49 protein-coding genes, 1 rRNA gene and 1 pseudogene (1 of these 51 only partly in view) are annotated in these 57,144 nt (G+C 70.7%); 31 read left to right on the top strand and 20 right to left on the bottom strand.

Annotation, left to right across the window (positions count from 1 at the left end):
* Positions 1–120: the 5' portion of an RICIN domain-containing protein gene (locus ACFV7R_RS10740; protein WP_385262256.1), read on the bottom strand. Its footprint begins 1,410 nt before the window's first position; only the first 120 of its 1,530 coding nucleotides appear in the window; it begins with the start codon at positions 118–120; its stop codon lies off the left edge, out of view.
* A 218-nt stretch (positions 121–338) separates the two neighbouring features.
* Positions 339–1,286, bottom strand: coding sequence for an RNA polymerase sigma factor SigF (locus tag ACFV7R_RS10735; protein WP_385262253.1), 948 nt, complete (start codon positions 1,284–1,286; stop codon positions 339–341).
* A 249-nt stretch (positions 1,287–1,535) separates the two neighbouring features.
* Between ACFV7R_RS10735 and ACFV7R_RS10730 the strand changes: the two genes are divergently transcribed.
* The 6 genes from ACFV7R_RS10730 (at position 1,536) to ACFV7R_RS10705 (ending at position 6,933) form a co-directional block, all read left to right on the top strand.
* The gene (locus ACFV7R_RS10730) at positions 1,536–1,919 is read left to right on the top strand and encodes an STAS domain-containing protein (protein ID WP_385262251.1); all 384 of its coding nucleotides are present in this window, start codon (positions 1,536–1,538) and stop codon (positions 1,917–1,919) included.
* 257 nt (positions 1,920–2,176) lie between these two features.
* On the top strand, positions 2,177–2,698 hold the full coding sequence (locus ACFV7R_RS10725) for an ATP-binding protein (protein WP_385262249.1): 522 nt from the start codon (positions 2,177–2,179) through the stop codon (positions 2,696–2,698).
* 157 nt (positions 2,699–2,855) lie between these two features.
* Positions 2,856–3,545 (top strand): LPXTG cell wall anchor domain-containing protein, encoded by a 690-nt coding sequence (locus ACFV7R_RS10720; RefSeq protein WP_224734557.1) that lies wholly within the window; start codon positions 2,856–2,858, stop codon positions 3,543–3,545.
* Positions 3,546–3,644: 99 nt separating this feature from the next.
* Entirely contained in the window at positions 3,645–4,484 is an 840-nt protein-coding gene (locus ACFV7R_RS10715) for a hypothetical protein (RefSeq protein WP_385262246.1), read from the top strand.
* Positions 4,481–5,548 (top strand): hypothetical protein, encoded by a 1,068-nt coding sequence (locus ACFV7R_RS10710; protein WP_385262244.1) that lies wholly within the window; start codon positions 4,481–4,483, stop codon positions 5,546–5,548. The genes ACFV7R_RS10715 and ACFV7R_RS10710 overlap by 4 nt, the downstream gene beginning before the upstream one ends.
* A gap of 80 nt (positions 5,549–5,628) precedes the next feature.
* Positions 5,629–6,933 (top strand): hypothetical protein, encoded by a 1,305-nt coding sequence (locus tag ACFV7R_RS10705; RefSeq protein WP_385262821.1) that lies wholly within the window; start codon positions 5,629–5,631, stop codon positions 6,931–6,933.
* 154 nt (positions 6,934–7,087) lie between these two features.
* Here ACFV7R_RS10705 and ACFV7R_RS10700 read toward each other — a convergent pair whose 3' ends face one another.
* On the bottom strand, positions 7,088–8,599 hold the full coding sequence (locus ACFV7R_RS10700) for a peptide MFS transporter (protein ID WP_385262241.1): 1,512 nt from the start codon (positions 8,597–8,599) through the stop codon (positions 7,088–7,090).
* Positions 8,600–9,056: 457 nt separating this feature from the next.
* Between ACFV7R_RS10700 and ACFV7R_RS10695 the strand changes: the two genes are divergently transcribed.
* Complete coding sequence (locus tag ACFV7R_RS10695) at positions 9,057–9,734, top strand: response regulator transcription factor (RefSeq protein ID WP_385262239.1); 678 nt, start codon at positions 9,057–9,059, stop codon at positions 9,732–9,734.
* A 56-nt stretch (positions 9,735–9,790) separates the two neighbouring features.
* Positions 9,791–11,059 (top strand): ATP-binding protein, encoded by a 1,269-nt coding sequence (locus ACFV7R_RS10690; protein ID WP_385262237.1) that lies wholly within the window; start codon positions 9,791–9,793, stop codon positions 11,057–11,059.
* A gap of 80 nt (positions 11,060–11,139) precedes the next feature.
* Here the strand turns inward: ACFV7R_RS10690 and ACFV7R_RS10685 are convergent, their stop codons facing one another.
* Complete coding sequence (locus ACFV7R_RS10685; protein ID WP_385262235.1) at positions 11,140–11,676, bottom strand: GtrA family protein; 537 nt, start codon at positions 11,674–11,676, stop codon at positions 11,140–11,142.
* Between the two features lie 172 nt (positions 11,677–11,848).
* On the opposite strand from ACFV7R_RS10685, the gene ACFV7R_RS10680 reads away from it, so the two are divergent.
* The 3 genes from ACFV7R_RS10680 to ACFV7R_RS10670 are packed head-to-tail and all read left to right on the top strand — an operon-like array spanning position 11,849 to position 14,703.
* Entirely contained in the window at positions 11,849–12,988 is a 1,140-nt protein-coding gene (locus tag ACFV7R_RS10680) for a 5-(carboxyamino)imidazole ribonucleotide synthase (RefSeq protein WP_385262233.1), read from the top strand.
* The gene (gene purE, locus ACFV7R_RS10675) at positions 12,985–13,509 is read left to right on the top strand and encodes a 5-(carboxyamino)imidazole ribonucleotide mutase (RefSeq protein ID WP_385262230.1); all 525 of its coding nucleotides are present in this window, start codon (positions 12,985–12,987) and stop codon (positions 13,507–13,509) included. Before ACFV7R_RS10680 ends, purE begins: the two co-directional genes overlap by 4 nt.
* 15 nt (positions 13,510–13,524) lie before the next feature.
* On the top strand, positions 13,525–14,703 hold the full coding sequence (locus ACFV7R_RS10670) for a dipeptidase (RefSeq protein WP_385262228.1): 1,179 nt from the start codon (positions 13,525–13,527) through the stop codon (positions 14,701–14,703).
* Positions 14,704–14,715: 12 nt separating this feature from the next.
* Here ACFV7R_RS10670 and ACFV7R_RS10665 read toward each other — a convergent pair whose 3' ends face one another.
* The gene (locus tag ACFV7R_RS10665) at positions 14,716–15,108 is read right to left on the bottom strand and encodes a VOC family protein (protein WP_385262226.1); all 393 of its coding nucleotides are present in this window, start codon (positions 15,106–15,108) and stop codon (positions 14,716–14,718) included.
* 164 nt (positions 15,109–15,272) lie between these two features.
* Positions 15,273–16,616, bottom strand: a complete 1,344-nt coding sequence (locus ACFV7R_RS10660; RefSeq protein WP_385262223.1) for a UDP-glucose dehydrogenase family protein — start codon at positions 16,614–16,616, stop codon at positions 15,273–15,275.
* Positions 16,617–16,805: 189 nt separating this feature from the next.
* On the opposite strand from ACFV7R_RS10660, the gene ACFV7R_RS10655 reads away from it, so the two are divergent.
* On the top strand, positions 16,806–17,963 hold the full coding sequence (locus tag ACFV7R_RS10655; RefSeq protein ID WP_385262222.1) for an acyl-CoA dehydrogenase: 1,158 nt from the start codon (positions 16,806–16,808) through the stop codon (positions 17,961–17,963).
* Positions 17,964–18,145: 182 nt separating this feature from the next.
* Entirely contained in the window at positions 18,146–18,502 is a 357-nt protein-coding gene (locus ACFV7R_RS10650; protein ID WP_385262220.1) for a four-helix bundle copper-binding protein, read from the top strand.
* A 44-nt stretch (positions 18,503–18,546) separates the two neighbouring features.
* Here ACFV7R_RS10650 and ACFV7R_RS10645 read toward each other — a convergent pair whose 3' ends face one another.
* Positions 18,547–19,170: an HAD family hydrolase gene (locus ACFV7R_RS10645; RefSeq protein WP_385262219.1), complete on the bottom strand. Its 624-nt coding sequence runs from the start codon at positions 19,168–19,170 to the stop codon at positions 18,547–18,549.
* Entirely contained in the window at positions 19,163–20,437 is a 1,275-nt protein-coding gene (locus tag ACFV7R_RS10640) for an LCP family protein (protein WP_385262218.1), read from the bottom strand. Before ACFV7R_RS10640 ends, ACFV7R_RS10645 begins: the two co-directional genes overlap by 8 nt.
* Positions 20,438–20,556: 119 nt before the next feature.
* On the opposite strand from ACFV7R_RS10640, the gene ACFV7R_RS10635 reads away from it, so the two are divergent.
* Positions 20,557–21,123: an acyl-CoA thioesterase gene (locus ACFV7R_RS10635; protein ID WP_385262216.1), complete on the top strand. Its 567-nt coding sequence runs from the start codon at positions 20,557–20,559 to the stop codon at positions 21,121–21,123.
* Between the two features lie 7 nt (positions 21,124–21,130).
* Here ACFV7R_RS10635 and ACFV7R_RS10630 read toward each other — a convergent pair whose 3' ends face one another.
* Positions 21,131–22,597, bottom strand: coding sequence for an LCP family protein (locus ACFV7R_RS10630; RefSeq protein WP_385262215.1), 1,467 nt, complete (start codon positions 22,595–22,597; stop codon positions 21,131–21,133).
* A 134-nt stretch (positions 22,598–22,731) separates the two neighbouring features.
* On the opposite strand from ACFV7R_RS10630, the gene ACFV7R_RS10625 reads away from it, so the two are divergent.
* Complete coding sequence (locus ACFV7R_RS10625) at positions 22,732–23,766, top strand: glycosyltransferase family 2 protein (protein ID WP_385262212.1); 1,035 nt, start codon at positions 22,732–22,734, stop codon at positions 23,764–23,766.
* A gap of 56 nt (positions 23,767–23,822) precedes the next feature.
* On the opposite strand, the gene ACFV7R_RS10620 is transcribed toward ACFV7R_RS10625, so the two are convergent.
* The 4 genes from ACFV7R_RS10620 to ACFV7R_RS10605 all read right to left on the bottom strand — a co-directional run bounded on the left by ACFV7R_RS10620 (position 23,823) and on the right by ACFV7R_RS10605 (position 29,776).
* Entirely contained in the window at positions 23,823–25,400 is a 1,578-nt protein-coding gene (locus ACFV7R_RS10620) for an LCP family protein (RefSeq protein WP_385262211.1), read from the bottom strand.
* Between the two features lie 139 nt (positions 25,401–25,539).
* Positions 25,540–27,273: an LCP family protein gene (locus tag ACFV7R_RS10615; protein WP_385262209.1), complete on the bottom strand. Its 1,734-nt coding sequence runs from the start codon at positions 27,271–27,273 to the stop codon at positions 25,540–25,542.
* A gap of 248 nt (positions 27,274–27,521) precedes the next feature.
* Positions 27,522–28,778 carry an LCP family protein gene (locus ACFV7R_RS10610; protein ID WP_385262207.1) on the bottom strand — a complete coding sequence of 419 codons (1,257 nt, stop codon included), beginning with the start codon at positions 28,776–28,778 and terminating at the stop codon, positions 27,522–27,524.
* A gap of 242 nt (positions 28,779–29,020) precedes the next feature.
* On the bottom strand, positions 29,021–29,776 hold the full coding sequence (locus tag ACFV7R_RS10605) for a TIGR03089 family protein (protein ID WP_385262206.1): 756 nt from the start codon (positions 29,774–29,776) through the stop codon (positions 29,021–29,023).
* Between the two features lie 112 nt (positions 29,777–29,888).
* Between ACFV7R_RS10605 and ACFV7R_RS10600 the strand changes: the two genes are divergently transcribed.
* Together ACFV7R_RS10600 and ACFV7R_RS10595 are read left to right on the top strand one after the other, a co-directional pair.
* A complete protein-coding gene (locus tag ACFV7R_RS10600; RefSeq protein WP_385262205.1) occupies positions 29,889–31,286 on the top strand; it encodes a peptidoglycan recognition protein in 1,398 nt (465 codons plus the stop codon).
* A 105-nt stretch (positions 31,287–31,391) separates the two neighbouring features.
* Complete coding sequence (locus tag ACFV7R_RS10595) at positions 31,392–32,474, top strand: sugar phosphate nucleotidyltransferase (RefSeq protein ID WP_385262203.1); 1,083 nt, start codon at positions 31,392–31,394, stop codon at positions 32,472–32,474.
* Between the two features lie 228 nt (positions 32,475–32,702).
* On the opposite strand, the gene ACFV7R_RS10590 is transcribed toward ACFV7R_RS10595, so the two are convergent.
* The 4 genes from ACFV7R_RS10590 to ACFV7R_RS10575 all read right to left on the bottom strand — a co-directional run bounded on the left by ACFV7R_RS10590 (position 32,703) and on the right by ACFV7R_RS10575 (position 36,642).
* Complete coding sequence (locus ACFV7R_RS10590) at positions 32,703–33,707, bottom strand: DNA-3-methyladenine glycosylase family protein (RefSeq protein WP_385262201.1); 1,005 nt, start codon at positions 33,705–33,707, stop codon at positions 32,703–32,705.
* Positions 33,708–33,793: 86 nt separating this feature from the next.
* Positions 33,794–35,095 (bottom strand): coenzyme F420-0:L-glutamate ligase, encoded by a 1,302-nt coding sequence (locus tag ACFV7R_RS10585; protein ID WP_385262198.1) that lies wholly within the window; start codon positions 35,093–35,095, stop codon positions 33,794–33,796.
* The gene (gene cofD / locus ACFV7R_RS10580; RefSeq protein WP_385262196.1) at positions 35,092–36,051 is read right to left on the bottom strand and encodes a 2-phospho-L-lactate transferase; all 960 of its coding nucleotides are present in this window, start codon (positions 36,049–36,051) and stop codon (positions 35,092–35,094) included. The genes ACFV7R_RS10585 and cofD overlap by 4 nt, the downstream gene beginning before the upstream one ends.
* A gap of 99 nt (positions 36,052–36,150) precedes the next feature.
* Positions 36,151–36,642 (bottom strand): cysteine dioxygenase, encoded by a 492-nt coding sequence (locus ACFV7R_RS10575; protein WP_385262194.1) that lies wholly within the window; start codon positions 36,640–36,642, stop codon positions 36,151–36,153.
* 718 nt (positions 36,643–37,360) lie between these two features.
* Here ACFV7R_RS10575 and ACFV7R_RS10570 point away from each other — a divergent pair.
* The 3 genes from ACFV7R_RS10570 to ACFV7R_RS10560 all read left to right on the top strand — a co-directional run bounded on the left by ACFV7R_RS10570 (position 37,361) and on the right by ACFV7R_RS10560 (position 43,033).
* Positions 37,361–37,624 (top strand): WhiB family transcriptional regulator, encoded by a 264-nt coding sequence (locus ACFV7R_RS10570; protein WP_010986447.1) that lies wholly within the window; start codon positions 37,361–37,363, stop codon positions 37,622–37,624.
* A gap of 181 nt (positions 37,625–37,805) precedes the next feature.
* Positions 37,806–41,552 carry a glycosyltransferase gene (locus tag ACFV7R_RS10565; protein ID WP_385262191.1) on the top strand — a complete coding sequence of 1,249 codons (3,747 nt, stop codon included), beginning with the start codon at positions 37,806–37,808 and terminating at the stop codon, positions 41,550–41,552.
* On the top strand, positions 41,549–43,033 hold the full coding sequence (locus tag ACFV7R_RS10560) for a DUF5719 family protein (protein WP_385262189.1): 1,485 nt from the start codon (positions 41,549–41,551) through the stop codon (positions 43,031–43,033). Before ACFV7R_RS10565 ends, ACFV7R_RS10560 begins: the two co-directional genes overlap by 4 nt.
* Positions 43,034–43,047: 14 nt before the next feature.
* Here the strand turns inward: ACFV7R_RS10560 and ACFV7R_RS10555 are convergent, their stop codons facing one another.
* Positions 43,048–43,497, bottom strand: a complete 450-nt coding sequence (locus ACFV7R_RS10555; protein ID WP_129800081.1) for a metallopeptidase family protein — start codon at positions 43,495–43,497, stop codon at positions 43,048–43,050.
* Positions 43,498–43,792: 295 nt separating this feature from the next.
* Between ACFV7R_RS10555 and ACFV7R_RS10550 the strand changes: the two genes are divergently transcribed.
* The 7 genes and pseudogenes from ACFV7R_RS10550 to ACFV7R_RS10520 all read left to right on the top strand — a co-directional run bounded on the left by ACFV7R_RS10550 (position 43,793) and on the right by ACFV7R_RS10520 (position 50,638).
* Positions 43,793–44,215: a DUF3499 domain-containing protein gene (locus ACFV7R_RS10550; protein ID WP_053760356.1), complete on the top strand. Its 423-nt coding sequence runs from the start codon at positions 43,793–43,795 to the stop codon at positions 44,213–44,215.
* A gap of 255 nt (positions 44,216–44,470) precedes the next feature.
* Positions 44,471–45,095, top strand: a pseudogene (locus ACFV7R_RS10545) (L-lactate permease); the annotation flags it as partial.
* Positions 45,096–45,233: 138 nt separating this feature from the next.
* Positions 45,234–46,598: a phosphomannomutase/phosphoglucomutase gene (locus tag ACFV7R_RS10540; protein WP_385262818.1), complete on the top strand. Its 1,365-nt coding sequence runs from the start codon at positions 45,234–45,236 to the stop codon at positions 46,596–46,598.
* Between the two features lie 283 nt (positions 46,599–46,881).
* A complete protein-coding gene (locus tag ACFV7R_RS10535; protein WP_020940431.1) occupies positions 46,882–47,052 on the top strand; it encodes a Trm112 family protein in 171 nt (56 codons plus the stop codon).
* A 117-nt stretch (positions 47,053–47,169) separates the two neighbouring features.
* Complete coding sequence (locus tag ACFV7R_RS10530) at positions 47,170–48,297, top strand: SIS domain-containing protein (protein ID WP_385262186.1); 1,128 nt, start codon at positions 47,170–47,172, stop codon at positions 48,295–48,297.
* A 78-nt stretch (positions 48,298–48,375) separates the two neighbouring features.
* The gene (manA, locus tag ACFV7R_RS10525) at positions 48,376–49,527 is read left to right on the top strand and encodes a mannose-6-phosphate isomerase, class I (protein WP_385262184.1); all 1,152 of its coding nucleotides are present in this window, start codon (positions 48,376–48,378) and stop codon (positions 49,525–49,527) included.
* A 130-nt stretch (positions 49,528–49,657) separates the two neighbouring features.
* Entirely contained in the window at positions 49,658–50,638 is a 981-nt protein-coding gene (locus ACFV7R_RS10520; RefSeq protein WP_129799825.1) for a cation diffusion facilitator family transporter, read from the top strand.
* A 62-nt stretch (positions 50,639–50,700) separates the two neighbouring features.
* Here the strand turns inward: ACFV7R_RS10520 and lepB are convergent, their stop codons facing one another.
* Positions 50,701–51,369: a signal peptidase I gene (gene lepB / locus ACFV7R_RS10515; protein WP_385262181.1), complete on the bottom strand. Its 669-nt coding sequence runs from the start codon at positions 51,367–51,369 to the stop codon at positions 50,701–50,703.
* A 571-nt stretch (positions 51,370–51,940) separates the two neighbouring features.
* Between lepB and ahcY the strand changes: the two genes are divergently transcribed.
* Together ahcY and ACFV7R_RS10505 are read left to right on the top strand one after the other, a co-directional pair.
* Entirely contained in the window at positions 51,941–53,398 is a 1,458-nt protein-coding gene (gene ahcY, locus ACFV7R_RS10510; protein WP_385262179.1) for an adenosylhomocysteinase, read from the top strand.
* A 145-nt stretch (positions 53,399–53,543) separates the two neighbouring features.
* The gene (locus ACFV7R_RS10505) at positions 53,544–54,158 is read left to right on the top strand and encodes a hypothetical protein (protein WP_385262176.1); all 615 of its coding nucleotides are present in this window, start codon (positions 53,544–53,546) and stop codon (positions 54,156–54,158) included.
* 144 nt (positions 54,159–54,302) lie between these two features.
* On the opposite strand, the gene ACFV7R_RS10500 is transcribed toward ACFV7R_RS10505, so the two are convergent.
* Positions 54,303–55,340, bottom strand: coding sequence for an RDD family protein (locus ACFV7R_RS10500; RefSeq protein ID WP_385262173.1), 1,038 nt, complete (start codon positions 55,338–55,340; stop codon positions 54,303–54,305).
* Positions 55,341–55,471: 131 nt separating this feature from the next.
* Between ACFV7R_RS10500 and ACFV7R_RS10495 the strand changes: the two genes are divergently transcribed.
* On the top strand, positions 55,472–56,479 hold the full coding sequence (locus ACFV7R_RS10495) for a stage II sporulation protein M (protein ID WP_385262171.1): 1,008 nt from the start codon (positions 55,472–55,474) through the stop codon (positions 56,477–56,479).
* A 572-nt stretch (positions 56,480–57,051) separates the two neighbouring features.
* Positions 57,052–57,144: ribosomal RNA gene (locus ACFV7R_RS10490) — 16S ribosomal RNA — on the top strand; the annotation flags it as partial.

Raw genomic sequence — 57,144 nt, 5'->3', positions numbered from 1 at the left:
CTGGAGGGCCGGATACGCGGTGGCGGTGTCGGCGCGCAGCAGTTCCGTCAGCCGTGCGTCGGACGCACCGGAGTGCGGTGCCGCTCCGGCATCCCTGCCGGTCCCGTCGGCCCGAGCCATCCACCCGCCTCCTCGTGACCCCGTGACAGGTCAAGACCCCGTGACAGGTCAAGATCCCTGACGTACCGGCCAGTTTGCGGGTGACCATAGTGGTGGAAGGCGGCCCGTGGGGAGGTCTTTCCGTCAACAACCCGGTAACCGAGAGGTTTCCGGGCACGACTCGTCCGGCGCCCCGGAAGGCGCCGGACGGCGAGCCGTTGCTTACTGCGGGACGGTCGTCACTCCTCGACCGTCAGCGCCTTGCGCAGTCGTCCCAGCGTGCGTGACAGCAGCCGCGACACGTGCATCTGCGAGATACCGAGTTCTTCGCCGATCTCGGACTGGGTCATGTTGGCGACGAAGCGGAGGGAGAGGATCTTCCGGTCCCGGTGCGGGAGTTCGGCGATCAGTGGCTTCAACGACTCGACGTACTCGATGCCTTCGAGCCCGTGGTCCTCGTAGCCGATCCGGTCCGCGAGCGCACCCTCGCTGTCGTCCTCCTCGGGCTGGGCGTCCAGCGACGAGGCGGTGTACGCGTTCGACGCGGCCATGCCCTCGACGACCTCGTCGTGGGAGATGCCGAGGCGCTCGGCCAGTTCCCCCACCGTGGGGGCGCGGTCCAGCTGCTGGGCCAGTTCGTCGCCGGCCTTGGCCAGGTCGAGGCGGAGTTCCTGCAACCGGCGCGGCACGCGCACCGACCACGAGGTGTCGCGGAAGAAGCGCTTGATCTCACCGATGATGGTGGGCATCGCGAAGGTCGGGAACTCGACGCCGCGGCTGAGTTCGAAGCGGTCGATCGCCTTGATCAGGCCGATCGTGCCGACCTGGATGATGTCCTCCATCGGTTCGCTGCGGGAGCGGAACCGGGAGGCGGCGAACTTGACCAGGGCGAGGTTGAGTTCGACGAGCGTGTTGCGGACGTACGAGTACTCGTGGGTGCCTTCCTCGAGGGATTCCAGCCGCTCGAAGAGGGTCTTGGACAGGGCCCGTGCATCGACGGGGCCGACCTCGTCGTACGGGGGGATCTCCGGAAGTCCGGCGAGTACGTCTTCCTGCAGGGCGAGTACGTCGTCCCTGACGGCGAGTGTGCCGGTGTGATCGCCGTTGTGCTCGATGGGATCCAGATGTTCCGGAGGGGGTGTCGACGTCGCCGTCCGGGTATGCGATGCGTCGAGCCGGGGTGACATGATGTCCTCCATCGTTCTCGGCATATGGCTGCCGAAGCCAGTACGTGCACTGCGGTGTGCGGCGCCTCCAAAGCCGGCCGTGTCGGTTACGTGTCTCTACTAGCCCTACCCGCTTTCCCGAGCCGATCGCAAGTCCGTTCTGTGCGGAAATGTCCGTTTCTGGGCGGATGTTCGGCTGTCGAAGGGCGAAGGGAAGGCGTAGTGTTCGAGGGCAAACGTCAGCAGCCACGACCTCGGGAGAGAGACGGCATGGACCACGGGACGGTCGGCAGCGCACAGTCGGGCCGGCTTCTGGTGGAGGTGCGGGAAGAGGGCCCCAGCGCCGTCGTGACTCCGGCAGGTGAGTTGGATCACCACACTGCCGATCTGTTGCGTGAACCACTCGAGGAATGCCTTGCCAGGGGTTTCAGCCGGCTTGTCGTCGACTGTTCCCGGCTGGAGTTCTGCGACTCCACCGGGCTCAACGTGCTGCTGGGCGCCCGGCTCAAGGCCGAGGCCGCCGGGGGCGGGGTGCATCTGGCGGGCATGCAGCCCGTGGTGGCCCGCGTCTTCGAGATCACCGGAGCCGAGGCGGTCTTCACCGTCCACGATTCGGTCGAGGCAGCCCTGGCCGGTGAGGGCGAGTCCGACTGAGCGCGCCGGTCGTGCCGAACAAGGGGGTGTCCCGCCGGTCGGGCCGGGCAGGAGACATCCTGAACATGTCGGCGGCAATCATGACGGGGGTGGCACGGCGGACCGGGCGAACCGGTCACTTTCCCGCGTGCGGTGTACGGGCCGTGTGTACCCGTGCCGACCGTGTGACCCACACTGAGTACCGAACACTGAGCACACCGCGTGTTCGGAAAGCACTCTTGAAACGTGAACCGGTGAATCGGTGAGGTGAAGCGCTGATGAGCACCACCCGGCCCTACTCGCCGGGCGACCGCGGCCCGGAGCCCAGCGGCGCTTCCGGGGCGTCCGAGGGGGGCGCGTCAGGGACCGGGGCGTCCGTGTCGTCGGCGGGGCGTCAGGCCCGCAGGCTGAGTTTCGACGGCGCGAGCGGCGTCGTCCCGCTCGCCCGCGACTTCGCCCGCCAGGCACTGTACGCGTGGGGCTGGCTGCCGGCCGCCACCGCGGACCAGCGGGCCGCCGCCGAGGACGTGCTGCTCGTCGTCTCCGAGCTGGTCACCAACGCGTGTCTCCATGCGGAGGGCCCGGACGGGATGTGGATCGCCTGCGACAACAAGGCGATCCGTATCGAGGTCTCCGACCGGGGGACGGGGCAGCCGGCCCCGCGCACCCCGCACCGCGCCGGCCGTCCCGGCGGCCACGGCATGTTCATCGTCCAGCGCCTGTGCCTGGACTGGGGGGTCGTGCGCACGCCCGGCGTCGCGGGCAAGACGGTGTGGGCCGAACTCGGAGCGCCCGCGTAACACCCGTCTGGGGTTACCCGGGGTTCGAACCCCTCTTCGTACGTCACCACACGCACGCCGGATCGTCACAACTCCGGCGTGCTCCGCGTCTTCCCTCCTCAACTCCCCGGGCGTACCTTGACGGCCGATCTGATGTGCCGTCAGGAATGAGGGGACGATGTCGTACCGGAAACGAACCGCCGCGCTCGCGTCCGCCGCGGCCCTGGCCGGCTCGGCGGTGCTGCTCGCCGCCCCGACGGCCCACGCCGAGGTCGTCGACGTCAACTACCAGTGCAAGACGCCGATCGGCGACAAGAGTGCCGTCTCGCCGATCGACATCAAGGGCGTCAAGAGCGGCAGCGGCTACAAGATCACCATGTCCTGGCAGAAGGGCGTCTCCTCCAGTCCGGTCGAACTGGGCAAGGGGGCGATGAACCCGAGCGCCACCATCGAACTCGGCGGCGCCGACAGCGGCACCATGAAGGTCACCGGCCCCGCCAACCAGGAAGCGATCCCCGCCGACACCCCGATCAAGATCAACGACCTGTCCGGCACCTACACCCCGAAGAAGACGGGCAAGGTCACCTTCACGGCGGGCGTACTCACTATCAAGGCCCTCGGTACGACCACCACCTGCACGCCCAGCAACGATCCCGGACCGTCCCTGACCCTCGACGTCACGGCGGCGGCCGGCGGTGGCTCGACCGGCACCCAGAGCGGCAGCGACTCCGGAGCCGAGCTCCCGCAGACCGGCCCCGAGGACTCCGCGATCGCCCTCGGCACGCTCGGCGGAACGGTCCTGCTCGCGGGCGCGGCGGGCGCGCTGTGGCTGACACGCCGGAACCAGGCGGTACGCGTCCGCCGCTGACCGTGTCGGTATGCCCGCCCCTCAACGAGGCGCTCCGCGCCGCACCTGCTTGATCGTCACCCGCCGCCGCTTCTCAACGAGGCGTTGAGGGAGCCGCCGATGTCGTATGCCGCCCGTGCCGTGTGCCTGTCCCTCCTCGCCCTGCTGTGCGCCGCCCCGACGGCGACCGCTGCCGGCGGCTGGTCCGTCGCGCCCGCCGGCGGCGGCCGCCCGTCCTTCTACGCCGAGGGCACGCCCGGAACCGCCCTGCAGGACACGGTGTCCGTGACCAACCGTGCCGGGCGCCCGGTCACCGTACGTCTGCGCGGCACCGGCGTCCCGGTCACCTTCGCCGACGCCGAGGTGCGCGTGCCCGCCCGCACCCGCGCCGACATCCCGTTCACCGTGACCGTTCCCGAGGGGGCCGTGCCGGAGGACCGCGCGGGCACGATCGTCGTACGCGACGGCGACGGCCGCTCCCGGTCCGTCCCCCTGCGGCTGCGCACCGGCGGTCCGACGCTGTCCGCGCTGACCGTCGAGCACCTGGCCGTGGACGGTGACCGCATCACGTACGACCTGGTCAACCGGGGTGCGACGGTCCTCGTGCCGACCCTCGCCGTGCACGCCGACGGCGTCCTCGGCACCGTCCTCGACCGGTCCCCGCGCACCCTGCCGCTCCAGCTGCCGCCCGGCCACCGGGTGCGGCTCGACGAACCGTGGCCCGACCGGCCCGCCCTGGACGCGGTGGACGTCCGGCTGACGGTGACCGCGAGGGGCGGGGCGCGCGACACGGCGCAGGCGTCGGCGCGGTTCGTGCCGTGGGGCGGCGTGGCAGGGGCCGGTGCGCTGATCGTCGTAGCGGCGGCCGGGGCGGTCGTACGACGACGAAGGCGCCGTACGACCGAGAGCGAGCCGGAACGCCAGTGGGACCAGGCCGAGTTGACAGGAGCGATGCGGTGAAGACGCGGATCCCTGTGCTGATCACGGCACTTGCGCTGCTCCTCGTGCCCCTCACGCCGGCCGCTGCCGCCGACGGGCCCACCGTGAAGCTGTCCAAGTCCCAGGCGGGAACCGGCGGTTCGGTCACCGTGACCGGCAGTGGGTGGCGGGAGCGGGCGCTGCTGATGGTCCTGATCTGCGGGCAGTCGGTGCCGTCCCGGGGCGTGATCGGCGGCACCAACTCCTGCGCCAACGCCGACGGCCGGGCCGTCACCACCGACGCCGAAGGCCGCTTCCGCAAGGAACTGCCGGTCGCCGAGCCGCCGGTGCCGTGCCCGTGCGTGGTGCACGTGGCCACCGTGACCGGGGCGAAGGCGCAGGCCGACGCGATCTTCCAGGTCGCCGGGCACGCCGTCGAACCGCTGCCCGCGGAACCGGCGGGTGGCCGGCTGTCGGTGCTCAACGACACCCGGCTGGACGGCTCCAGCGGACTGCTCACCTGGTTCGGGGCGCCCCCCGCCCGCACCCTCGTCTTCACCGTCGGCAACGTCGGCACCTCGGCGATCAGGAACCCGGTCTTCCAGGTCGGCACCTCACACGGCGTGTTCGCCCCGCAGTGGGAGGAGCAGCAGTGGCGGGGCACCATCGAGCCCGGCCGCAAGGCGCAGATCAGGCTGCCGGTGGAGCTGGCGGCCGGGGCGCACGGCGACTACACCGTCTCGCTGAAGTACGGCGGCAAGGTGCTCGCCGAGCAGCCCTGGGGCGTGGGCCGGCCGTGGGGCGTGACTCTGTTCTGGGTCCTGGTGTGCCTGGTCGTACCGGCCGCGGTGTTCCGCATCGGGATGGCCGTGGTGGACCGGGTCCGCCCGCCCCGGCCGGGCGGCGCCCGCCACCGGGGCCTGCGACTGCCCGAACTCACCTTGCGCCTGCCGCGGTTGACCTCGCGCGAGCAGGCGCCCGCATCGACCTCGACCCTGCCGTGGTTCACCCCGGACGCCGATCCGGGCACGGCCGGTCGGCTCTCCGCACCGCACGACGACAGCCCGACGAGTCCTACGACTCCCTCCAGGAAGGGAACGACGTGAGCGAGAGAAGGAGAGTCACACCGGTCGGCCGACGTGGTCGTCCTCGGAGAAGCAGAACGTCGGCGGCGGGCGTCGCCCTGATGCTGGGCGGGGCGGGTGTCCTGCTCGGCGTGGCCGCCGGGCCCGCGCAGGCCGCGGAGGTGTCGTACGCCACCGAGTGCATCCCGCCCTCGATCTCCGGGCTGCCGCCGGTCCAGGGGACGACGAAGGTGGAGATCACCGCCCCCGCGGAGGCGAAGGTCGGGGACGAGGTGGAGATCGTCTGGAAGTTCGTCCAGGCGGCGTCCAAGAACCCCGACATCCTCGATCTGGAGAAGGACACGGTCCAGCCGACCGGCACGCTGAAGGCGGCCGGCGCGCAGACGGCCGATGTCGCGATGGAGGGGCCCCGGCAGAACCCGCCGATCCCCAAGAACAGCGACATGAAGCTGTCCGACATGAAGGGCAAGCTGAAGCTGACGGCGCCGGGCGAGGTGTCCCTGACCCCGGACGCGTACAACATCAACGTCAACAAGCCGATCTCGACGGACACCAAGTGCTCCCCGAAGGAGACGGTGAAGCCGGCGGCGACCATCAAGGTGACGGACGGGGGCGGGACTTCGGGCGGTACGACGGGAGGCCTGCCGACCGTCGTCCCGACGCTGCCGACGAGTGTGCCGACCGGTCTGCCGACGGGGTCGTCGAGCCCGACGCCGACGCCCAGCGAGAGCGAGACGGGCGGAGGCAGTTCGTCGGGCACGGGCGGCGGAGGCGGCGGCCAGACCGACTTCACCGGCAAGGAGGTCCAGGTCCCCTACGAGTGCAAGACGCCCATCGGCGACAAGAACGCGACCTCGCCGGTGCAGATCAACGCGAAGAAGGACGGCGGGAGTTTCGGCCTCACCGTGCAGTTCAAGAAGTCGGTGATGGACAGCCCGGCCGACATCCCGAAGGACTCGGTCAAGCCGTCCATGGAGGTGGTGCTCGGCGGTGCCGACACGGGCACGGTCCATGTCGAGGGCCCCACCAACCCCGAGGCCATCAAGGCGGGCGACCCGATCGAGATCCCCGACCTGACCGGCACCTACAAGCCGGGGGCGAGCGGTGAGTCCACCCTGTCCCCGGGCGTCCTGACGATCGAGGCGCTGGGCACCACCACCACGTGCACACCGGCCAAGACCGAGGTCTCGCTGATCCTGGACACGACGGAACAGGAGGGCGGAGCGTCAGGAGGCTCGTCCTCGGGCGGCGGCTCGTCATCCGGCGGAACGACCCCGGACGGCGGCCTCGCCGAGACGGGCGCCGACGACCAGAGCACCCTGAAGGCGCTGGGGCTGGTGGCAGGAACGGCACTCCTGCTGGGCGGAGCGGTCTTTACGTTCATGCCGGGACGCAGGCTGCGTTAGCCAACCTCCTAGGGGCGCGGGGAACTGCGCGACCAGCCACATACGACCTGTAGCCGCCGATGCACCCTGGCCCTACGGCGAACAGGCGAACCGCAACGCCGGAGGCCGTTGCACTCACATGGGTGCAACGGCCTCCGTCGGCTCGAGCAGCGCGCTAGCGCACGTCGCCCATGAGCGCGCGGATCTTGCGGCCCGCCGTCATGAAGGCCAGTCCGGCCGCGACGGCGATGACGGCCCACATCGTGTAGTAGACCGCGTCGCCCAGCGGCGCGTTGAGCTTGGTGGTCCAGCCGTTGAGGGCGTTGCCCGTCGCGGTGGCCAGGAACCACAGACCCATGATCTGGCCCACGAACTGCTTCGGCGCCAGCTTCGTCGACAGGGACAGGCCCACCGGCGACAGGCACATCTCGCCGAGGGTCTGCACCAGGTAGACGCTCAGCAGCCAGAAGACGGTGACCTTGCCCGTGTCGCTGTTCGCGGCGGCGGCGCCGGCCAGGCCCATGATGCCGAACGAGCCACCGATGAGGAGCATCGCCAGGGCGAACTTCATGGGCGTGCCGGGTTCACGGTTGCGCTGGGCCAGCTTCACCCAGAGAGCGGCGAAGGCCGGGGCGAGCACGATGACCATGGCCGGGTTCACGGACTGGTACCAGGACGCCGGGAACTCCCAGCCGCCGATCGTACGGTCGGTCTTGGTGTCCGCGAAGATCGTCAGCAGCGAACCGGACTGGTCGTAGATCATCCAGAACAGCACGGCGGTGGCGAAGAACCAGGCGAAGGCCTGGATCTTGGGCTTGTCCTCGCTGGTCAGAGCCGGGTTCCGGTACATCGTCACGAAGTAGACGATCGGGATCACAATGCCGAGGACCGCGAGCACGTTGACGATGTGCTCGATGTCGTACGTACCCAGCGCGATGTCCAGGACCAGCGCGGCGACGGCGATGCCACTCCACAGCGCGACCTTGCGCAGCACGGCGCGCTTCTCCTCCGGGGAGGCCGGGGTGCCGGGCCGCTTGCCGATGTCGCCGAGGTGGCGGCCGCCGAGGACGTACTGGATCACGGCGAGGGTCATACCGACACCGGCGACACCGAAGCCGAGGTGCCAGTTGACGTTCTCGCCGAGGTAACCGACGACCAGCGGGGCGGCCATGCCGCCGATGTTGATCGCCATGTAGAAGAGCGTGAAGCCGGCGTCGCGGCGGGCGCTGGGCTGGCCCTCGTAGAGGCCACCGACCATCGCGGAGATGTTCGGCTTCAGCAGACCGGTGCCGATCGCGATCAGGCCGAGACCGCAGAAGAAGGCGGCGTCGGAGGGGATCGCCAGTGTGAAGTGGCCGAGGGCGATGACGATGCCGCCGACCAGCACGGCCTTGCGGGCACCCCAGAGGCGGTCCGCGACCCAGCCACCCGGCATGGCGGCCATGTACACGACCGCGTTGTACACACCGTAGATCGAGGCGGCCAGAGCCTCCCGGCCCGCCAGGGGGCCGTCGAGGACACCCGCGATCAAGTAGAGGACGAGAATGCCGCGCATTCCGTACCAGGAGAAGCGCTCCCACATCTCCGTCATGAAAAGCGTGGCCATACCGCGGGGGTGGCCGAAGAAGGTCTTCTCGGAGCCGGGGTTGCCCGGGGAGGCCGAGTCCTTCGTCAGGCTGGACGCCATGGTCGATCCTTGCTGGTCGGGACGCGTTCCAAGAGCGATACGCGCCCGGTGGGGGGCGGCCGGCACCGGCGGGGGCGCCCGTCCGCCCCACGCCCACGGGGGGTCCGCTCCGGATCACGGAGCGGTGGACGGCGCCCACCGGGATCCACGCCCCGCGCGTGGTGCGCGCAAGGGCCCGGCCACAGGTCATTCCTCACACAAAACAGACCCTCAGCGTCACTTCGCCGAAGGTCCCGGGTGTTACAGGCGTTCCCTCACCATACGTCATGACACTGCCTGATATGGAAGGACTTGAGAGACGGATCACAGGTGTCGGGGGAACCGCAGCCACCCATTCGAAGGTCCTTCCCAGGATCGCACCCCTCAGCCACAGGTTCGTACCAGCACACCCGAAGGTAAGAATCCGGGCCCTGCGATCGGCCTCCGGCACCTGTCAGGCGCGGACTACCATCACCTCATGACCCGAGTACTGCTCGCCGAGGACGACGCGTCCATCTCGGAACCGCTGGCTCGCGCACTGCGCCGGGAGGGCTACGAGGTCGAGGTGCGTCAGGACGGCCCCACCGCGCTCGACGCAGGACTCCAGGGCGGCGTCGACCTGGTCGTGCTGGACCTCGGCCTGCCCGGGATGGACGGTCTCGAGGTGGCCCGCCGACTGCGTGCCGAAGGCCACACCGTGCCGATCCTGATCCTGACCGCACGCGCCGACGAGGTCGACACCGTCGTCGGGCTCGACGCGGGCGCCGACGACTACGTCACCAAGCCGTTCCGGCTGGCCGAGCTGCTCGCCCGGGTCCGGGCCCTGCTGCGGCGCGGCGCCGCCGAGCCCCAGCAGCCGCCCGCCACGCACGGCGTGCGCATCGACGTCGAGTCGCACCGCGCCTGGATGGGCGAGGAAGAGCTCCAGCTCACCGCCAAGGAGTTCGACCTGCTGCGGGTCCTGGTCCGGGACGCCGGGCGGGTGGTCACCCGCGACCAGTTGATGCGCGAGGTCTGGGACACCACCTGGTGGTCGTCCACCAAGACCCTCGACATGCACATCTCCTGGCTGCGCAAGAAGCTGGGCGACGACGCGGCCAACCCCCGGTACATCGCGACCGTGCGCGGTGTGGGCTTCCGTTTCGAGAAGAGCTGAGCCACGGCTGCCGCGTGCGGCCGGGCTACGGATTTCCCTACAAGTAAGTAAGAAAAATGCGCCGTCGACTGATCCAGTCCACGCTCGCCGTGGTGCTCGTCGTGATCGCCGTCTTCGGCGTCTCCCTCGTCGTGGTCGAGACCAAGACGATCAGCACCACCGCCCAGGAGCGCGTGGAGTCCGAGGCCGTGCAGCTGGCCAGCATCGTGGACAGCCGGATCCTCGGCGCCGAGCAGATCACCTCGGAGATACTCGCCGACCAGGTCGGCGACGAACGGTACGCGGTCGTCCGTATCCCCGGCCAGAAGCCGATCGAGGTCGGCGAGAAGCCCTCGGGCGACGTCATCGAGGCGACGCGCACCGGCGAGGAGGGCGAGACGGTCACCGTCCAGGAGCCGCGCTCGGCGGTGACCCGGGAGGTCGGCCGGACACTGATGATCATCGGGGCGGTGGCGCTGCTGGCCGTGATCGCCGCGGTACTGCTCGCCCTGCGCCAGGCCAGCCACCTCGCCTCACCGCTCACCGACCTCGCCGAAACCGCCGAACGCCTCGGCTCCGGCGACCCCCGGCCCCGCCGCAAGCGGTACGGCGTCCCCGAGCTGGACCGCGTCGCCGACGTTCTCGACGCCTCCGCCGAGCGCATCGCCCGCATGCTCACCGCCGAGCGCCGGCTCGCCGCCGACGCCTCCCACCAGCTGCGCACCCCGCTCACCGCACTGTCCATGCGCCTGGAGGAGATCACCCTCACCGACGACCCGGACACCGTGAAGGAGGAGGCGACCATCGCGCTCACGCAGGTGGAACGCCTCACGGACGTCGTCGAGCGACTGCTGACCAACTCCCGCGACCCGCGCACCGGCTCCGCCGTCACCTTCGACCTCGACGAGGTCATCCAGCAGCAGGTCGCCGAGTGGCGCCCGGCCTACCGCAGCGCCGGCCGCGCCATCGTCAGCTCCGGCAAACGGAACCTCCAGGCGGTGGGCACGCCGGGCGCGGTCGCGCAGGTGCTGGCGGCGCTGATCGAGAACTCCCTCATGCACGGCGGCGGCACGGTGGCGCTGCGCACCCGCGTCACCGGCAACCAGGCGGTCATCGAAGTCACCGACGAGGGTCCCGGCGTCCCGGCCGACCTGGGCGCCCGGATCTTCGAGCGGACGATTAGCGGCCGCAACTCCACGGGCATCGGCCTGGCCGTGGCCCGCGACCTGGCGGAGGCCGACGGCGGCCGCCTGGAAATGCTCCAGGCCAAGCCTCCGGTGTTCGGCCTGTTCCTGTCACGGACACCGGTGAAGAAGAACGGGGACGGGGACCGGACGGTTCGCTGAGCGCGCGCTCCGCTGAGTCCGTTCGCCGCCTGCGGGTGCGTTGTGGCTGGTCGCGCAGTTCCCCGCGCCCCTTTGGGGCGTCAGACGCGGGCGCGCTGTGGGGGCCGGGCTCGTTCCGCCTCCAGGAACGATTCCGCGTCGACGATGGCCTCCCGGCCCGGGAGCGCGCGGAACACCCAGGTGCGGTAGGACCAGAAGCGGAACAGCGTCGCGATGCCGATGCCGAGGAACTTGAAGATGTTGCTCTGCAGCGGGCTGTCCCAGTCGAAGCCGTACGTCGCGGTGTACAGCACGCCGTTCTCGATCACCAGGCCGACCGCGCTGAACAGCCCGAACAGCGACATCTCCTTCGTACGGCCGCTCTTGTCGCGGTCGCGGTACGTGAAGTAGCGGAAGCCGACGTAGTTGAAGGCGATCGCCACGACCGTCGCGATCACACTGGCACGCACCACCTGGAGGTCGGTCACATGCCGTACCAGGTTGAACACGAGGAGATTGACAAGCAGTCCCGCCCCACCCACCGCGCCGAACTTGGCGACCTCACGCACGAGCCGTTCGATGCGCTGCCGCAGCGCGCTGGGGGGCGTCGGTCGGAGCCCCGATGAACCACGTCCCATGGTCGTGCAGGCCCCCACTCGTCGGTGTCGTCAGCCCAACCATGCTAACCACCGCCATTCTGTGATCGCTTGTGGAAGAGCTCACCGCGACGAGAGAAGCCGGAACCGGCCGGGAACCGGTGCGGAAAGAGGCGGAATCCGGCCGACCTGGCGCGGCCGATACCCTGGGGGCGTGACATTCCCGGTAGTCGGCATGGTCGGCGGGGGTCAGCTCGCTCGTATGACACACGAGGCGGGCATCCCGTTGGGCATCAGGTTCAAGCTCCTCAGTGACACCCCTCAGGATTCCGCGGCGCAGGTCGTGAGCGAAGTCGTCATCGGCGACTATCGCGACCTCGACACGCTGCGCGCCTTCGCACGCGGTTGTGACGTGATCACCTTCGATCACGAGCACGTACCCACCGAGCACCTCCGGGCCCTGGAGGCGGACGGCATCCCCGTGCGCCCCGGCCCGGACGCGCTCCAGCACGCCCAGGACAAGGGTGTGATGCGCGCCAGGCTCGACGCGATCGGCGTGCCCTGCCCACGGCACCGCATCGTGAGCGACCCGCAGGACGTCGCTTCGTTCGCGGGGGAGGGCGACGGCTTTCCCGTCGTCCTCAAGACCGTTCGCGGCGGCTACGACGGCAAGGGCGTGTGGGTGGTCGACTCCGTCGAGGAGGCCGAGGCCCCCTTCAAGGCGGGTGTGCCGGTGCTCGCCGAGGAGAAGGTCGACTTCGTGCGGGAGCTCGCGGCGAACGTCGTCCGTTCCCCGCACGGTCAGGCGGTCGCGTACCCCGTGGTCGAGTCCCGCCAGGTGGACGGCGTCTGCGACACGGTCATCGCCCCGGCCCCCGACCTCGACGAGACCCTCGCCCTGCAGGCGGAGGAGCTCGCCCTGCGCATCGCCAAGGAGCTGGACGTCGTCGGCCACCTCGCCGTCGAGCTGTTCCAGACCCGCGACGGCCGCATCCTCGTCAACGAACTGGCGATGCGCCCGCACAACTCGGGCCACTGGACCCAGGACGGCGCGATCACCTCCCAGTTCGCCAACCACGTCCGGGCCGTCCTCGACCTCCCGCTCGGCGACCCGCGCCCGCGCGCCAGGTGGACGGTCATGGTCAACGTCCTCGGCGGCGACTACCCCGACATGTACTCCGCGTACCTGCACTGCATGGCCCGCGACCCCCAGCTGAAGATCCACATGTACGGCAAGGACGTGAAGCCCGGCCGCAAGGTCGGCCACGTCAACACCTACGGCGACGACCTGGACGACGCGCTGGAGCGCGCCCGTCACGCTGCCGGATACCTGAGAGGCACGATCACCGAATGAGCCCAGTCGTTGGCATCGTCATGGGGTCGGACTCCGACTGGCCCGTCATGGAGGCCGCCGCCAAGGCCCTCGACGAGTTCGAGATCGACTACGAGGTCGACGTCGTCTCCGCGCACCGGATGCCGCGCGAGATGGTCACGTACGGCGAGCAGGCCGCCGACCGCGGACTGAAGGTGATCATCGCGGGCGCGGGCGGCGCCGCCCATCTGCCCGGCATGCTCGCCTCGGTCACCCCGCTGCCGGTCATCGGCGTCCCCGTGCCGCTGAAGTACCTCGACGGCATGGACTCGCTGCTGTCCATCGTGCAGATGCCGGCCGGTGTCCCGGTCGCGACCGTCTCCGTCGCCGGTGCCCGCAACGCCGGCCTGCTCGCGGCCCGTATCCTCGCCGCCCACGACGACGAACTCCTCACCCGTATGCGGGAGTTCCAGCAGGAGCTGAACGACCAGGCCACCGAGAAGGGCAAGCGTCTGCGCGCCAAGGTCGAGGGTGCGGGCAACGGCTTCGGCTTCGGCAACTGACGGGAGGGTACGGCGATGACCGCGCTGGACGAAGCCCGGGAACTGCTGCGCGAGTTCCCGGTGGTCGACGGGCACAACGACCTGCCCTGGGCGCTGCGTGAGCAGGTCCGCTACGACCTCGACGCCCGGGACATCGCCGTCCCCCAGGGCGCCCACCTGCACACCGACATCCCGCGGCTGCGCGCGGGCGGGGTCGGCGCGCAGTACTGGTCGGTGTACGTCCGCTCGGACCTGCCCGACCCGGTGCCCACGACGCTGGAACAGATCGACTGCGTACGGCAGTTGCTCGCCCGCTACCCGCGCGACCTGGCGCCCGCGCTGACGGCCGCGGACATGGAGGCGGCGCGCGCGGAAGGGCGTATCGCCTCGCTCATGGGTGCGGAGGGCGGCCACTCCATCGCCAACTCCCTCGGCACACTGCGGCAGTTGTACGCACTCGGCGTCCGCTACCTGACCCTCACGCACAACGACAACGTGGCGTGGGCGGACTCGGCGACGGACAAGCCGGGCGTCGGCGGCCTGTCGGCCTTCGGCCGGGCGGTGGTGCGGGAGATGAACCGCGAGGGCATGCTCGTCGACCTCTCGCACGTGGCGGCGACGACCATGCGGGACGCGCTGGACGCCTCCCTGGCGCCGGTCATCTTCTCCCACTCCTCCTCGCGCGCGGTGTGCGACCACCCGCGCAACATCCCCGACGACGTGCTCGAACGGCTGCCCGGCAACGGCGGCATGGCCATGGTGACCTTCGTACCGAAGTTCGTGCTCCAGGCCGCCGTCGACTGGACGGCCGCGGCGGACGACAACATGCGCGCGCACGGCTTCCACCACCTCGACACCACCGCCGAGGCGATGAAGGTCCACCACGCCTTCGAGGAACGCAATCCGCGCCCGGTCGCCACGGTGGCCACCGTCGCCGACCACCTGGACCACATGCGCGAGGTCGCCGGCATCGACCACCTCGGCATCGGCGGCGACTACGACGGCACGGCCTTCACCCCCGACGGCCTCAGCGACGTCTCCGGCTACCCGAACCTCATCGCCGAGCTCCTCGACCGCGGCTGGTCGAAGTCCGACCTGGCCAAGCTGACCTGGCAGAACGCGGTACGGGTGCTGGGCGCGGCGGAGGACGTGGCACGAGAGCTCAAGGCGAGACGCTCCCCGTCGAACGCCACGCTGGAGGACCTGGACGGATAGGACCGACGGCTCCTACGGGTGCTCGATCCGGCAGAGGCAGAACGGATGCCCCGCCGGATCGGCGTACACCCGGAAGTCCTTGGTCTCGTAGTCCTCCGCGTCCAGGAGGCGGGCGCCCAGCCCCAGCACCCGCTTCTCGGCCAGGTCGACCTGCTCCCAGGTGGACCCGGCGTCGAGATCGAGGTGGAACTGCTGCGCGTTCCGGTCGGCGCGCGGCCACTCCGGCGGGGTGTGGCCCTCCGACCGCTGGAAGGCGAGCCGCGGACCGCCGGGGACCTGGAGCACCACCCAGTCGTGATCCTCGTCCTCGGGGGTGCCGCCGATGATCTCGGCGTAGAAGCGGGCGAGTGCGCGCGGGTCGGGGCAGTCGAGGACGACGTTACGCAGGCGTGCCACGGGCGCCATGGAACTCACCTCCGGGCTCGACGGGCGCAGCGACAGAACGGGTGCCCCGCCTGGCGGGCGCCAACCGTACCCGGAGAAGCGGACGTGCGGCACCCGCGCGTGGTGCAGAATGCGGGAAGACGCCGGTTCGGCCGACTGAGCCTCGGCCGAACCGGCGTCGTGCGCTACGCGGTCGGGCGGCCCATCGCCCGGTACGTCCAGCCGGCCCGCCGCCACAGCTCCGGGTCGAGGGCATTGCGGCCGTCCAGGATCAGGCGGGCCTTGACGGCCTCGCCCAGCGCCGCCGGGTCCAGCTCGCGGAACTCCTGCCACTCCGTCAGGTGCAGTACGACGTCCGCGCCGCGCACCGCCTCCTGCGCGGAGTCGGCGTAGCCCAGTGTCGGGAAGATCCGGCGGGCGTTGTCCATGCCCTTCGGGTCGTACACCGTCACCTGCCCGCCCTGCAGATGGATCTGCCCGGCCACATTGAGCGCGGGCGAGTCCCGTACGTCGTCGGAGTCCGGCTTGAACGTCGCGCCGAGCACCGCGACCCGCTTGCCCAGGAAGGGGCCGCCGCCCAGCGCCTGCCGGGCCAGCTCCACCATCTGGCCACGCTGGCGCATGTTGATCGAGTCGATCTCGCGCAGGAACGTCAGCGCCTGGTCGGCGCCCAGCTCACCGGCCCGCGCCATGAACGCCCGGATGTCCTTCGGCAGACAGCCGCCGCCGAAGCCGATCCCGGCCCGCAGGAACTTCTTCCCGATCCGGTCGTCGTACCCGATCGCCTCGGCGAGCTTGGCGACATCGCCACCGGCGGCCTCGCACACCTCCGCCATGGCGTTGATGAACGAGATCTTCGTGGCGAGGAAGGAGTTCGCGGAGGTCTTCACCAGCTCGGCGGTCGGGAAGTCGGTGACGACGAAGGGCGAGCCCTCGGCGACCGGCGTGGCGTACACCTCCCGCAGCAGCTTCTCGGCCCGGTCGCTGACCACGCCGACCACGATCCGGTCCGGGCGCAGCGTGTCCTGCACGGCGAAGCCCTCGCGCAGGAACTCCGGGTTCCAGGCCAGCTCGGCGTCCGCACCGGCCGGCGCGTGCTCGGCGAGGTAGGCGGCGAGGCGGTCGGCGGAGCCCACGGGCACGGTCGACTTGCCGACGACCAGGGCCGGGCCGGTCAGATGCGGGGCGAGAGAGGCGAACGCGGAGTCGACGTACGACATGTCGCAGGCGTACTCGCCGTGCTTCTGCGGAGTGTTCACACACACGAAGTGCACATCGCCGAACGCGGCGACCTCCGCGTAGTCCGTGGTGAACCGCAGCCGCCCGCTGGACCCCTCGATCCCGACGACGTGCTTGCGCAGCAGTTCCTCGAGACCCGGCTCGTACATCGGGACCTCACCGCGCCGGAGCATCTCGATCTTCTCGGGCACGACGTCCAGGCCGAGCACCTCGAAGCCGAGTTCGGCCATGGCCGCGGCGTGCGTGGCGCCGAGATAACCGGTACCGATCACGGTGATCTTGAGGGCCATGGGTGCTCCAGAGGTCTACGGCAGGGCGGTGCGCGCCCGAGCATAGCCGGGGCATGAGAACGCGCTTCACCGGGCAACTTCCCTGCTGTCGCCAAGCTCACGTATCACTCGAGTGGGCGACCCCATAAAATTTGGGTTACTTAACGGTAGTTAGCGCCACCATCGCAGCGTTTTGGAGCGTGAGAGACCTTGGCCGGATCGGCTGACTTCGACCTGTACCGCCCGTCCGAGGAGCACGACATGCTCCGTGACGCCGTCCGCTCGCTGGCCGAGGCGAAGATCGCGCCGTTCGCCGCCGCGGTGGACGAGGAGGCCCGCTTCCCGCAGGAGGCGCTCGACGCCCTGGTCGCGAACGACCTGCACGCCGTGCACGTCCCCGAGGAGTACGGCGGCGCAGGCGCTGACGCGCTGGCCACGGTGATAGTCATCGAGGAGGTGGCCCGCGTCTGCGCGAGCTCCTCCCTCATCCCCGCCGTGAACAAGCTCGGCTCCCTGCCCGTGATCCTCTCCGGCTCCGAGGAGCTGAAGAAGAAGTACATGAGCTCGCTCGCCAAGGGCGACGCGATGTTCTCGTACTGCCTCTCCGAGCCGGACGCCGGCTCCGACGCCGCCGGCATGAAGACGAAGGCGGTCCGCGACGGCGACCACTACGTCCTCAACGGCGTGAAGCGCTGGATCACCAACGCGGGCGTGAGCGAGTACTACACCGTCATGGCGGTCACGGACCCGTCCAAGCGCTCCAAGGGCATCTCGGCGTTCGTCGTCGAGAAGTCCGACGAGGGCGTCTCCTTCGGCGCCCCCGAGAAGAAGCTCGGCATCAAGGGCTCCCCGACCCGCGAGGTCTACCTCGACAACGTCCGCATCCCCGCGGACCGCATGATCGGCGAGGAGGGCACCGGCTTCGCGACGGCGATGAAGACCCTCGACCACACCCGCATCACCATCGCCGCCCAGGCCCTCGGTATCGCCCAGGGCGCCCTCGACTACGCCAAGGGCTACGTCCAGGAGCGCAAGCAGTTCGGCAAGCCGATCGCCGACTTCCAGGGCATCCAGTTCATGCTCGCCGACATGGCGATGAAGGTCTCGGCCGCCCGCGCCCTGACCTACCAGGCCGCCGCCGCCTCCGAGCGCGGCGACGCCGACCTCACCTACCAGGGCGCCGCCGCCAAGTGCTTCGCCTCCGACGTGGCGATGGAGGTCACGACGGACGCGGTCCAGCTGCTCGGCGGCTACGGGTACACGCGTGACTATCCGGTGGAGCGCATGATGCGCGACGCGAAGATCACGCAGATATACGAGGGTACGAACCAGGTTCAGCGGATTGTGATGGCGCGGAACCTGCCGTAGTCATTCGGCATCTCGGCGTACGTCGACAAGCCCCCGGAACAGATCCGGGGGCTTTTGTCGCTTTGGCGGCATGGCATTCGTGGTGGATTGTGGGCGTCCGCCGGATGGCGCGGTGCGTCGGCAAGGCGTACCACGGAAGGGCGCGGGGTCCGACCCGGACTCCACTCACCCCAGGAGGAGCCATGACCGGAACCATGCCCGCGATGAGTAAGCAGATGCAGGACTGCGTCGACGCGTGCATGTCCAGCCACAGCATCTGCGAGGAGACCATGAACTCCGTCATGCAGATGGGCGGCCAGGCTCAGATGCAGGTCATGCGGGCGCTCATGGACTGCGCCGAGACGACCCGTATGTGTGCGGACATGATGATGCGCCGCTCGCCGATGTCGGCAGACATGTGCGCCATGTGTGCCAAGGCGTGCGACATGTGTGCCGAGGCGTGTATGTCCATGCCGGACGACCCGCAGATGATGCGGTGCGCCGAGGCGTGTCGCCGCAGTGCCGAGACGTGCCGCGTGATGGCGGGCGCCACGATGTGAAACCCGGCCGCCGCCAAGGGCTCTGCGGCCCTTGGCGGCGGGCCTCAGAACAGCGGCGCGAGCGCCCGTTCCAGGTCGGCCGGTGCGCGGAAGTGGACCGTCTGCATGCCCAGCGCGGCCGCGGCCGTCACGTTCTCCGGCATGTCGTCCACGAAGAGGCACCGGTCGAGCGCGGCGCCCGCCCGCTCGGCCGCCAGCCGGAAGGTGCGTGGGTCCGGTTTGGCGAGGCCGACGCAGGCGCTGCTGACGATGTCGTCGGCGAGGCCGGACAGACCGAGGGACGCGAGATCGGCCTCCAGGGCCACCGAGGCGTTGCTGAGCAGGACGAGCGGGACGTGCTCCCGCGCCCGGCGCAGCAGCGCCACCACCGTCTCGTCGGCGTGGAACGGCGCGTCCGCAAGGGCGTTGCCCAACTCGTGGGCGACGGGCTCGGGCACCAGCCCGGCGAGGCCCGCGACGATCGAGTGGACCCACTCCTGCGGGGTGATCCGCCCCAGCATCAGCGGCAGATCGGTCTCGGGCGCGAACGCCACCTTCATCGTGGTGCCCTCGGCCAGCCCCGCCGCCCGCTCCAGGGTGGTCAGCCGGGAGGGGTCGTAGAACCGGATCACGTTGTCGACGTCACAGAGCACCACGTCGAAGGGCCGTCTGCCCCCGGCGTCAGTCACCCGACACCGTGACCTTCTCGTCGTTGTTCAGCTGCTCGACGAGCGTCTTCACCTTGGCCTCGTCCCAGACGAGGTTGCCGCCGGACGAGCCGGAGATCGGCATGTTCATGGACTTGCCGTCCCCGCCGCTGACGCCCTTCATCGCCCAGAACATGTCGGCCAGGTCGAACAGGCCCATGTCCTTGTCGACGATGAGGGAGTCCAGGCCCGCGCCCATGGTCGGGTACAGCTTGAAGGGGTTGAGGACCGTGCCCGGGGTGGCCACCTGGTTGGCGAGGGCCGAGAGGAACTTCTGCTGGTTCTTCGTCCGGTCCAGGTCGGAGCCGGCCAGCGCGTACCGGGTGCGGACGAAGGCGAGGGCCTGCTCGCCGTTGAGGGTCTGCTTGCCCGCCTCGAAGTCGGCACCGGACTTCGTGTCCTTCATGCCGCCCTTGGGGATCTCGATCTCCACGCCGCCGACCGCGTCCACGATGTTCGCGAAGCCGGCGAAGCCGATCTCGACGTAGTGGTCGATGTGCAGGCCGGTGTTGGCCTCGACGGTGCGGACCAGCAGCTCCGGCCCGTCCTCGGCGTACGCGGCGTTCAGCTTCACATGCCGGCCCGTGCCCTGGTACGTCTTGCCGGACTCGGAGCCGACGAACGTCGGTATCTCCACGTCCGAGTCGCGCGGCAGCGAGATCAGCGTCGGCCCGTTGTCACCGGTGTGCAGGATCATCATCGAGTCCGTGCGCTTGCCCTCCGAGGACCCGGTGTGCAGCCTCTTCTTGTCCTCGGCGGACATGCCCGCACGGCTGTCGGAGCCGACGATGAGGTAGTTGGTGCCCTCGCCCTTCTCCGGCCGGTCGATGACCTTCGACAGGTCGACGTCGCGGTTGAGCTTGGAGTCGGCCCAGAAGTACGTGCCGACGAGCGTCACGACGAGCACGGTCACCACGGTGATCGACGTCACCTTGATCTGGCGCCGCCAGTTCGGCGCGGGGCGCGGCTCGTACATGCCCGCACCGTCGCCGGGCCCGCCGGGGCCGTGGCCGCCGTAGACCTGGCCGGTGTTGTAACCGCTGTCGTACGCGTCGTATCCCTGTCCGTCGACGTACGACGGCTGCTGCGGAACGCCGTACGGCGGTGCCTGGCCCCCGCCGGGCGGTGCCGCCGGGCCGCGCCGCACCTGGCGCATCACACGGGCGCCTTCAGGCTGTGCGCCTGTGCTGCCGCGCCCGTACCGGGTGCCGCGGTTGTCGTCGGACCATCCCTGGGACCAATCATTCATGCGCCCCAGTCTGCAGGTCGAGGCTGTGTGCGTTACAAGAGTCGGCGGAAAATCACAGCGCGGCTGTTGCGAAGCCGACACAAAATCACCGGAAGTCGCTTCGGCATAAGGTGGAGGCCATGACAGACCAGGCCAGCGCCCCGGAGCAGGAGACACCCAGCACTCCGGACATACCGGGCAGGCGCACCTCCGCTTCCCGGACCACCCTCAGCCACATCATGACCCACAACGACACCAACCTTCTGGGCACGGTGCACGGCGGGGTGATCATGAAGCTGGTCGACGACGCGGCCGGAGCGGTGGCCGGCCGGCACAGCGGCGGTCCCGCCGTCACGGCCTCCATGGACGAGATGGCGTTTCTGGAGCCGGTCCGCGTGGGCGACCTGGTCCATGTGAAGGCGCAGGTCAACTGGACCGGCCGTACCTCGATGGAGGTGGGGGTACGGGTCCTGGCCGAACGCTGGAACGAGTCCGCCCCGCCCACCCAGGTCGGCTCGGCCTACCTCGTCTTCGCCGCGGTCGACGCCGACGGCAAGCCCCGCCCGGTCCCGCCGGTGATCCCGGAGACGGAAAAGGACAAGCGCCGCTACCAGGAGGCCCAGATCCGCCGCACCCACCGCCTGGCCCGCCGCCGGGCCATCATGGAGCTGCGGGAGAAGCGCGCGGCCGAGGGCTTCGAGGACTGACGCGGCCCTACGAGCACCGCACCTCGTCCCCCCGCACCACCCCGGCCTCGCCCTGCCGGACGTCCGCCCCCCTGACCTTCCGTACCTCCCGGAAGTCCGTCCCGACGATCACCTTGAGCGTTGGCCCCTGCCCTTTGACCGCCCGCAGTCGGCTCCCGGGCAGGGCCGCCGCGAGCGACTTGGCGGAACGGTCCCACCGGGGGTCGTAGGAGATGACGGTCCGCGCGACCGACTGATTCCTCGCGTTCTTCGGCTGCCGCGTCGTGAGGAAGCCGGCCCGCGCCAGCGCCGTGTCGACGCGTTGGCCCAGCCCGGCCGTCCGCGTGCCGTTCTCCACCTGGACGCGGATCTGCTGCGGGGCCACGTCCACCTGCACCGCCGGGTCCTTCGGGCGCCCGGCGGCCAGTGGCTTGTCGTCGCGCAGCGCCTGGAAGAGCCGCCGGGACTTGACCGGGTCCCACTTCAGCGTCGAACCGATGCCTTTCACGGCGTACCCCATCTGCCCGATCGGGACGGTCGTGAACTCGGACGACGAGGGGGAGAAGTTCCGCATCGCCCGTCCGAGGTCGAGCAGTTCGTGCGCGCCGAACTCCTTGTCCGCCCGCACCGAGCCCAGCACCGCGCGGGTCACGTCGCGGAACTTCATCGGGTTCAGCAGCACCCCGGAGGAGGTCGCCCGGTCGATCAGCGCGGCCAGGAAGCGCTGCTGCCGTTGCATCCGCCCGAGGTCGGACGCCCCGTCGACATACCGGGCGCGTACGTACTGCAGGGCCCGCCCGCCGGTCAGCCTGTGGTTCCCGGCCCGCAGGTTCAGGCCGGTGTGGGTGTCCTTCAGCGGCCGGGCGGTGCAGATCTTCACGCCGCCGAGCACGTCCACCGTCTTCATGAAGCTGGTGAAGTCGACCTCCAGGTAGTGGTCGATCTTCACCCGGGTCATGTGCTCGACCGTGCGCACGGTCAGCTGCGGCCCGCCCTCCGCGTACGCCGCGTTCAGCTTGATTGGATGCGCCTTGTGCCGCTCACCGGTGGTGCGGTCGGTGTGCGCGGGCACCTCGGCGTAGGAGTCCCGCGGCAGACTCACCACGCTGGCCCGCTCCCGGTCCTCCGAGATGTGCACGATCATGATCGTGTCGGTGCAGTGGCAGGGGGCCCCGCCGAGCCGGTACCGGCGCCGCTCGGCCTCGGAGATCTTGTCCCGGCCGTCGGTGCCGACCACCAGCACGTTCATGCCGTGACCGGCCCGAGGCCGGTTCTTCATGTCCTTGAAGGGATCGACCCGGGCGAGGTCCGCGTCCAGGCTCGAGACCACCGCGTGCCCGATCCCGGCCGAGGCGAGGATCACCACGGACAGCGTGGTCACCGCCCGCATGGCCCAACGCGGCTTCCTCCGTCGTACGGGCGGCCGCACGGCGCGGCGCGACTCCGGCCGGCGCTGCGGCCGGACCGGGTACGGACGAGGCGGCGTTGCGGGCATGGGGGCACCTCCGCTGAAGCGGGAGCGGCGTAAATGGGATCATGAGCACCGTAGGCCCATACGATCTGTGGCCCGGTGCACCGACCCGGGCGGGGCGGCTCGCTGTCCCCCGTTCGCGGTAACGTGAGGCCCCTATGAACGCCAATCCCGACGTGCAGCTTCCCGCCGTGTCCGTCATCATGCCCGTCCTCAACGAGGAGCGGCATCTGCGCGGCGCCGTCCACGCGATCCTCGCCCAGGAGTACGCCGGCGAGATGGAGGTCGTGATCGCCCTCGGTCCGTCCACGGACCGCACGGACGAGATCGCCGCCGAGCTGGTCCGTGAGGACCCTCGCGTGCACACGGTCCCCAACCCGACGGGCCGTACGCCCGCGGCCCTCAACGCCGCGATCAAGGCTTCTCGGCATCCGATCGTGGTCCGCGTCGACGGCCACGGCATGCTCTCGCCGAACTACATCGCGACCGCGGTACGGCTCCTTCAGGAGACCGGCGCGCAGAATGTCGGCGGCATCATGCACGCCGAGGGCGAGAACGACTGGGAGCACGCGGTCGCGGCGGCCATGACCTCACGGATCGGCGTCGGCAACGCGGCCTTCCACACGGGCGGGGAGGCCGGTCCCGCCGAGACGGTCTACCTCGGCGTCTTCCGGCGCGAGGCGCTGGAGCAGCAGGGCGGATACAACGAGGAGTTCATCCGCGCCCAGGACTGGGAGCTGAACTTCCGCATCCGTGAGGCGGGCGGCCTGATCTGGTTCTCGCCGGAGCTGAAGGTGTCGTACCGGCCGCGGCCGAGCGTGCGGGCGCTGGCCAAGCAGTACAAGGACTACGGCCGTTGGCGGCACGTCGTCGCCCGCTACCACTCCGGCTCCATCAACCTGCGCTACCTCGCCCCGCCGACCGCGGTGTGCGCGATAGCCGCGGGCCTGGTCGCCGGTGCCGCCTTGACCCCGTGGGCCCTGGTGATCCCCGGCGGCTATCTCGCGGCGATCGCCCTGGGCTCCGTCCCGGCCGGCAAGGGCCTGCCTCTGAAGGCCCGCCTCCAGATCCCCGTGGCCCTCGCCACCATGCACATGTCCTGGGGCTTCGGCTTCCTCACCAGCCCCAAGTCGCTGGCGAGGAAGGTCATCGCCTCCCGGCGTCCGGCGGTCCGGGACTCCGCGACGGCGTGACGGCGTGACGGCCGAGGGGCGTACCGCCTGTGGCACGCCCCTCACCGGACAGGCCGCTACCAGCGGTACGGCTCGTACACGTCCATGCACTGGCCGCTGTCCGAGCCGTTGATCGCGTCGGCGGACTCGGGGATGTCGCCGGCCTTGGGGGCCGACTTCTTCGGGTAGCTGGTGCCGGTGCGCCAGTCGGCGCCCACGACGAGGGTGACCCCGGAGACGTCGGTCGACCTCTTCACCGAACTCAGCGGAATTCCCAGTGACTTGGCGATCCGCTGGGCGTCGCCCTCGAGTTCCGCGCTCGGGTAGCGGATGACGGTCTTCTCCTCGGAGAGGCCGCCCGTCAAGTCCGCCGCCGCCCTTGTGAAGCCCTTCTCCACCAGCAGCCCGGCCAGCTCGCTCGCGCGTCCGTCGACCGCGCCCTCGGCGTCGGACCGGGTGGCGTTCTGCACCAGGACGCCGATCTCGGCGTCGTCCGCCGCGGGGTCGCTGGACGCCTTCTCCGTGCCCGCCGTCTTCTTCGAGCCCGTCGCCTTGCCGTTCTTGTCGAAGGCCACGTCGTCGCGGAGCATCGCCCACACCTTCTCGGCGTCGGCGCCGGCCGGCACCACGTGGTTGGCGTCCAGCGGGTCCGGGACGTTCGGCATCGTCGTCATGGTGATGCGGTTCGTCGGCACCGTCTTGAGCTGCATGCCCAGGTCGTACAGCTTCTTGACCGAACCGATCTCCTCGGAGACCGTCAGCGAGTTCGTGGCCGCCTCGGCCAGGTCCATCAGCCGGCCCGTGTCGGTGAAGACGTTCTGATCCTTCAGCGTGCGGATCATCGAGTTCATGTACATGTGCTGGGCCCTGGCCCGCAGGAGGTCACTGCCCCAGGCATGGCGCGTGCGCAGCCACTGGAGCGCCTGCTTGCCCTTGACCTTCTTCGTGCCGGCCTTCATCTTCAGGCCGGAGCCGCCGCGGTCATACACGTTCTGGTTCACACAGACCTCGACCCCGCCGATGGCGTCCGCCATGCTCACGACGCCCGCGAAGTCGATCGTCATCCAGTGGTCGATGTAGACACCGGTGAGGTTCTGCCAGGTGGCCAGCGTGCAACCGGCTCCGCCGCGGGCCAGCGACGTGTTGATGATGTCGTTGGTCGCCGGATAGGTCTTGCCGGTCTCCGGGTCCGTGCACTTGGGGATGTCGACCCGGGTGTCGCGCGGGATGGTCACCACCGCGGCGCTCTTGCGGTCCGCGGACAGGTGGATGAGCATCTGCACGTCGCCCAGCGGGGGGTTGCCGCGGTTGTCCCTGCTGCCACCCAGCGCCACGTTCTCGTCGGAGTTACGGCTGTCGGAGCCGATCAGCAGGATGTTCAGCGGCGTCTGCCCGGCCGCGTTGGGCGCCGTCTTCTGCGCCTTCGAGTCGCCGCTGCTGCGCTGGCCTTTCTCGATGTTGCCGTTCAGGTGCCGGTAGTAGAGATAGCCCGCAGTCGCGGTGCCGAGTATCACCACCGCCAGGACCGTGGCCGACCAGCGCAGCACCCGCCGTCTGCGGGGCGGCCGTCCGGTGCGGCGACGCCCCCCGCCACCGTGCCTTCCGCCGGCCTCGGCCGCGTCCGTACCGCTCCCGGACCGCGGTGCGAGGGACATCGTGTCCTCCACCGCCGGCACGTCCCCGCGCACACCGCTTCGCGCCAACTGGCTGCCCTCCCACCCCTGCATACGAACACGGGTCCGCCCCGCGACAAGTCAGACGCACGACGGACCCGTTGGGTTACCCCCCAATTCACTACGCGGCGCACACGACCTTGTCCGCCGTGGACTTGTCGACGTCCGGCGCCTTCGTCGGAGCGGTGAGGGAGACGCCCGCATCCTTGAAGTCCTTGCCCAGTGTCAGCGTCATCGTGGGCAGGCCCTGGGCGTTGGTGACGCTCTCGCCGGGCTTCATCGCGGACCCCGAAAGACCCATGATGTCGGCCAGCCTGCGTGCCTGGTCCGCCTGGTCGGGCGCGTACTCCAGGGTGGTCTTGCTCAGTTCGGCGTCCGCGTTGCCGGCGTTCTCGGACTTGGTGACGCCCTCCTCGAGCTGCAGCCAGTTGAGGGTTTCCTGGGCGCTGCCGTCGGGGGCACCGGCGTTCAGGATCTGCACCCGCACCTCGGAGGGGTCGGCCTTGGTGCCCTTCAGCCGGGCGGCCACCGCGGCCTTCTCCTTGGCCTTCTGCTGCTTGACCTCGGTGAAGGAGACGTCGTTCTGGATCGCCTCGAAGACCTCGGAGGCCTGCGTCGGATGGGGCACGACCGTCGCCTTGACCGTTTCGGCCGGATTGTCCACCACCGGCACGGTCGTGAACGTCAGGTTCTTGGTGTCGAGCTTGCCCAGCTCCAGACCGAGGTCCTTCAGCTTGCCGATGCTGTCCAGCTGGGAGTCGACGGTCAGCGCCTCGGTGCCCGCCTCGGCCAGCTTCACCATCTTCGAGGGGTTGGTGAGCGTGTCGTTCGACTTCAGCTTGCGCATCAACGCGCTCAGGAACTGCTGCTGCAGGTTGATCCGGCTCAGGTCGCCGCCGGTGCCGACGGAGTGCCGGGTGCGGACGAAGGCGAGCGCCTCCTCGCCCTCGATCTCGTGTTCGCCGACCGGCAGGTTGAGCTTGGAGTCGGGGTCGTTGATGTCCTTGGCCAGGCACACCGTGACGCCGCCGACCGCCGTGGTCAGCGTCTTCACCGCGTTGAAGTCGGCGACCATGAAGTTGTCCGGCGTGATCCCGGTCAGCTCGGTCACCGTACGCATGGTGCAGCTGGGCGTACGGCCGCTCTGACCGAGGCTGGTGTTGAAGCGGACGCCCTGCGAGCCCGGGATGACCTCCTTGGTGCCGTCCTCCTGCGTCGTCGGGCAGTCCGGGATGTCCACGATCAGGTCGCGGGGGATGCTGAGCGCGGTCGCGTTGGAGCGGTCCTTGGAGACGTGCAGCAGGATCGTGGTGTCCGCGTGTCCGGGGCTGCCCGCGTCGCCGTAGGACTCGTTGCCCGCGCCGGTGCGCTTGTCCGTGCCGATCAGCAGGATGTTGATGGCCTTGTCCTTCTGGAAGCCACCGGTGCTCGCCCCGTCGTCCGCGACCGACGAGATGTTGTCGTTGAGGTGCTGGATGTAGAGGTACCCGGCGCCCGCCGCGGCGACCAGCACGAACGCCATCGCGCCGCCGGTCCACAGCACGACCTTCTTCGCCTTGGACGCCTTCTGCGCCGGCCGCCGCCCGCGCCGTCCCGGCGGTGGCTCGGCGGGCGCGCTGCGGCGCCTGCGCTGCGGCGGGATCTCACGGCTCGGTGCGTCCTGCGGCGGGCGGCCGGGTGTCGCCGTACGGCCGCGCGGTGTGCCGCCGCGGGGGGCGGATCTGCGAGGTCCGGGAACCGTCGACTGCGGTGCGGAAGGGCCCAGTCGCAGTTCGTATTCGCCGGTGTTCGGATTGAGCACCCACTGGTCTGCGGGATCGATGTTGTCCGCCCGCCCACGGCCTTGCGCGTCCACGGTTGTCTGAATCCTCCGTCGGGGCCACGCGGCGCCTTCCCCCTTCGAGGCGCTCGGTCTCGTACAAACCTCGTACACAGTGCGCGTCCCCCGGAAAAGGACTTCGTGGCCGGGAGTCGGGTGCACCGAAGCGCTCACACTATCCGCCCAGTTCAGCGTCAAGCGACGACGGTGACAAATTCCACGTCCCTACAACTGGGCAATCCGCCCATTTCCCGGAACGAAAGTTCGTCGGCTTGGTGAGTGCTTTACCGACAGTGGTCCTCATCGGCTGTACCCCCGCTGAAGGTGGGGGCCGGGGAAACCTCGGAATCGGCATACGGGCTGTAACCGTTCGACTCCGTATCGGCGTTGCCCTGGGTGTTCTCGCCGTAATCCCGCGCGAAGTTTCGGGCGACATCGACCGGAGCGTCGGATCGCAGTCGCTCGAAGAGTTGCTCCGCAGCGGGCTCCACCAGTTGGTCGCGATTGGAGTTGTGTGCATACGACTCCCGCGGAACCGTCAGAAACTGCACATTTTCGGTGGGGATGTCGCGTACTCCGCGCACGAGGTCGTACAGACCGCGCAGACTCGCCAGTCCCGGGTCCGTGGTGAGTGCGGATGTGGCCGCGTTCAGCAGGGGATAGAGCTTCACCGGGTTGAGCAGTACGTCGTTGCTGCGCACCTTCTTCACCAGTGCCGCGAGGAATCGCTGCTGACGCTCCATCCGGTCGGTGTCGCTGCCGTCGCCGAGGGACTTGCGGGCGCGGACGTAGCCGAGGGCCTGTTCGCCGTTGAGCGTCACGCGGCCGGCGGGCAACTGCAGCTTGGCGGCCTTGTCCCGGATCGGCTGGACCAGGCAGATCTGCACACCGTCGACGGCGTCGACCATCTTCTTGAAGCCGCTGAAGTCGATGACGGCGTGGTGGTCGACTCGAATGTCCGTCAGCTTCTCGACCGTTCGGATCGTGCAGGCCGAACCGCCCTTTTCGAAGGCGTAGTTGAACATCGCGAACGTGGGTTCGGTGCGGCTGCCGTCCGACCGCCGGCAGCTGGGTATGCCGACCATCAGGTCGCGGGGTATCGAAACGGCGGTGGCGCTGCGTCGCCCGGCTGACAGATGCAGCAGGATCGTGGTGTCCGACCGCTCGGTCCCGAGGTCGCGCCCGTAACGCCGGTTGTCGCCCGACCGGGAGTCCGACCCGATCAGCAGTATGTTCTGCGCGCCGTGCACCAGGGCGGTGGGCCGCTCCTTCTCGTACCGCGCGAGCTCCGCGGCGGCGGCCTCGTCGGGGGTGATGTTCCTGTTCAGCTTGGCGTAGAGCGCCCCTCCGGCGGCGACGGCCCCGATGGCGAGGAGGGCGATCCCGACGGACCCGTACCGCGCCCATCGGTGCCGTCGCCTGCGTATGAGCCCGGTCCCGGATGCGGACGCCCCGGCCTCCGGCCCCCGGGCTCTGTCGCCGCCCGCCGCCGGCGTGTCGTCGTCCGGACCTCCGGATGGCGTGCCTGCGGTGTCCGTCACGTCTGGATCCACCCCTCATGGCGTACGAGCGTGTACGAGCGAGTCGTGCATGTCGTGCTGCTCTTACGACCATGGCGCGGACGGGAGGGGGACGCGGGCGGGGGAGGGCCGAATGGGTGATGGGGGCGGGGGCGGCGCGGGTGGTGGCGGTGCGCTTGCGGGCCTCTCGGGTTCTCCTCCACCGTGGGCGCGACCAGCCGCGACGCACCCGCAGGAGGCGTACCGGACGTCCGGCGGAGCGCTCAGCGGGCCGTCGCCGTGACTCGTTCGCTTTCGATCCGCTTGGCCAGGGCCTCCTCGCCCAGCTCCGTCAGGTGACGGCAGAGCACCACGGAGCCGCCGGTGGCGAGCGGTGCGTAGAGCCCGGCGCTGAGGCCCTCCCAGGTGTCGTACGGCAGTGCGGACAGGATCCGCGAACCGGGCCCCGTCAGATCCAGCCCGGGCGCGTCGGTCAGCGCCCGCTCCACCACCTCGGCTCCCGTGTACTGCGCCCCGGCGACGATCAGCGCGGGCGCCTCCGGGTCGACCGGCGCGTACGGCGCGAAACGGTCACCGTGACTCGGCACGTCCACGGCGTAGTCGGCGTATCCCTCCGGCGGCACCGGAAAGCGGCGCCCCAGCGGTGCCAGCGACAGCGCGTACCGCTCCCCGCCGCATGCCAGCCCGTCCTCGAACCGACCGGGCCCGGCCACCACGAAGTCGGCCCGCGCCGGATCGCCGTCCATGTCCGCGAGGACGCCCACCGACGAACACGCCAGCAGCCACACCGCCGTCTGCCAGTGCGCGGGCAGCAGCAGTGCGACCCGGTCACCGGGCTCGGCGGACATCCCGTCCTGGAGGAGGTTGGCGGTCTTGGCCACCCAATTGGCGAAGGTGGCCACGGACAATTCGACACGTTCGCCCGTGGCGTCGTCGTAGAAGGTCACCAGGGGGCGCGCGGGATCCGCGGCGAGCGCGGAACGCAGCAGGTCGGCAGGGGTGCGATCGGTGGCGTTCACTCGCGCAAGCGTACGCGGGCGGCCGCCTGTGCATCGAGCGGCGGGGCTCACCGGTTCGGGCGAACGGGGCCCGACGGCGCGTCAATTCCCCAATGGACAGATTCATATGGATATGTCCAAGATCGGGGGCATGCGCAAACTCCTCGCTTCCTCGATAGGCGTCACCTGCGCCGCCGCACTCGCCCTCCCGATGACCCTGACCACGACGACGACGGCGACCGAGATATCAGGGCCGGCCGCTGGACCGGGCGCCGAGCCCGCGCGAGCCGCCGATCCCGGTATCCCCGGCAGCACCCAGTCGCTGCCCCTCGCCCCCCTCGCCGACGACCGCACCCTCGGCTCCGCACAGGGCCTGACCCCGCGGGACGTACGGCCCTTCTCGCTCGTCGGCGTCATCTGGGACGACCCCGACACCGAACTGCACGGCAGCGTCCAGGTCCGCACCCGTGCCACAGCCACCGGAGCCTGGTCCGGCTGGCAGGACGTCGAGACCCACAACGCCGACCACGCACCCGACCAGGGCTCGGACGAACGCACCTCCGGCCGCGTGCGCGGAGCCACCGCACCGTTGTGGGTGGGCGAGTCGGACGGAGTGGAGGTCCGCGTGCGGCCGGCCGACGAGCCCGCCGGGACCGCCCCGGCGCCCCTCCCCTCCGGCCTCCGCCTCGAACTCGTCGACCCGGGCTCCGAATCCACCGCCGAGGCCCCCGCCGGCGGCGCCCCCGCCGACCCTCCCGTGACCGAACCGCTGAGCCCGGACACGGCCGACGCATCCGCCCCCAACTCCGACCTCGCCCCGCTCGGCGCCGCCGAGATCCCGGCACTGGACCAGGCGCAGACACAGCACGAACTGCTCACCCTGCACGCCGCCGGGCTGACCGAAGAGCAGCGGGCCAATCCGTACATCGGCCCGCGCCCGCCCATCGTCACCCGCCGCGGCTGGGGCGCGGACGAGTCGCTGCGGGAGAAGGCGTTCCTCTACACGAAGCGGGTCAAGGCCGCGTTCGTGCACCACACGGCGACCGGCAACAACTACACCTGCGCGCAGGCCCCGTCCGTCATCCGCGGTATCTACCGCTACCACGTCGTGAGCAACGGCTGGCGGGACATCGGCTACAACTTCCTCGTAGACAAGTGCGGAAACATCTACGAGGGACGCGCCGGCGGCGTGGCCAACCCGGTCATGGGCGCCCACACCCTCGGTTTCAACAGCGACAGCGCGGGGATCGCCGTCATCGGCTCGTTCAACACCACCAGGCCCTCCGCCAACACGGTGACGGCCGTCAGTCAGCTGGCCTCCTGGAAGCTGGGCCTGCACGGAGGCAATCCCAGCGGCAAGACATACCTGAAGTCCGCCGGTGGCAATCTCTACGCAAAGGGCAAGAACGTACGACTGAACGTGATCTCCGGTCACCGGGACGGTTTCCTCACGGACTGCCCAGGAGGACTCCTCTACGGCAAGCTCGGCTCGATCCGCTCACAGGCGGCGCGCTTCCAGGGGCGGTCCTGAGGCCGCACGACACCGACGGCCGTCGAAGGAGCCGGACAACGGTCTGCATACACTGGCCGGCCGAAACACAGTTCGGCCGGTCCCGGCAGGAAGCAGAGACGACAGGTGACAGAAGCGATCCTCCTGGTCGGCGGCAAGGGCACCCGGCTTCGCCCGCTCACGGTGCACACGCCCAAGCCGATGGTCAGGGCGGCGGGGGTGCCGTTCCTCACGCATCAGCTGGCGAGAGCGAGAGCGGCGGGCGTCGAGCACATCGTGCTCGCCACGTCCTATCTGGCCCAGGTCTTCGAGCCGTACTTCGGTGACGGCTCGGACCTGGGGCTGCACATCGAGTACGTCACGGAGGAGGAGCCACTCGGCACGGGCGGCGCGATCCGCAACGTGGCCTCGCGGCTGCACTCCGGAGCCGATGACCCGGTCCTGATCTTCAACGGCGACATTCTCACCGGCCTCGACATCCGTGCCCTGGTGCGCACGCACCGGACGACGGGCGCGGACGTCTCCCTGCACCTGACGAAGGTGACCGATCCGCGGGCCTACGGCCTGGTCCCGACGGACGAGTCCGGTCGCGTCACCGCCTTCCTGGAGAAGCCGCAGACGCCGGAGGAGATCGTCACCGACCAGATCAACGCGGGGGCCTACGTCTTCCGCCGCTCGGTCATCGACACGATCCCGGCGGGCCGCCCGGTCTCGGTGGAACGCGAGACGTTCCCCGGCCTCCTGGCGGCCGGCGCCCACCTCCAGGGCATGGTCGACTCCACCTACTGGCTCGACCTCGGCACCCCGGCGGCCTTCGTCCGCGGCTCGGCGGACCTGGTCCTGGGCCGCGCCCCGTCCCCGGCGGTCCCCGGCCGCTGCGGCGACCGCCTGGTCCTGCCGACGGCAAGGGTGGCCCCCGACGCCAAGCTGGCCGGCGGCACGGTGGTCGGAGAGGGCGCGTTCGTCGCCGAGGGCGCGCGCATCTTCGGCAGCACGATCCTCCCCGGCGCCGTCATCGAACCCGGCGCCGTCATCACCGACTCCCTCATCGGCACCCGCGCCCGCATCGGCGAACGCTCCGTCCTCAGCGACACGGTCATCGGCGACGGCGCGGTCATAGGCCCCGACAACGAACTCCAGTCCGGCGCCCGAGTCTGGTGCGACGCCCAAATCCCAGCGGGGGCACTGCGGTTCTCGTCGGATCAGTAACGGGGGCGGGTGCTTGCGGGGCGCCGCGTCAGCCCGCGGGCGCGTGCCGCCCCCGTCAGTCCGCGGGCGCGTGCGGCCACCCGTCAGCCTGCGGGCGCGTGCCGCACCCCGCCGTCTCGTCAGTCCGCGGGCAGTCGTGCCGCCTGGGGCGGCACGGGTGGGCGCGGGCGGCACCCCGTCAGCGCCGGTCTGCGCGACCCACCCCGCGTCAGCCCCGACGCCGCGCCCCTACAACCGCCCGATATCCCCCCGCGGCATCCGCGGAGCCCTCCGCGGCGGCACCTTCCCGCTCAGCAGAACGAACCGAGCCGCCCGATGCCGCTGCCCCGCATACGGCTCCAGCAGCTCAAGCATCACCGCGTCGTCCGCATCCCGATTCCCGGCCAACGCCCACCCCACAATCCCCGGCAGATGCAGATCCCCCACGGTCACCGCATCCGCCGCCCCATGACTGCGCTGCACGGTTTCCGCCGACGTCCACGGCCCCACCCCCGGCACAACCTCCAACCGCGCCTGCGCGGCCCGGGCCTCCATCCCCACCGCCTCCTCCAGCCGCGCAGCAACCCGCACGGCACGCAGGATCGTGGACGCCCGCTTGTTGTCGACCCCGGCCCGATGCCACTCCCATGACGGAATCAGCGCCCACGTCCGCGGCGCCGGCATCACACACATCCGCCCCGGCACGGGCCCCGGCGCCGGCTCGCCGAACTTCCGCACCAGCAACCGCCACGCCCGATACGCCTCATCGGTCGTGACCTTCTGCTCCAGAATCGACGGAATCAACGACTCCAGCACCAATCCGGTCCGGGTCAGCCGCAACCCCGGCCGCCGATGCCGCGCCAGCGCCACGATCCGATGCCGCGGCGCGAAGACGGACGGATCGTCCGACGCCCCGAGCAGGTCGGGCAACTGCTCGAGCAGCCACTCCGCCCCCGGCCCCCACGCCTCCCCGCGTACTTCCCCACCCCGCACGGAAACCCGCAACGTCCCCGGCCCGACCGGCGTACGGCTGGCCCGCCACACCGACCCGTCCGGCATCGCCCGGAACGTCGGATCCCCGGGCCCGCGCCGCAACGGCCCGAGCACCAGCCCCAGATCCAGCGGCCCGTCCGGCACCAGGACCCGTACCCGCCCCGCCGCCGCCACCGCCTGCCGCGACACCCCCGCGGGCACGGCGACATCCCCACCACGCACGGTCGTACGCGTGGGCCGCGGAGCGAAACGTCCTGCCACGAAGAGTTCCCGGAGAAGAGAAGGAGGGGCCCTACGAGGGTAGGCGCCCACGGGGCATGGTCACCGCACTTCGCGCGGCCGCGAGGTCACCGCACCTCGATGAACGCTCCCGCATCCCGCTCCGCCCGCGGCTTCGGCTCCTGAGCCGGATGCCCGACCGCAACCGCCCCCATCGGATCCCACCCCTCCGGCAGCCCCAGCACCTCGCGCACGACATCCCGGCAGAACATCGTCGACGACACCCACGCCGATCCGAGCCGCTCCCCGGCCAGCGCCACCAGGAAGTTCTGTACGCCGGCCCCCGCGGCGACCACGAACATCTCCCGCTCGGCCCCGTCCCGCCGCGCGTCCCCATAGGTGTGCGACCCGTCCATGACGAGGCACGGCACGACCAGATACGGGGCGTTGCGCAGCACATCCCCGCGCCGCACCCGCTTGGTGATCGACTCCTCGCTCTTGCCGTCCCGGCGCAGGTCCGCGATCCACGCGTCCCGCATCGCGTCCAGCAGCTCGGTCCGCGACCGGGCCGACTCCAGCAGCACAAAACGCCACGGCGTCGTGTGGTGCGGCGCCGGCGCCGTGACGGCCGCGGCCACCGCCCGTCGTACCGCCCCGGGGTCGACGGGCTCGTCCGTGAAGGCCCGGATCGTACGCCGCTGGGTCACCGCCTCCCGTACCGCCTCCGACGTACCGAGCCGGAACATGTCGTCGCGCGCATCCCGTACCAAGGCTCGCGCCCCCTCTCCGTCCTCCTCGGCCACCAGCTGCGGCAGGCCGCGCACCACGGCGACGGGCAGCCCGGCGGCCTTGCCCTTGACCAGGTCGCCCGCGGCGGCGAGTTCGTCGGCCGTGGCGACGACGGTGGCGCTGAGCGGATTGCCCTGCGCGTCCGCGCCCCCGCGCAGATCGTCGACGACGCGCACACCGGCGGCGCCGATCGCCACGTCCGTGAGCCCCGCGCGCCAGGGCCGCCCGAAGGTGTCGGTGACGACGACCCCGACGTTGACGCCGAGGGCGTCGCGCAGCCCGCTCCGGATCGCGCGCGCGGACGCGTCCGGGTCCTCGGGCAGCAACAGCACCGTCCCGGCGGCGGTGTTGGAGGCGTCGACGCCGGCGGCGGCCATGACGAGGCCCTGCCGGTTCTCGACGATGCGCAGTGCGCCACGCCGTGCCACCACCCGTACGGTCTCGGCGTCGATCGCGGCCTCCCGATCGGTCGCCTCGACGATCCGGCCCTCCGCCTTGGAAACGATCTTCGAGGTGACGAGCAGGACGTCCCCGTCGGCCAGCCCCGGTTCGGCGGCGGCGATCAGCTTGGCGAGGTCGTCACCGGGCGCCACCTCGGGGAGCCCGGGCACGGCCCACACGCGGTAGCCGGCCTCACTCATGCGGCGCGCACCTCCTCCGCCAGCGCCAGCGCCTCGCGAGCCATCTGCGCGGCCGCGTCCTCGTCGGTCATCAGCAGCGGTACGGCCCGGCAGCGGATGCCGGCCGCCTCGACCCGCTGCACCGATTCCGCGTCCACGGTGTCGACGAGCCAGCCGTCGAGCAGCCCCGAGCCGTAGTGCTCGGCGACCGCGGCGGCCGTCGACTCCACCCCGACCGCGGCGAGCACCTTGTCGGCCATGCCTCGCACGGGCGCGTTCCCGATGATGGGGGACAGGCCGACGACCGGCACCCCGGCGTCGGCGATCGCCTCCCGGATGCCGGGCACGGCCAGGATCGTGCCGACCGACACGACCGGGTTGGACGGCGGGAAGAGGATGACGTCCGCCGCGGCGATCGCCTCCAGCACACCCGGGGCGGGCTTGGCCTGCTCGGCGCCGACCGGCACCACCGCCTCGGCCGGGACGGAGGCCCGCAGCCGCACCCAGTACTCCTGGAAGTGGATCGCCTTGCGCTCGCCGTCCATCGAGACGGCGACATGGGTCTCGACCCGGTCGTCCGTCATGGGGATGAGCCGCACCCCTGGCTTCCACCGGTCGCAGAGGGCCTCCGTCACCGCACTCAGCGGATACCCGGCGCCGATCATCTGCGTCCGCACGATGTGCGTGGCGAAGTCCCGGTCGCCCAGCCCGAACCACTCGGGCCCGACGCCGTACGCCGCGAGCTCCTCCTTCAGATGGAAGGTCTCGTCGGCCCGCCCCCAGCCCTGCTCCTCGTTGATGCCGCCACCGAGCGTGTACATCACCGTGTCGAGGTCCGGACAGACCTTCAGCCCGAAAAGGTGGATGTCGTCCCCGGTGTTGCCGATGACGGTGATGTCCGCGTCCGGCACGGCCCGCTTCAGACCACGCAGGAACCGGGCACCGCCGATGCCGCCTGCCAAGACCACAATGCGCATTGAAACAGTGTGTCAGCCGTCGGGCTGACTCGTTGAGGGGTGGTGGTCGGGTGACGGGTGGGCAAGTGTTGCGGGCGGGTACGACAGCGTGGCGCCCGGTTACGGGACCTGGCCGACGGCCGTGCACTGGGGGATGTGCATCGGCATCTCCGTGAGCCCCGGGTAGTAGACGTGCAGACTGACGGCGGCCTCCAGCGCGTCGTTGACCACCTCGTGCACGTACCCCGGCGCGAACACCCGCTGTGCCCCCGCCCCCAACGCGCGCGTGCCGCGCTCCGTCCGCTCGGTCAGCGTGCCCTCCAGGACGGTCAGGACGCCGGAGGAGGGGCCGTGGTCGTGCAGGCCGCTGCCCTGACCGGGCACCCAGGACAGCAGCCACACCTCGTAGCCGGGGCCGGTGCGCAGCCGGTGGTACCAGCGGCTGGTCGCGTCGTACCGGACGAGGTGCTCCCACTGGGAGCGGTCGGCGGCGATGGCGCGGGCCAGGCCGACGAACTCGGCAACCGTGGCCGGGTGCTCGCGCGGAGCCTGGAGCAGGTGCGGGACCTCGAGGATGTCGCCGGCGATCTGGAGGTCGCTGTCGCTGTTCATGGGATGCGGTGTTCCTCGGCGGAAGAGAGAGGACTGGCGGGGTGTCGCGTACCGTCCGCCCGGGTCACGGGCGAGGTGGACGTGCCCTGGTGGGGCTTCACGGGGAAACAGCGGTCGGGTCGCGGTGGACTCGACGGCAGCCGGAGCGCGTTCGGCTCAACAGCTGGAACAGCAACAACAGCTACAGCGAGCGTGGGCAGCACCGAGGGACCCGGCGGAGCGGGTCGCGGTGGGCGCCAAGTTCGCGAGCATGCCCACAAGAACAGCGGTTCACACCCCCACTGTCAACTCGACGCCCGGAATGTGGGACATGGTTCACCTCATCCGGTTCATCTCTCAGGTGAAAGGTTTGTTCACGGGCCCACCGGGACACATGGCGCACAACCGGGCGCACAAGCCTCGTTGCGATCCCGTGATCCGACTGTGATCCGGTTCTCTTCGTCGCGCGTGCCGGAACGAGATCGAACCTGTGAGCGTCCTTCTCCGTACAGGTCCCGTGCGGAGCGGGAAGCCTCGGGGGTCCGATCTGCGTGTCAAGGTTTATGGCGATTTGAACACTTTCCGCACGACCTTGGTTCCGCAGAGTGAATAAGGGGCTCAATAGCAGATCTCGGCTTGACTCGCCCGGAGCAGCACACTTGTAATTTCACTCGTGTCGTTCAGCCGAAATCGGTAACGGCTACATCACGGGGACGTGAAAGACAGACGAGGGGCGCACATGACCGAGCTGGTGCAGCAACTGCTGGTCGACGACGCGGACGAGGAACTCGGCTGGCAGGAGCGCGCGCTGTGCGCCCAGACCGACCCTGAGTCCTTCTTCCCCGAGAAGGGCGGCTCGACCCGCGAGGCCAAGAAGGTCTGTCTCGCCTGCGAGGTCCGCTCCGAGTGCCTCGAGTACGCCCTCGCCAACGACGAGCGCTTCGGCATCTGGGGCGGTCTGTCCGAGCGTGAGCGGCGTCGGCTGAAGAAGGCGGCCATCTGACCGAACGGCATGCATCTACTGCGTACATAGAGGGCGAACGGTCCGTCGCGGGTGGGTTGTCCACAGGCGGCGGGCCGTCGTCATGGCCAGCCGATAGTGTGGTCGCTCGTCCGAGACACCCCGCTGCCCCCAGTGGGCACAGGTGTCCACCGCAGTCCACCGAACCGGGGCCCGTACCTCGATGTCCGTCCACAGCCACACGGCAGCCAGTCAAGATGTCGCTGCCACGGCGGGATTCGACCCGACCCGCCCACCAGAGTTTCCGCGTCACGTGGTGACGGCGGTGCTCGTCTCCCATGACGGCGCCCGCTGGCTGCCCGACGCGCTCGCCGGGCTGCTCGGCCAGGAGCGGCCCGTTCAGTACGCCATGGCGGCCGACACCGGCAGCGCCGACGACTCAGCCCAGCTGGTCACCGACGCCCTCGGCCCCGACCGCGTGCTCCACCTCGCCCGGCGTACCGGCTTCGGCCAGGCCGTCGAGGAGGCCAACCGCACCGCCCCCGACCTCACGCCGGAGGAACTGCCGTACCTGAAGCGGCCGAGCGGCTGGGACCCCGTCACGCGCACGTGGCGCGACGACGCGTACGACATGCCCGAGCTCCCGCACGGGGAGCCGGTGCAGTGGCTGTGGCTGCTGCATGACGACTGCGCCCCCGAGCCCGACGCGCTCGCACAGCTGCTGCGGGTCGTGGAGAACGAACTCGAACTGGGCCGCGACGACGTGGCTGTCGTCGGCCCCAAGCTCCGCGGCTGGTACGACCGCCGGCAGCTCCTCGAGGTCGGCGTCACCATCGCCAACTCCGGCCGCCGCTGGACCGGCCTGGACCGCCGTGAGCAGGACCAGGGACAGCACGACCACGTACGGCCCGTGCTGTCCGTGTCCACCGCCGGCATGCTGATCCGACGCGACGTCTTCGAACAACTCGGCGGGTTCGACCGCCGACTGCCCCTCATGCGCGACGACGTCGACCTGTGCTGGCGCGCACACGCCGCCGGTCACCGGGTCCTCGTCGCCCCGGAGGCGGTCGTACGACACGCCGAGGCGGCCTCCCGTGAGCGCCGGACCGTCGACTGCGTGGGCCGGACGTCGGCGTCCCCGCACAAGGTCGACAAGGCCGGCGCCGTCTACACCCTGCTGGTCAACACCCGTACGGCCACGCTGCCCTGGGTACTGCTGCGCCTCGTCCTGGGCACGCTGCTGCGGACCGTCGCCTACCTCGTCGGCAAGGTCCCCGGGCAGGCGGTCGACGAGATCCGCGGTCTGCTGGGTGTGCTGCTGCGGCCCGAGCGGATCATCGCGGGCCGCCGCAGACGCGGCCGTCCGGAGATCGACAAGGGCGAACTGCGGCCGCTGTTCCCGCCGCCCGGCGCGACCGTGCGGGCCACCGTCGAGCAGGTGGCGAGCAGTGTCGTCGGCCGCTCCGACCCGGAGGTCGCCGGCGGCGCCGGACGGCACGGTGGCGCGGTCGAGTCCGGACCCGGCGGCGACGACGCCGACTTCCTGGAGATCGAGCAGTTCGCACGCCTGAAGCGCATCGCCCGCAATCCCGGCCCGATGCTCTTCCTGGTGCTGCTGTTCGTCTCGCTGGCCGCCTGCCGCGAACTCCTCGGCGGCGGCGCCCTCGCGGGCGGCGCCCTGCTGCCCGCCCCCGCGGACTCGAGCGAGCTGTGGTCGCGTTACCTCGACTCCTGGCACCCCGTCGGCGCCGGTGGTGACGCGTCCGCACCGCCGTACCTCGCGCTCGTGGCGATGCTGGCCTCCACGCTGTTCGGCTCCACCGGGCTCGCGGTCACCGTCCTGCTCGTCGGCTCGGTGCCGCTGGCCGGCTTCACCGCGTACTTCGCCTCCCGCCCGCTCGTCGAGTCCCGGCTGCTGCGCGCCTGGGCGGCCGTCGTGTACGCCTTCCTGCCCGCCGCCACCGGCGCCCTCGCCGGCGGCCGCATCGGCACCGCCGTCCTCGCCGTGCTGCTGCCGCTCGTCGCGCGCGCGGGCGTCGCGGCGAGCGGCCTGGCGAACGCCTCGGGCGCGCGCGGCAGTTGGCGCGCCACCTGGGCCTACGCGCTGCTGCTGACGATCACCACCGCGTTCACGCCGATCGTGTGGCCGGTCGCGCTCGTCCTCGGCATCGGGCTGCTGGCCGTGCGCCGGGGCGACATCACCGCCTACGGCCTGCGCTTCCTCGCCCAGCTGGGCACACCCCTGCTGGTCCTCGCGCCCTGGTCGCTGTCGCTGCTGCCGTTCGGCTTCTTCCAGGAGGCCGGCCTTGAGTACGGCGCCTCGGCCGCCTCCGCCCTCGATCTGCTCGGCGCCAGTCCCGGCGGGCCCGGCACGGTCAGCGGACTGATGCTCATCGGCATCGTGCTGGCCGCGCTGGCCGCCCTGATGCGCACCGAACGTCAGTCGGGCATCTGGACGGCCTGGGCGGTCGCCCTGGTGGGTCTGGTCCTCGCCGTCCTGTCGAACGGCTCCGCCTGGGCCGGCCCGGCCACGCTCGTCTACGGCATCGCCCTCCTCGCGGCCGCCGTGATCGGCGCCGAAGGTGCACGCACGCGGGTCGCCGAGCAGAGCTTCGGCTGGCGCCAGCCGGTCGCCGCGCTGATCGCCTTCGCCTCGGCCGCGGGCCCGCTGCTCGTCGCCGCCGGCTGGATGATCCGCGGCGCCGACGGGCCGCTGGAGCGCCGCGACCCGGTGCAGGTGCCCGCGTTCGTCGCCGAGGAGAGCAACACCCGCGACCAGGCCCGCACCCTCGTCCTCGACAGCGACTCCACCGCGCACGTCGGCTACACCCTGGTCCGTGGCTCCGGCGCCCGCCTCGGCGACGCCGAACTCGCCGCGTCCGACGGGGACAACGCCGCGCTCGACAAGGTCGTCGCCAACCTCGTCGCCGGCTCCGGCGCCGACCAGGCCGACCAGCTCGGTGGCTTCGCGGTCCGCTACGTCCTCGTCCACAAGGGTGCACCCCGCGAGGTCAGCCGCGTCCTGGACGCCACACCCGGCCTGAGCCGGCTCAGCCAGCAGGACGGCAGCGCCCTGTGGCGCGTCGACCGCCAGGTCGCCCGCGCGGCCATCGTCCCGGCCTCAGGCTCGGGCGACCCGCAGCCCGTCGCCGCCGGTCCGGTCGAGATCCACACGACCGTCCCGGACGGCTCCGAGGGCCGGACCCTGCGCCTCGCGGACACCGCGGCCGCCGGCTGGACCGCCACCCTCGACGGCAAGCCGCTCACCCGCACCACGGTCGACGGCTGGGCCCAGGGCTTCGAACTCCCCGCCACCGGCGGCACGCTGGACGTCACCTACGAGGACCCGATCGGCCACACCGCCTGGCTGTGGGCGCAGGGCCTCCTCGCCGTCGTCCTCGTCGTGCTCGCCCTCCCCGGCCGGCGCCGCGACATCGACGACGACCTCCCCGAGGAGCCGGCGATCCCCGCACAGGCCGTCGCCGGCGAGGGCCGCCGTGCCCGCCGCCTGCGCGCCCAGGCCGAGGCCGAAGAGGCAGGCCAGGCCGAGGATTCCCCGTCCCCCGAACAGGAGGGGACACCGGTGGCCGTTCCGCAGCAGCAGCCCTACGGCATGGGGGTGCCCCCGGGCGAGCACATTCGAGCCCGGGGGAGGGACACGGCGAGCTACGCGGGCGCCGAGTACGGCACCTACGGCGGCGAGCAGTACCAGGACGCCGGTCAGCAGTACGCGGCGGGCGGGTACGGACAGTCGTACCCGACGGACCAGTACCCGGCGGATCCGTACCAGGGCGGCCAGTACGACCCGTACGCGTACGACGGCTCGTCGCAGACCAGCGGATACGACCAGGCGTACGGCCAGTCCTACGACGAGACGTACCCGCAGGGCTACGACCCGGCGTACGACCGGACGCAAGCGCACCGCGGGCAGGACAACGGCAGTGAGCGCCCCGACGGGAGTCAGCAGTGAACCGCACCACCCTGTCCCTGATCGCCGGCGTGACCGCGCTCGCCGCCGTCACCGGATTCGCCGCGCTGTCCGCCCCGGACCCCACCGGCACGGACACCGCCAAGGCGGCCGCCGAGCTGCCTGTGGAGCGCACCAGCCTGCTGTGCCCGGCACCCAGCACCTCCGACCTCGCCGAGACGACGTACACGTCCTTCACACCCGTCACCAAGGGCGCGGCGAGCGACGGCAAGGCCGAACTCCGCTCCGCGACCCGGGAGTCCGAAGAGGGCGACAAGAAGGGCAAGGACGACAAGCCGGTGCTGGAGCCGAAGGAGCCCGGCAAGCCCGTCTCCGGTGACACCTCGGGAGGCGACTCGCCCGCGCTGATCGGTACCGCGGAGGGGAAGTTCGCGCCAGGCTGGACCGTGCAGGAGACCACGGAGGTCGCCGCAGGCGCGGGCCGGGGACTGCAGGGCATCAACTGCTCCGCACCGGACACCGAGTTCTGGTTCCCGGGCGCGAGCACCGCCGACGGCCGCACGGACTACGTCCATCTGACCAACCCGGACGACTCCGCCGCCGTCGTCGACATCGAGCTGTACGGCAAGGACGGGGCGCTGGAGTCCACGGTGGGCGAGGGGATCACGGTCGCGCCGCAGGCCGACGAGCCGATCCTGCTGTCGACGCTGACCGACGCCGAGGAGACCGACCTCACGGTGCACGTCAACGTCCGCAGCGGACGGGTCGGCGCCGCCGTCCAGGCGTTGGACGACGAGCTCGGCGGCGACTGGCTGGCCGCGGCGACGGACCCGGCCGACAGCCTGGTGCTGCCGGGCATCCCGAAGGACGCCACGTCCGTCCGCCTGATCGCCTTCACGCCCGACGACGCCGACGCCGACCTGAAGGTGCGGCTCGCCTCGCCGTCGGGCCTGATCACGCCCGCCGGGCACGAGACGCTGCACGTGAAGTCGGGCATGACAACGGCGGTCGACCTCGCCGACGTCACGCGCGGCGAACCCGGATCGCTGGTCCTGACGCCGACGGACCGGGCGGTGCCGGTGGTGGCGGCGGTTCAGGTGGTGCGCGGCAAGGCGGGCTCCCAGGAAACGGCGTTCATCCCGGCCACGCGTCCGGTGGGCACGCGCGCGACGTCCGCCGGCAACACCGGGAAGGGCGCCACGCTGTCCCTGGCCGCGCCGGGGGAGACGGCGCAGGTCAAGGTCACCGCGTCGGCGGGCGCGGAGGGCGGTACGGCTGCTTCCGAGACGTACACGATCAAGTCCGGCACCACCCAGGACGTCGACCTGCCGGTGCCGAGCGGCCTGAAGGGCACGTACGCGCTGACGGTCGAGCCCGTCTCGGGCGGCCCGGTGTACGCATCCCGGACGCTCGCGGAGACGCAGGGCGGTGTGCCGGCGTTCACGGTGCAGACCCTCCCGGACGACCGGGGGACGGTGGAGGTGCCGGAGGCGGAGCAGGATCTGTCGGTGCTGCAGAAGTAGCGCGACGACAGCGTTCAGTCCTCGCCGTACCGCGGGTCCACGGTCTCCGGCGTCAGCCCGAGCAGCTCGGCGACCTGCTCGACGACGATCTCGTGCACGAGTGCGGCCCGCTCGTCCCGCCCCTTGGTGCGGATCTCGACGGGCCGCCGGTAGACGACCACGCGCGCGGGATTCCCCTCGCGCGCGGGAACCGTGCCGCCGAGCGGAACCGCCTCGTCGTTCCAGGCCTGCCCGGGCCCGTCCAGCCGCGGTACTTCGAGGACGAGGAAATCGATGTCGGCGAGTTGCGGCCATCGCCGCTCCAGGCGCTCCACGGAGTCCTGCACCAGGTCCGCGAACGCCTCGGCGCGGCTCGCCGCGAGGGGCACCTGCGGCGGGGCGATCGGCCCGCGCATGCCCCGGCCGTGGCGATCACGACGGCGCGGCCCGGGGCCGGTGGCACGGGGTGGTACTCGGTTGTCCATCACTGGTGAAGGGTAGTCCTCGCGGGCAGTGCGCGCCCGGGCCCCACGCGGCGTCCGGGACCCCCGTCGGCCCCCGGGACGGCATGTCGACAGATGACCATTCCAGCCAAGGTTGGGCTCGATTCTGTATCCCTCCAAGACCGGCGATCACTAGGCAATTGATGGCGTTTGTGTGGAGTGTTGACCGTTTCCGGGATCGTTCGACATCCCGGAAAGCGGCGTTCGCGCAGGTCAGCCCGGCGGGTCGGAAGGGGCGTGTGGGGCGTTTCACAACACGACACGGTGGAGTGACCTGGTGGAGAGTCGTCGCGGCCCGCTCAAGAGTGCGGTACCGTCCAACGTCGTGAGCCCTGTACGTCGCTGTTCGCGAACCGCTTGCGGCCGTCCCGCCGTAGCGACGCTGACGTACGTCTACGCCGACTCGACCGCGGTCCTCGGCCCGCTCGCCACCTACGCCGAACCCCACTGCTACGACCTGTGTGCCGAGCACTCCGAGCGCCTCACCGCCCCCCGCGGCTGGGAGGTCGTCCGGCTCCTCGACGGTTCGGCTCCCGCCCGGCCCAGCGGCGACGACCTGGAAGCGCTCGCCAACGCGGTGCGTGAGGCGGCCCGCCCCCAGGAGCGCGCGGCCCAGGCCGGTGGCGGCGGACGCGCGGCGGACCCGATGGAGGTCGCGCGCCGCGGCCACCTGCGGGTTCTGCGTTCACCCGACAACTGACCGAGCGGTTCGGTCGCCCCTCCCGTTGTGCATGAGTGATGCACGCCCATTGACGCGGCGTTGTCGCGGACACGGCCATTCCGTCACCCGCGAGAAATCGCTTTCCGCATGGCGGAATCCGGGGAGGCGTTCGTGTACGTGCAGGAACTGGAACCCCGTCGCCGGCTCGCTCGGCCTGTCCGCCCTGGTGGCGGTCCTGCCCCTCGTGATCGTCCTGGTCCTGCTCGGCGGCGTCCGCACGAAGGCGCACCTGGCCGCGTCACGGGCCTGCCGCTGGAGGATGTGGCGTTCGTGGTGGGGCGTCAGACCCCGCTGCCGGCCCTCGTGGTGCCGCTCGTGCTGGTCGGGCCGGTGGACGGGCGATGCGGCCTGCGGGAGACCTGGGTGCCGGCGGTGGCGTGCGGAATCGCCTTCGTCGTCGCTCAGTTCGCCGCCTCGAACTATGTTTCCGCCCAACTGGCCGACATCGGCGCCGCCTTGGCGGGCGCGGCCGCGCTGGTGGCCGTATTCGCAGGCCCCGGCACTACGACCGGTCCTTCGTCAACCACCTGCTCACGCGCGTCTGCGGCATGATCCGCCGGACAGGCCCTGGCGTGGTCGACACCCGTACAACCGGGTCCACCGGACATATCCGGAGTTGTGCCTTCAGGGGCTCGCACGCTGGGGCAACCCGTAACATCGGCGCTCCGGAGCTGAGCCGGCTCCAACTCGATCGAGTGAACGGCGCCGACATGCTCGCCTTCTGCCGCCGGTGCTCGGCTGGTTCGGTGTCGCCGTCTCCGGATCGGACACCTCGGCCGGCGCGCTCTTCGGCACCCGCCAGGTGACCGCCGCCCGCAAGCCGGGGCTGTCGCCGGAACTGCTCGCCGCCGGGTCGGCCGGAGTTCGCCGGTGCCGGACTGGATGCTGCCCTGACCTGAGGTTACGGCTGGGCTTCCGCTCACGGCCCGCCCGGAGCTCTGTCAGAGGCTGCGGGTACTTTGTGGGGCACCGACAGGACTTTTCAGGAGGGGTGGCCGTGGAGGCTGATCTGTCACAGGTCGTGAAGGCGTACGACGTACGGGGGGTCGTCCCGGACCAGTGGGACGAGTCGTCGGCCGAGCTCTTCGGCGCGGCCTTCGCCCGGGTGACCGGCGCGGACGCGATCGTGATCGGGCACGACATGCGGCCCTCGTCTCCCGGTCTGTCGGCCGCCTTCGCGCGCGGGGCGGCGGCGCAGGGCGTGGACGTGACCGAGATCGGCCTCTGCTCGACCGACCAGCTGTACTACGCCTCGGGCGCGCTGAACCTGCCCGGCGCGATGTTCACCGCCTCGCACAACCCGGCCCAGTACAACGGCATCAAGATGTGCCGCGCAGGCGCCGCCCCCGTCGGCCAGGACACCGGCCTGACGGAGATCCGCGAACTGGTCGAGCGATGGATCGAGTCGGATGCCCCGGAGCCTGCCGCCGCGCCGGGAACGATCACCCGGCGGGACACGTTGGAGGACTACGCGGCCCACCTGCGCTCCCTCGTCGACCTGACCTCGATCCGGCCCCTGAAGGTCGTCGTGGACGCGGGCAACGGCATGGGCGGTCACACCGTTCCCACGGTCTTCGCCGGCCTGCCCCTGGACCTCGTCCCGATGTACTTCGAACTCGACGGCACGTTCCCGAACCACGAGGCCAACCCCCTCGACCCGGCCAACCTCGTCGACCTGCAGAAGCGGGTCCGCGAGGAGGGCGCCGACCTCGGCATCGCCTTCGACGGCGACGCCGACCGCTGCTTCGTCGTCGACGAGAACGGCGACCCGGTCTCCCCGTCGGCCATCACCGCCCTGGTCGCCTCCCGCGAGCTGGCCAGAAACGGCGGCAAGGGCACGATCATCCACAACCTGATCACGTCCTGGTCGGTCCCGGAGGTCGTCGAGGAGAACGGCGGCACGCCGGTACGCACGCGCGTGGGCCACTCCTTCATCAAGGCCGAGATGGCCAGGACCGGCGCGATCTTCGGCGGCGAGCACTCCGCCCACTACTACTTCCGCGACTTCTGGAACGCCGACACGGGCATGCTGGCCGCGCTCCACGTCCTCGCGGCCCTCGGCGGCCAGGACGGCCCGCTGTCGGCCCTGGTCGCCCAGTACGACCGCTACGTCGGCTCCGGCGAGATCAACTCCACGGTCGACGACCAGACGGTCCGCCTCGCCGCGATCAGGGCGGCGTACGAGGGGACCGAGGGCATCACCCTCGACGAACTCGACGGCCTCACGGTCACCGCCGCCGACTGGTGGTTCAACGTCCGCCCGTCCAACACGGAACCGCTGCTCCGCCTGAACGCGGAGGCACGGGACGAGGCAACGATGACCAAGGTGCGAGACGAGGCGCTGGCGATCATTCGCGGCTGAGGTCCGCCAGGGGGTGCGTTGCGGCCAGCTCGCCACCCGTCAGTCCGCGGGCAGTCGTGCCGCCAGGGGCGGCACGGGTGGGCGCGGGCGGCACCCCGCCAGCGCCGGGCTGCGCAACCCACCCCCCAGCAGCAACGCCGCGCAGGCCTCACCCCCGCACAGCGCAGCACGCCCCCCACAGCACCCCCCACGGCGGTACCCTGACCAGGCACATCCGCACAACAACACCTGCACGCACCCGCCCGAACAAGACCACCCGATCCGCCTCCGAAGGGACGCCCCCATGCCGCTCGAAGCCGGCCTCCTGGAGATCCTCGCCTGCCCGGCCTGCCACGCTCCCCTCAAGGAGCAGGACGCGGAGCTGATCTGCACCGGCCAGGACTGCGGCCTGGCCTACCCCGTCCGCGACGGCATCCCCGTCCTCCTCGTGGACGAGGCCCGCCGCCCCGCGTGAACGAGGCCCGCTGCCCGCGCAGAACCAGGCCCGCCGCCCACGTGGACCAGGCCCCGGCCCGTACCGGCGAGGGCCCGCCCGCGTAACCGACGACCCGGCGTTCGGAGGCTCCCACCCATGCTCGACGAATCGCTGCTCGACTCCCCGGAGGGCCTCGCCGAGGCCGACCACCGAGGCCTGCTCCGCGGCGCCGCGGAAGCCGGCGCCCGCGTCCGCACCGCAGCCCGGCACGCCGCCGAGGCCGGTGTCCAGGAGCTCAAGCCCGACGGCCGCCCCCGCGCCGTCCTCATCGCCGGCCCCGGCGCCGCCGCCACCCAAGCCGCCGACCTCCTCGGCACGCTCGCCGGCCCCGGCAGCCCCGTGACCCGGCTGGCCCCCACCGGCGTAGCACCGGCCGCCGGTGCCCTGCGCTGGGAACTGCCCGGCTGGGTCGGCTCGGTCGACCTGCTCCTGATCGCCACCCCCGACGGCACCGAGCCGGGCCTGTCCCTGCTCGCCGAGCAGGCCTACCGTCGCGGCTGCACGGTCGCCGCCGTGGCGCCCGCCCGCACCCCGCTCGCCGAAGCCGCCGAGGGCGCCCACGGCCTGTTCGTACCGCTGGCGACCGCCCCGTACGAGCACGACGAACCCCTCGCCGCGTCCGCCCCCGGCGTCCTGTGGGCGCTGCTCACCCCGCTCCTCGCACTCCTGGACCGCATAGGTCTGCTCGCCGCCCCCGCCGACGCGATGGAGAAGGTCGCCGACCGGCTCGACCACATCGCCGAGCGCTGCGGGCCCGCCATCGCGGCGTACAGCAATCCCGCCAAGACCCTCGCCGCCGAACTCGCCGACGCCCTCCCGGTGATCTGGACGGAAGGCACCTCGGCCGGCCCGGCGGGCCGTCGTTTCGCCGCCGCGCTGGCCGAACTCTCCGGCACCCCGGCCGTGGTGTCGGAACTGCCCGAGGCGCTCGCCGCGCACAGCGCCCTGCTCGCCGGCCGGCTCGCCGCGGGTGCCAATCCCGAGGACTTCTTCCGCGACCGCGTCGAGGAGCCACCCGCCCTGCACGCGCGCGTGGTGCTGCTCCGCGACCGCCCGATCGGCAGCCTCACCGCCGCACCCGCCGCCCGTGACCTGGCGCTCAGCCACGACACGCCGATCAGCGAACTCGAACCGGACCCCGGCGGCGAACTGGAGACCCTCGCGGAACTGATCGCCATCACGGATTTCGCCGCCGTTTACCTGGCGCTCGCATCGAGGGCCTGATCTGACCCAGGACGAGCTGACCTCCGTACGCGGACGAGAACCCGCGTCGTACGCAGAGAGAACGGGCAGAGAGAACCGATGGACCGCCTCGACAACACCATCCGCCCCTACGCCTGGGGTTCCACCACCGCGATCCCGCAGTTGCTCGGCGTGGAGCCGACCGGCGAGCCGCAGGCCGAGATGTGGATGGGCGCGCACCCGGGCGCACCCTCGCGCACCGACCGCGGCACGCTCGTCGACGTCATCGCGGCCGACCCGGAGGGCGAACTCGGCGCCGCGGCCGTGGCCAAGTTCGGTCCCACGCTGCCCTTCCTCCTCAAGATCCTCGCCGCGGGCGCCCCCCTCTCCCTCCAGGTGCACCCCAACCTGGATCAGGCGAGGGAGGGCTACGCGGACGAGGAGCGCCGAGGCATCCCCGTGGACGCCCTGCACCGCAACTACAAGGACGCCAACCACAAACCGGAACTCATCTGCGCGCTCACCGAGTTCGACGGCCTGTGCGGCTTCCGCGACCCGAACGAGACCGCCGACCTGCTCGACGGCCTCGGCGTCGACTCCCTCAAGCCGTACGTCGACCTGCTGCACGCCCACCCCGAGGACGCGGCACTGCGCGAAGTCCTCACGGCCGTCCTCACCGCCGACCGCGAGGAGATGGCCCGCACGGTCGCCGAGGCCACCGCCGCATGCTCCCGCCTCGGCGGCGCCTACGCCCCGTACGCCGACCTCGCCCACCACTACCCCGGCGACCCGGGCGTCATCGCCGCGATGCTGCTCAACCACGTCCGCCTCCAGCCGGGCGAAGCCCTCTACCTCGGCGCGGGCATCCCGCACGCCTACCTCGACGGCCTCGGCGTCGAGATCATGGCCAACTCCGACAACGTCCTGCGCTGCGGTCTCACCCCCAAGCACGTCGACGTCCCCGAACTCCTGCGCATCGTCCGCTTCGAGCCGAGCGACCCCGGCGTGCTGCGCCCGGAGGCGTCCCCCGACGGCGAGGAGGTCTACGAGACCCCCATCGACGAGTTCCGCCTCTCCCGGTACGTCCTCCCCGCCGGCGGTGCCGCCCACGACCTCACCCGCGCCACTCCGCAGATCCTGCTCTGCACGGCCGGCACCGTACGGGCCGGCGAGCATGAGCTGACGCCCGGCCGCTCCGTCTTCGTACCGGCGGGAGAAAAGGCCGAAGTGTCCGGCGCCGGCACGGTCTTCCGGGCGACGGTGGTGGCCTGACCGACCGGCATCGGTGGCCAGGCGCGCCGTTTGTCGTACCGGGCTGCAACAATGGCCCACCGGCAAAGGACGGGCAAAGCCCACCAGCGGCGCAGCCCTGGACGGCGTACGAAGGGACAACGCGAACAACATGAGCGCGTCAGGCGGCACCAAGGCGATCGTGGCGGCACTGCTCGCCAATCTCTCGATCGCGGTAGCGAAGTTCGTGGCATTCCTCTTCAGCGGCTCGTCGTCGATGCTCGCCGAGTCGGTGCACTCGGTCGCCGACTCCGGCAACCAGGGCCTGCTGCTCCTCGGCGGCAAGAAGGCCCAGCGCGAGGCGACCCCGCAGCACCCCTTCGGCTACGGACGCGAGCGCTACATCTACGCCTTCCTCGTCTCGATCGTCCTGTTCTCCGTCGGTGGCATGTTCGCCATCTACGAGGGCTACGAGAAGATCAAGCACCCGCACGACATCGAGCACTGGTACTGGCCGGTGGGCGTCCTCGTCTTCGCGATCATCGCCGAGACCTTCTCCTTCCGGACCGCCATCAAGGAGTCCAACGTCCTGCGCGGCCAGAAGTCCTGGAAGGAGTTCGTCCGCCACGCCAAGGCCCCCGAGCTGCCGGTCGTTCTCCTGGAGGACCTCGGCGCGCTGGTCGGTCTGATCCTCGCCCTGGGCGGCGTCGGCCTGGCACTCATCACCGGTGACAGCGTCTGGGACGGCATCGGCACCCTCTGCATCGGCGTCCTGCTCATCCTGATCGCGCTCGTCCTGGCCGCCGAGACCAAGTCGCTGCTGCTCGGCGAGGCCGCGGGCGTCGAGGAGGTCCAGAAGATCGAGGCCGCGATCGTCGACGGCGACACGGTCACCCGCGTCATCCACATGCGCACGCTCCACCTCGGCCCCGAGGAACTGCTGGTCGCCGCCAAGATCGCCGTACAGCACGAGGACACGGCCGGCGAGATCGCCGCCGCCATCGACGCCGCCGAGGCCCGCATCCGCGAGGCCGTCCCGATCGCCCGCGTCATCTACCTGGAGCCGGACATCTACAGCGAGGCCGAAGCGGCCAAGGGCCCCGACCGCGCGGCGTCCCCGGGCGGCCCGGCCCCGCACGCGACCGGCCACTGACCCATTTCCATGTCCACGGCCACGGGGCCCGCCGAACATTCGGCGGGCCCCGTCGGCTGTCGTCAGGCCTGGGTGGGCCACGGTGGCACCGGCGCCGCCCTCCGCCGCCGTACGAGCATCGCGGCGATTCCCAGGCCCAGGCCCGTCAGCGCGGCAACCAACCCGAGCAGCGCACTCGCGGCGAGCAGCACCAGCACCGTGTGGTCCTCCAGCACCCGGCCCTGCACGGCGGCGACCGGCACCGTCCCGTCGTGGTCGCTCGCGAAGAACCGTGAGTCATTCGAGTTCAGCCGGTGGTCACCGAGCAAGAACAGCCGCCCTTCGGGCACCGTCACGTCGTAGGGCCGGTGTGTGCCGTCGGCGATGCCGTCCTTGACGTACGACTCCTCGAGCGGTTTCCCGTTGACGGTGAGCCGCTCCTTGTCGCCCTCACCCGTGCAGCACACGACGCGATCACCGCCCACACCGACGACCCGCTGCATGACGGCCGCGTCGAAGCTGTAGCGCTCCGGCGCCGTGAAGAACACCACATCGCCCCGTCCGACCTCGCCCCCGCCGACCACCTCGAACACGACCGTGTCACTGGTGTCGTACGTCGGCGCCATGCTCTCGCTCGGCACCGTGGCCGCCTGGTAACCCACTCGCAGCCCGACGACACACGCGACAGCCAGCAGGAGCCCCAGCGGCCCCAGCAGCCATGCCGCGACGGCGAGACCCCGCCCCTTACTCATGACGTCTCCCTCCCCGCACGGCGCTTGCGCCGTGACCGAGGCGGCAGGGTATCGGGTCTGTCGACGCGCTGTGCGGGCCCGCGTCTGCATGGTCGTGGACCGCCCTCGAGCGGCGACTGCACCTCCCGTAGGACGTCCAGCACCGCCCGCTCCTCCGGCGCCCTCAGCAGGCGCTCCCGGAACTCGGCGTCCATCAGCTTCCGCGACAGCAGCGCAAGGATCCGCAGACGCTCGTCGCCTGCGGCCGCCTCCGGTACGGCGATCCGCTCCAAGTCGCGAACGTGCCCGGCCAACCGCGGCCGATACCGATCACTTGCCCGTGAACGGCCTGAATTGTTCGAAGGCGGACTGGGGAAGGCCGGGGCGCCCGGTGTAGCTTGGGACGGAGTCAGACGTCGCTGCTGATGGCGGTCGGGCGGTCCCCAACGGACCGGCCGAGGGAGAGAGGGCCTCCGACGGACTGTGCTGCGCGCACGCGGGCACGCCTGTGTGCTTCTTCGGGCACCCATGTGTCCGCCGCCGCGCAGATCAGCCGTACCCACCCTCGACCCAACCCGAGGAGCAGCTCGCAATGACGACTGTCGACAGCCGACAGGACTTCAAGGTCGCCGACCTCTCCCTGGCCGAGTTCGGCCGCAAGGAGATCACCCTCGCCGAGCACGAGATGCCAGGCCTCATGGCGATCCGCAAGGAGTACGCCGAGGCACAGCCCCTCGCAGGCGCCCGCGTCACCGGCTCCCTGCACATGACCGTGCAGACCGCCGTCCTCATCGAGACCCTGGTCGCCCTGGGCGCGCAGGTCCGCTGGGCCTCCTGCAACATCTTCTCCACCCAGGACCACGCGGCCGCCGCCATCGCCGTCGGCCCGAACGGCACGCCCGACAACCCGCAGGGTGTCCCGGTCTTCGCCTGGAAGGGCGAGACCCTCCAGGAGTACTGGTGGTGCACCGAGCAGGCGCTGACCTGGCCGGACAGCCCCACCGGCGGCCCGAACATGATCCTGGACGACGGCGGTGACGCCACCCTCCTCGTCCACAAGGGCGTCGAGTACGAGAAGGACGGCAAGGTCCCCTCGCCCGACACGGCCGAGTCCGACGAGCACCGTGTCATCCTCGAACTGCTCACCCGCACCGTGAGCGAGACCCCGCAGAAGTGGACCCAGCTGGCGTCCGAAATCCGCGGTGTCACCGAGGAGACCACGACCGGTGTCCACCGTCTGTACGAGATGCAGCGCGAGGGCACCCTCCTGTTCCCGGCGATCAACGTCAACGACGCCGTCACCAAGTCGAAGTTCGACAACAAGTACGGCTGCCGCCACTCCCTGGTCGACGGCATCAACCGCGCCACCGACACCCTGATCGGCGGCAAGACCGCGGTGATCTGCGGCTACGGCGACGTGGGCAAGGGCTGCGCGGAGTCCCTGCGCGGACAGGGCGCCCGCGTCATCGTCACCGAGATCGACCCGATCTGCGCCCTCCAGGCCGCGATGGACGGCTACCAGGTCACCACCCTGGACGAGGTCGTCGACAAGGCCGACATCTTCATCACCACGACCGGCAACAAGGACATCATCATGGCCTCGGACATGGCCAAGATGAAGCACCAGGCCATCGTCGGCAACATCGGCCACTTCGACAACGAGATCGACATGGCCGGCCTCGCCAAGAGCCCCGGCATCGTCAAGGACGAGATCAAGCCGCAGGTCCACACCTGGACCTTCCCCGACGGCAAGAAGATCATCGTCCTCTCCGAGGGCCGCCTGCTGAACCTGGGCAACGCCACCGGTCACCCCTCGTTCGTGATGTCCAACTCCTTCGCGGACCAGACGCTGGCCCAGATCGAGCTGTTCACCAAGCCCGACGAGTACCCGACCGATGTCTACGTGCTGCCCAAGCACCTCGACGAGAAGGTCGCCCGCCTGCACCTCGACGCGCTCGGCGTGAAGCTGACCACGCTCCGCCCCGAGCAGGCCGATTACATCGGCGTCAAGGTCGAGGGCCCCTACAAGCCGGACCACTACCGCTACTGAGTCCGCAGCCGGTCCGCTGAGCAGCGCGTCCGTGCACTGAGGCGATGCTCAGCAGCAGGTCCTCCAAGGCAGGCCCCCGCACCCCCGTGCCGGGGGCCTGCCCCTTTGGCCCCGCCGGACCAGCCAGTCACACCCCAGGACCCCCATGCCCCGCGGCCGCTATTCGCTTCACGATCCGCACGATCACACCCCCTTCGCAGAAGAGCACTTCCACTGCGCCCCCGGCCCTTCCGGCTGGCGCTACGTCTCCCAGCTGACCGCCCCCTCCGGCGATCACCGAGGCTCCGTCGACCTAGCCCTCGACGAACTCGGCCGCCCCATCCGCCTGGAACTCCACGCGGCGAGCTGGCAGGTGCGTGGCGCCGCCCTCGACGGCGTCACCTGGGTCCGTACGGACCCCACCGGCGCCCATGCCACGGAAGGCAACGTCCGCGCCCACGCCTTCACCGGCACGTCCCCCGCGTTCCTCATCGCCATCACCCGTCTGCTGCGCCTCACCCCTTCCGACTCCGCAACCCGCGTACGCCTCGTCGCCTTCACTGATCCCGTCCTCGCCCCACGCACCGTGGACCAGTCCTGGACTCTGCTGAAAAGAGAAGCACACGGCACTGACAACGGCTCCCTGACCGTGGACGAATACCAGGTCACAGCCCTGGACACGGGAGAGCAGCACCTCGTCCACATCGCCGGGGACGTCGTGCTCGCGGCGCCCGGCATCGAGTTGGAGGACCTTGAGTCGCCGCCGTCCGTCTTCCCCTGAGCGCGGGCCGACTGCGGAGCCAGGAACCTCCGAGATCGCTGAGAGGACGGGCATGCCTTTCTGCCTCGCTGTCTCTGCCGCGCCGTTGGCCGTTGGGCGCCGAACCAACGGGTCTGACGCCGGCTGCGGCGCGGGCCGACGGCGTTATGCGGGCGGCACGAACCCCGTGGCGGGCCGGTGCGGATCGGCCGACGGCCCTTCCGGCGGCAGCGCGGCCGGAGGCTCCTCCGAATGATCCGAGGGGCGGCTCTCGGGCCCTGTGGCACCAGCGAGCGGGTGTGCAGGCGGCGCGGCCGCACTGTGCGGGTCCGGCACGGCGGGGGAGCGCGGTGCGGAAGGGGCTGGGGGACGCGCGTTCACCGAGCCGTACGAGCCCGGTGCCGCACCAGCCACGGACTGCGGTCCACCGGCGACGGGCGCGCCCGAAGCCATCCCGTTCCTGAAGGCCCGCCGAACCTCCCGGGCCTGTCGCTCCTGCACCACCGCGGCCAGATATGCCGCCGGAGGCACACCTTCCGGCACCGGAGTCCCGGTCCGCCCCGCGAGGTCGGCCGCCAGGCGCTCCGCCATGGCCCCGCCGACCTGCGGGTCAAGCTGCCGCATCCGCGTCAGGTACTGGCGCACGGCCAGCCACAGCCCATCCGGGACCGCGGAAAGGTCAGTCCCCGAGAACCGCCCGGCCAGCCACGGCGGTGGCGGAGGCATATAACCCGCCCGGGCGACAGGCACTCGTTCCCGTACGACCAAGGTCCCCGCGAACACATCCCCGAGCCGACGCCCCCGCTCCGAGACGAGCGAGGCGATACAGGCCACGACCCCGAACGTCATCAGAATCTCGACTGTACCGATGGCCCCCCGCACCAGCGCATGCCGGAAGCGGATCGGTCCACCGTCGTCGCGCACCACCCGCAGCCCGAACGCCGCCTTCCCCAGCGAGCGCCCATGACTGAGCGTCTCCACAGCGATCGGCCCGCCCACCAGAACCAGCAGAAATGTCGCGATGGACAGCGCGATCTGTGCAGCCTGGTCCAACGACGCCGTGGACATCACCAGAACCATCGTCACGATGAGGTACGCCGCAACGGCCACCACCAGATCGAGCAATACGGCCAGCGCCCTGCTGGGCAGCTTCGCAGGGCGCAATTCCAGCGCCACCGCCTCGCCCGTCACCAGCTCACTCACGCCCGCCGTCCTTCCCCTGGCCTGCCCTGAAGACCGCCAGTCTGCCAAGCTGAAGGCGCATCGCGCCGCAGTGCGACAAGCTGACATTCACGACGGGCCCGCCGACGAACAGCCGAGGAGCAGGCAGAACGATGGACCTCGACGTCTTCGTCTCCGCGCACCGAGCGGAATGGGACCGCCTGGAGAACCTGCTCCGGCGCCAGCGCCGTCTCACCGGCGCCGAGGCCGACGAGCTCGTCGCCCTCTACCAGCGCACTGCCACCCATCTTTCCCTGATCCAGTCCAGCGCACCCGACCCACAGCTGACCGGTCGGCTGAGCCAGCTCGTGGCACGCGCGCGCAGTGCGGTCACGGGCACCCGCCGTGCCTCTTGGCGCGATGTCACACGCTTCCTTGCGTACGGCTTCCCCGCCGCCGTCTATCGATCGCGCCAATGGTGGGTGCCCACCGCACTCCTCTCCACACTCGTCGCGGTGCTCCTCGGCTGGTGGATCGGCGCGCACCCGGAAGTCCAGGCCTCCATAGCGGCACCGAGCGAACTGCGCGAGCTCACCCGCCCCGGCGGCCAGTACGAGACCTACTACTCCAGTCACCCCGCAGCCTCCTTCGCGGCCCGCGTATGGACGAACAACGCACAGGCCGCAGCAATGTGCCTGGTCCTCGGAGTCTTCCTCGGCCTCCCGGTGCTCTGGATCCTCTTCCAGAACATGCTCAACCTCGGCATCGGATTCGGCCTGATGTCCTCGGCCGGCCGGCTCGACACCTTCCTCGGCCTCGTCCTCCCGCACGGTCTGCTCGAGCTGACGGCGGTGTTCGTCGCGGCCGGCACGGGACTGCGCCTGGGCTGGACCGTGATCGACCCAGGCCCCCGCACCCGCCGCAAGGCCCTGGCCGAGGAGGGCAGAGCTGCCGTGGGCATGGCGATAGGCCTCGCGCTGGTCCTCTTCATCTCCGGCGCCATCGAAGGCTTCGTCACCCCATCGGGCCTGCCGACCTGGGCCCGCATCAGCATCGGCGTCGTCGCCGAGGTGGCCTTCCTCGTGTACGTCTACGTGCTCGGACGTCGCGCGGCTCGGGCAGGGGACACGGGCGACGTCGACGTCGCCGAACGCAGTCAGACCGTGCCGACCGCCGCCTGATGTGCGGACACAGCAGGTGAACTGCTAGTGTCCTCTTCGCCTCACAGGAGCCGTTGACACGGAGCATGTGGGGAGGTAGATTCAAACAGTTGCCTGGACTGGACCCCGTAGGGCCCGGTCGGTGACCTTGAGAATCTACTTGCTTCACGAAACCAACTTTCGATGAAGCAGCTCCCGACGAACTCGGAAATGGATGGCCGGTCAGTCCGGCCGGAAACCTCTGATAAAGTCGGAACCGCCGGAAAGGGAAACGCGAAAGCGGGAACCTGGAAAGCGCCGAGGAAATCGGATCGGGAAAAGGTCTGATAGAGTCGGAAACGCAAGACCGAAGGGAAGCGCCCGGAGGAAAGCCGCGAGAGAGTCTCTCGGGTGAGTACGAAGGAAGCGTCCGTTCCTTGAGAACTCAACAGCGTGCCAAAAGTCAACGCCAGATATGTTGATACCCCGTCTCCGGCCGTCAGGCCGGGGCGAGGTTCCTTTGAAATAACACAGCGAGGACGCTGTGAACGGCCGGGCTTATTCCGCCTGGCTGTTCCGCTCTCGTGGTGTTCGCCCCGATCACGGGGAAAGCATTCACGGAGAGTTTGATCCTGGCTCAGGACGAACGCTGGCGGCGTGCTTAACACATGCAAGTCGAACGATGAAGCCCTTCGGGGTGGATTAGT

The sequence above is a fragment of the Streptomyces sp. NPDC059866 genome (genome assembly GCF_042731325.1).
Lineage (GTDB): Bacteria > Actinomycetota > Actinomycetes > Streptomycetales > Streptomycetaceae > Streptomyces > Streptomyces flavusporus.
Note: the sequence above shows the minus strand (reverse complement) of the source record. Positions and strands in the feature narration are given on the sequence as shown.

Coding starts and splice junctions, on each gene's coding strand:
- ACFV7R_RS10735 (WP_385262253.1), bottom strand. CDS start 1,286: ATGTCACCCCGGCTCGACGCATCGCATACCCGGACGGCGACGTCGACA.
- ACFV7R_RS10730 (WP_385262251.1), top strand. CDS start 1,536: ATGGACCACGGGACGGTCGGCAGCGCACAGTCGGGCCGGCTTCTGGTG.
- ACFV7R_RS10725 (WP_385262249.1), top strand. CDS start 2,177: ATGAGCACCACCCGGCCCTACTCGCCGGGCGACCGCGGCCCGGAGCCC.
- ACFV7R_RS10720 (WP_224734557.1), top strand. CDS start 2,856: ATGTCGTACCGGAAACGAACCGCCGCGCTCGCGTCCGCCGCGGCCCTG.
- ACFV7R_RS10715 (WP_385262246.1), top strand. CDS start 3,645: ATGTCGTATGCCGCCCGTGCCGTGTGCCTGTCCCTCCTCGCCCTGCTG.
- ACFV7R_RS10705 (WP_385262821.1), top strand. CDS start 5,629: ATGCTGGGCGGGGCGGGTGTCCTGCTCGGCGTGGCCGCCGGGCCCGCG.
- ACFV7R_RS10700 (WP_385262241.1), bottom strand. CDS start 8,599: ATGGCGTCCAGCCTGACGAAGGACTCGGCCTCCCCGGGCAACCCCGGC.
- ACFV7R_RS10695 (WP_385262239.1), top strand. CDS start 9,057: ATGACCCGAGTACTGCTCGCCGAGGACGACGCGTCCATCTCGGAACCG.
- ACFV7R_RS10690 (WP_385262237.1), top strand. CDS start 9,791: ATGCGCCGTCGACTGATCCAGTCCACGCTCGCCGTGGTGCTCGTCGTG.
- ACFV7R_RS10685 (WP_385262235.1), bottom strand. CDS start 11,676: ATGGGACGTGGTTCATCGGGGCTCCGACCGACGCCCCCCAGCGCGCTG.
- purE (WP_385262230.1), top strand. CDS start 12,985: ATGAGCCCAGTCGTTGGCATCGTCATGGGGTCGGACTCCGACTGGCCC.
- ACFV7R_RS10670 (WP_385262228.1), top strand. CDS start 13,525: ATGACCGCGCTGGACGAAGCCCGGGAACTGCTGCGCGAGTTCCCGGTG.
- ACFV7R_RS10665 (WP_385262226.1), bottom strand. CDS start 15,108: ATGGCGCCCGTGGCACGCCTGCGTAACGTCGTCCTCGACTGCCCCGAC.
- ACFV7R_RS10660 (WP_385262223.1), bottom strand. CDS start 16,616: ATGGCCCTCAAGATCACCGTGATCGGTACCGGTTATCTCGGCGCCACG.
- ACFV7R_RS10650 (WP_385262220.1), top strand. CDS start 18,146: ATGACCGGAACCATGCCCGCGATGAGTAAGCAGATGCAGGACTGCGTC.
- ACFV7R_RS10640 (WP_385262218.1), bottom strand. CDS start 20,437: ATGAATGATTGGTCCCAGGGATGGTCCGACGACAACCGCGGCACCCGG.
- ACFV7R_RS10635 (WP_385262216.1), top strand. CDS start 20,557: ATGACAGACCAGGCCAGCGCCCCGGAGCAGGAGACACCCAGCACTCCG.
- ACFV7R_RS10630 (WP_385262215.1), bottom strand. CDS start 22,597: ATGCCCGCAACGCCGCCTCGTCCGTACCCGGTCCGGCCGCAGCGCCGG.
- ACFV7R_RS10625 (WP_385262212.1), top strand. CDS start 22,732: ATGAACGCCAATCCCGACGTGCAGCTTCCCGCCGTGTCCGTCATCATG.
- ACFV7R_RS10620 (WP_385262211.1), bottom strand. CDS start 25,400: ATGTCCCTCGCACCGCGGTCCGGGAGCGGTACGGACGCGGCCGAGGCC.
- ACFV7R_RS10600 (WP_385262205.1), top strand. CDS start 29,889: ATGTCCAAGATCGGGGGCATGCGCAAACTCCTCGCTTCCTCGATAGGC.
- ACFV7R_RS10585 (WP_385262198.1), bottom strand. CDS start 35,095: ATGAGTGAGGCCGGCTACCGCGTGTGGGCCGTGCCCGGGCTCCCCGAG.
- cofD (WP_385262196.1), bottom strand. CDS start 36,051: ATGCGCATTGTGGTCTTGGCAGGCGGCATCGGCGGTGCCCGGTTCCTG.
- ACFV7R_RS10575 (WP_385262194.1), bottom strand. CDS start 36,642: ATGAACAGCGACAGCGACCTCCAGATCGCCGGCGACATCCTCGAGGTC.
- ACFV7R_RS10570 (WP_010986447.1), top strand. CDS start 37,361: ATGACCGAGCTGGTGCAGCAACTGCTGGTCGACGACGCGGACGAGGAA.
- ACFV7R_RS10565 (WP_385262191.1), top strand. CDS start 37,806: ATGTCCGTCCACAGCCACACGGCAGCCAGTCAAGATGTCGCTGCCACG.
- ACFV7R_RS10555 (WP_129800081.1), bottom strand. CDS start 43,497: ATGGACAACCGAGTACCACCCCGTGCCACCGGCCCCGGGCCGCGCCGT.
- ACFV7R_RS10535 (WP_020940431.1), top strand. CDS start 46,882: ATGCCGCTCGAAGCCGGCCTCCTGGAGATCCTCGCCTGCCCGGCCTGC.
- ACFV7R_RS10530 (WP_385262186.1), top strand. CDS start 47,170: ATGCTCGACGAATCGCTGCTCGACTCCCCGGAGGGCCTCGCCGAGGCC.
- manA (WP_385262184.1), top strand. CDS start 48,376: ATGGACCGCCTCGACAACACCATCCGCCCCTACGCCTGGGGTTCCACC.
- ACFV7R_RS10520 (WP_129799825.1), top strand. CDS start 49,658: ATGAGCGCGTCAGGCGGCACCAAGGCGATCGTGGCGGCACTGCTCGCC.
- lepB (WP_385262181.1), bottom strand. CDS start 51,369: ATGAGTAAGGGGCGGGGTCTCGCCGTCGCGGCATGGCTGCTGGGGCCG.
- ahcY (WP_385262179.1), top strand. CDS start 51,941: ATGACGACTGTCGACAGCCGACAGGACTTCAAGGTCGCCGACCTCTCC.
- ACFV7R_RS10505 (WP_385262176.1), top strand. CDS start 53,544: ATGCCCCGCGGCCGCTATTCGCTTCACGATCCGCACGATCACACCCCC.
- ACFV7R_RS10495 (WP_385262171.1), top strand. CDS start 55,472: ATGGACCTCGACGTCTTCGTCTCCGCGCACCGAGCGGAATGGGACCGC.